This window comes from Gordonia sp. CPCC 205333 (genome assembly GCF_048537885.1).
In the GTDB taxonomy this organism is placed as follows: Bacteria; Actinomycetota; Actinomycetes; order Mycobacteriales; family Mycobacteriaceae; genus Gordonia.
On record NZ_JBCLVI010000001.1, the window covers coordinates 627,043 to 683,948 of the forward strand.

The following is a 56,906-nucleotide window of genomic DNA, read 5'->3' on the forward strand; positions in this document are numbered from 1 at the left end:
GTTTGACCGCCTCGAGGAGCAGTGTCGATTTGCCGACGCCGGGCTCGCCGGCGAGCAGAATCACCGAGCCGGGTACCACCCCGCGGCCCAACACGCGATCGAGTTCGCCGATGCCGGTTGGGAAGGCGGCCGAAGTTTGCGGGTCGATGTCGGTGAGTCGTTTGGCCGGGCTCGCCGGCGCGACCACACCGGTTGAACGCCCCTTGGCCGAGGACGCCGCGAGCATCGTCACCTCGTCGACGGTGCCCCATTCGCCGCATTCCGGGCAGCGGCCAACCCATTTCGGAATTTGGTGACCGCACGCGGTGCAGCGGAACGTCGAGCGGGGTTTGGCCATGCCCCACAGCGTAAAACGCCCCACCGACAGTCATTGTCGATGGGGCGTCTATGGCGTCGAGTGGTCGCTAGTGGTGCCCTTCCTCGGGCTCCTCGGCCTGGCGCGGCTGATCCACGCGGGTGGCGTAGGTGCCGACATCAACCGGAGTGTCGGCTACGACGTCGCCTTCGACGGTGGTGAAGCTGTCTTTGTCGATCACCGATGCGGTCGAGAACGTGAAGCGGAGTTTGGTGGTGAGTCCGGCGGCGACGGTCTTGCCCGCATCGCGCAGAGTAACGACCAGACGCGTCTGTTTGTCCGCTTCGGCGGTCAGCAGGCCGACCGGCGAACCGGCGCGAATGGAACCACCGGGTCCGATGATCCGATCGCCAACGGAGTTCTCGATTTCAACCGTTCCCTTTGGAGCGGTGATCCGGTCGAGGCGGAAGTAGTGATCAGGGCTGTTATTGCTGATGACGAACGCGATCTTGAAGGGGCCGCCATTGCCGAATACCTCGTCGGACTTGCTGGCCGGGTACAGAATCTGTACATCGCGCAGGGCGAGTTGGCCGAAGTTCACCGACGCGCCGTTGATAGCCGCCGCCTGGTTTGCGCTCTGAGAGACCTGCCCGGCGCTACACGCGGTGCTGCTGAGCACAACTCCGACGCCGACCGCCGCGATAGCGAACGCCGACGTGAGTCGGCGTTTGGAGAGAGTATGCACGGACACCGTTCCTCCCAGTGTGCGAAAAAAGTCCTAGTGACAACCTGCACTACGCAGCGTAGTGGGCGGTTCCCGCCCCTGTCTGCCCGGGTGCGAAGAATGCACTCACGCTGACGGCGGCCCGTGGGCGCCTCGGTGGCCTGGACCACACGCTACTACTGGGCGTAGCAGACCCCTGGCCAGGGGTTAGTGGCCTCCTCAGTGCCTTGACCTGCACCGTTGTTCAGAGTGCGTCAGGCGCCCGTGTTAGACTGGTTGTACTCGAAAGGGGCACGGAACATTGAATTTCAAAGTTGGCGACACCGTTGTCTATCCACATCACGGTGCTGCTCGGGTCGAGGACATTGTCACTCGGACCATTAAAGGTGAAGCAGTCGAATACCTTGTCCTCAAGGTTCAAGACGGCGATATGACCGTTCAGATCCCCTCGTCGAAGCTGGAATACGTCGGCGTTCGCGACGTTGTCGGTGCAGAGGGGCTCGGTGAGGTCTTCGAGGTCTTGCGGGCTCCACACACCGAAGAGCCGACCAACTGGGCGCGCCGTTTCAAGGCAAACCAGGAGAAGCTGATGTCGGGCGACATCATCAAGGTCGCCGAGATCGTTCGCGACCTCTGGCGTCGTGACCAGGATCGCGGTCTGTCCGCAGGTGAGAAGCGCATGCTGACTCACGCGCGACGCGTACTGGTTGACGAATTGTCGCTCGCACAGAACACCGACGACGAGAAGGCCGCCATCATTCTCGACGAGGTGCTCGCGGCGGCATCCTGATCGGCCGCCGGATAATTCGGCCGGGGGGCCACGCCGCGTGACCGTTCACTATTTACCCGGTGTGCAACGTTCGGCACCGACCGCTGTCATCGTCGTGGCCGCGGGCTCAGGCGAGCGGCTCGGCGAGTCGGTGCCGAAGGCATTCGTCGAACTCGACGATCGCACCATTTTGCAGCATGCTGTCTCGCGGATCGCAAGACTGCCCGCGGCGAATCTGATCGTCGTAGTCGTCCCCGGTCGCCTCGTTGTCCGCGCGCGGATGGACGTGATGTTCGGCAGACCGCGCGTCCAGGTGACCGCCGGCGGCGCACAGCGAAGCGATTCGGTCCGTGCCGGTATCGAGCACATCATGGCCGCCGCACCGGAAACCGAAGTAATTCTGGTACACGACGCCGCCCGTCCGCTGACGCCGACCGCGGTATTCAATCGCGTCATCGATGCGGTGACCAGCGGTCATCGCGCAGTGGTTCCCGGCATCCCAGTAGTCGACACACTCAAAGAGGTTGTGGTCGAGGGTGAGCGGGTCAGCGTGCGCGGCACTATTGATCGCGAGATGTTGCGGGCCATTCAGACACCCCAGGGATTCAGCGTCGATGCGTTGACACGCGCCTACGCGGACCCGACCGAACTCGCTACCGACGACGCCGGCCTGGCCGAACGCTGTGGCATCCCGGTGCATGTCGTCGAGGGCGATGCTCTCGCATTCAAAATCACCACGCCGTGGGATCTGCGGATAGCGCGTGGCGTCGTCGCCGAATCCGGACCGGAGGAATTGCCATGAGGGTCGGCATCGGGACCGACGCACATCCCATCGAGGCGGGTACCGAGTGCTGGATGGTCGGACTCCTATTCCCCGACGACGACGGTTGCGCCGGTCATTCCGATGGCGACGTTGGCGCGCACGCGCTGTGCGACGCGGTGCTGTCGGCAGCTGGTCTCGGCGACGTCGGGGCGGTCTTTGGTACCGGACGGCCCGAATGGGCCGGGGTGTCAGGCTCCGCGATGCTGGCGCATGTGGCCGAACTGGTCGCCGGGCAGGGCCTGCGAATCGCAAACGGAGCGGTTCAAATCATCGGTAACCGGCCCAAGATCGGTCCACGTCGCGACGAGGCCCAACGAGTGCTCAGCGAAGCGCTCGGTGCCCCGGTGTCGGTATCGGCGACGACTACCGACGGTCTGGGGATGACCGGTCGCGGCGAGGGGATCGCCGCGGTGGCGACCGCGCTCGTCGTCGATCAGTAGGCTCCCGCCCGGCGACCGCGCACAAACCGACCGGTCGCCGGAATGGCATAGCTCACCAGGTAAGATGGCACGTCGTGACCCTTGCACTGTATGACACCGCAGCCCGAGAGGTGCGCGACTTCACTCCGCTGCACCCCGGACGAGTTTCGGTGTATCTATGTGGCGCAACGGTTCAGGGCATCCCGCATATCGGCCACGTACGCAGCGGCATCGCTTTCGACGTGTTGCGGCGCTGGCTCACGTACCACGGCGACGATGTGTTGTTCGTGCGTAATGTGACCGACATCGACGACAAGATCCTACGCAAAGCTGCCGACGCGGGCCGACCGTGGTGGGAATGGGCCGCGACGCACGAGCGCGCGTTCAACGCGGCCTACGACGCTCTCGGCGTATTACCGCCGTCAGCCGAACCGCGAGCGACCGGCTTCATCACGCAGATGGTCACCTATATGGAACGGCTCATCGAACGAGGCCACGCGTACGCCGCTGACGGCAATGTGTACTTCGACGTGCGTAGCCTGCCGTCATACGGTGAGTTGTCCGGACATAAACTCGACGACGTCCATCAGGGTGAGAGTGCCGGCACGGGCAAACGCGATCCGCGCGACTTCACGCTGTGGAAGGCCGCGAAACCTGGTGAGCCGTCGTGGCCGACACCGTGGGGTGACGGGCGCCCCGGCTGGCATCTGGAATGCTCGGCGATGGCGACCGGTCTACTGGGCCCCGAGTTCGATATTCATTGCGGCGGAATGGATCTGGTCTTTCCGCATCACGAGAATGAAATAGCGCAGAGCCACGGCGCGGGCGATCCGTTCGCCAGGTACTGGCTGCACAACGGCTGGGTCACCATGAGTGGCGAGAAGATGAGCAAGTCACTTGGCAATGTGGTGGCGATACCGGAAATGCTCAAGCGAGTACGCCCGGTTGAGCTGCGGTATTACCTCGGTAGTGCACACTACCGGTCGATGCTGGAGTATTCCGAGGCCGCGCTACATGAGGCCGCCGCGGGCTTTCGTCGGGTGGAATCCTTTGTGCAGCGGGTGAATTCGCGGGCCGGTGACGTCGAAGTAGGCGAGGTTACGGCCGAATTCGCGGCCGCCCTCGACGATGACCTCGGGGTGCCCGCCGCGCTCGCGGTGATCCATAACGTTGTGCGACATGGTAATTCGGCGCTGGAATCCGGCGATGCGAGCGCTGCGGCGACCGACGCGTCCGCGGTGCGGGCGATGATGGGTATCCTCGGTGTCGATCCACTCGATCCGCACTGGGCGGCCGACGCCGGTCAGGACGAGGCCGCGACCGGGGCGCTCGACGTGTTGGTTCGCGCCGAACTCGAGCGTCGTACCCGCGCCCGGGCCGAAAAAGACTGGCCGACAGCCGATGCCGTGCGAGATCGGTTGGCGCAGGCAGGTGTTGAGGTTACCGATACCCCGGACGGCGCCCAGTGGACGCTCAAAGGCCAATAACTCTCAAAGGAGGCCATGATGGCCGGAAATTCCCGACGTAAGGGTGCGATCCGCAAGTCGGGGACCAAGAAGGGGCAGGTCGCCGGTTCTGGCGGCCAGCGCCGACGCGGCCTCGAGGCACGTGGCGCGACGCCGAAAGCCGTCGACCGCTCGTACCATCCAGCACATAAGAAGGCGAAGGCCGCCGCGAAGTCGGCGACCGGGCGAGCTGCGCCACGGTACCGCAAAGACGACGACGCATTCGAGTATGTACTCGGGCGCAACCCTGTTGTCGAATGCCTGCGCGCGAAAGTGCCTGCGACAGCACTGTATTTGGTGACCACCGTCGAACCCGACGAGCGGGTGACCGAGGCAGTCAAGATGGCCGGCGATCGCGGCATCTCGATCCTCGAAGTGTCCAAGGCCGAGTTGGACCGGCAGTCGACCAATGGAATGCACCAAGGGATCGCACTACAGATACCGCCGTACCAGTACGCGCACCCCGAGGACGTGATGCGTGATGCGGTCGCCAGTGGTGAACCGCCATTGCTCGTCGCGCTCGATAACATCACCGACCCGCGCAACCTCGGCGCGGTGATCCGCTCGGTCGCGGCGTTCGGCGGACACGGTGTGTTGATTCCGCAACGTCGCAGCGCCAGTGTCACCGCGGTGGCCTGGCGGACCAGTGCCGGTGCGGCCGCACGGTTGCCGGTGGCTCAGGCGCCGAATCTGACTCGCACACTGAAGGATTGGGCGGCGAACGGTACGCAGATTGTCGGCCTCGACGCTGGCGGCGATGTCACACTCGACGAGTATGACGGTTCCGGCGGCACTGTTGTAGTCGTCGGCTCCGAAGGTAAGGGCCTGTCGCGGCTGGTGCGCGAGACCTGCGACTCGGTTCTGTCGATCCCGATGGCAGGCGACGTCGAGAGTCTGAACGCTTCGGTTGCCGCGGGTGTAGTACTGGCGGAATTCGCGCGGCAACGTCGGGCCTAGTTATCCGACCGGTGCGATGGTGACCCCGGCGTCGGTCAATGCCAGGCGGACCGCTTGCGCGTGGTGGACCGCGCCCGGTGTATCACCGTGCAGGCAAATGGACTGTGCCGCAACTGAAATGTCAGTGCCGTCGACCGCGGTCACCGTTCCCGACGTCACCATTCGCACCACTCGTCGTGCGACGTCGGCGCTGTCGGTGATCAATGCGCCGGGTTCGCCGCGCGGCACCAGTGTGCCGTCGGGACGATAGCCGCGATCGGCGAAGGCCTCGGTGATGGTCGGCAGACCGGCGGCACGCGCGTCACGCAGAAGTCGTGAACCCGGTAGACCCATTACGGCCAGTCCCACATCGACACTGCGTACCGCCTCGACGACCGCCGCCGACTGATGTTCGTGGTGGACGACGGTGTTGTACAGCGCGCCGTGTGGTTTCACATAGCTGACTGTCGAACCGGCTCGATATGCGAGCGCGGTCAACGCGCCGATCTGATAGACGACGTCGGCGACGAGGTCGTCGTGAGCGACGTCGATGAAGCGGCGTCCGAAACCCGAACGGTCCGGGTAGGAGACTTGCGCACCGATCCGGATGCCACCGGTGGCCGCCGAGCGACAAGTCGCCGCCAGTGTCGCCGGATTTCCGGCGTGAAAGCCGCACGCGATATTCGCGCTGGTCACGAGGGTGAGCATGGCGTCGTCGTCGCCGATCTCCTCGCCAAGGTCAGCATTGAGGTCGATGACAGCCATGCTGGTCATCGTAGTTGTGTGGCCCAGTCGTGAGTTATGTTGGTAACCATGACAGTCAACGATGTAAATGTCGTCACCACGCAGGGTGTCGTCGCCGGCGTCCGGGGCAGACGCACCCGTGCCGGTACCACCAGCTGGAAAGGCATTCCGTTCGCGGCACCGCCGGTCGCCGGACGACGTTTCGCCGCGCCTGAGCCGGCGCCCAAGTGGCCGGGCGTCCGTAACGCGGACGAGTACGGCAAGGCTGAGATTCAGCGTAAAGAGGTCACCGCCGTGGCACCCGGCAAATTCTGGCCGATGGGCGAGGATTGTCTGACCCTCAATATCTTTGCCCCGCAACGCACATCGGCTGGGCCGCGGCCGGTAATGGTCTTCATCCACGGTGGCGCCTATATCCTGGGCACCACCGCGACGCCGTTATACGACGGCGCACTGTTGGCCCGCGACGGCGACGTCATCGTAGTCACCGTGCAATACCGGTTCGGTGCTTTCGGATATCTCGACTTCAGCGCCTATTCCACGCCGGAGAAGACCTTCTCCAACAACAACGGTCTGCGTGATCAGGTCGCGGCACTGGAGTGGGTGCGCGATAACATCGCCGCCTTCGGCGGAGATCCGGCCAATGTCACGATCTTCGGTGAAAGTGCGGGTGGCTCGGCGGTGACCGCGCTGATGGCCACCCCCGCCGCGGAAGGGCTGTTCGCCAAGGTGATCAGCGAGAGTCCCGCGCTGGATCTGGTGATGGATCAAGACGAAGCAGATGTCTTCGCCGACGAATTCCTGCGTCTGCTGCAGGACCCGCAGCGTAAGTCACGAACGATGGAGCGCACCGAAGAGCCGATCAGCCCGGAGCATGCGCAGAAGTTGCTCGCACAGGCATCGGCACGGGAGATTCACGAGGCCACCGAGCGGCTGACTCGGTTCGCGGTGCGCGCGGGCGCGCGGGCGACCATCCCGTTCGGACCGGTCGTAGATGGCGAATATCTACCCAAACGTCCAGTGCAGGCCGCGCTGGCCGGCGAGACCCACCGAGTGCCGCTCATCATCGGCAGCAATAAGGACGAGGGCAACCTCTTCACCAAATTATGGAATATCCTGCCCGAGGGCGAGCAGGCACTGATCGGCGTGCAAGATCCGGCGCACCGCGCCGCGCTTTCGGCTGTCTACAACGACGGTCACCCCCGCGCGAATATCCGCCTGGCCGGCGATGCTGTCTTCTGGGGCCCGATGATGCCATTCGTCGAAGGTCATATGCGGCATGCGCCGACTTTCGTCTATCGCTATGACTTCAACCCGAAAGTGCTGCGCTGGACGGGATTCGGCGCGACCCACGCGACCGAACTCTTCGCGGTGTTCGGGGCGTACCGGATGGCACTGGGAGCCGGCCTCGCCCTGGGCGAGTGGCGCAGGACCGCACGGATCACCCGACAGGTGCAGCGCCACTGGTCGGTATTCGCGCGGACCGGGACACCGGAGAAGCAGTGGCCGGCATATGACGAAGCCACCCGCAGCGTCATGATCCTCGACGTACCGCCTCGCGTCGAGAGCAATCCACAGTCGGCTCGCCGGGAGACTTGGCAGAAGGTCCACCAACTGGTCGGCTAGTTTGACCTAGCTGGCGGGGCCCTCCTCGGCCCCGCCCGGATTGCAACGCGCCGAGACCATCTCGTCGTCGGTGACCACCGGCCTCGACGGTTCCAGATTCCAGCTGGTCTTATCCGGATCGACAAGTCGGGCAAAGGTCCAGTGACAGTCGAATTGAGCCTTCATCGACGCGGTATTCGCCGATGGTTCGTCGGCGACAACCTCGCGCCAGGCCGCCGCCATCGCCGTATCGGCGCTGGTCCGGCGGCCCGACGGCGTTGGATAGACCTGCAGACTCGCGCCGACATCAGTCGTCGTCCACCGCACATGGTCGATGAACGGCGGCGGGTAGACCGGGACGGTTGGCGTCGATTCGAGTGGTTCGGAACTACTGACGGTTGGCGTCATGGTCGACGTCGGCGTTGACACCGGCATCGGGTCTGCCGACCCGCACGCGGTCAACATCGCGACTGCGGCAGGTAACGCCACGAACGCGGCCACTGCACGAGATGTTGTTCTTTCGATTCGCAATCGTTCCCCTCAAACCCGCCAACTTTTGCCAGACTGAACAACAGTATGAACGCGAACCCTGACGATACCGTCGATGGCGGTACTTACCTGACACTCGGTCCGCGCCGAATTTGGCATTTCGAGGGTGGCGATCCCGCCGGGCATCCGGTGATATTGCTGCACGGTGCCTTTGCGTCCGCGGCAACGTGGGGAGCGCAATTCGCCGATTTCGGCGCGGCCGGACTACGTGTGCTCGCCCCCGAACGCAGCGGCCACGGGCACAGCCCAGACCATGTCGAGCCGTTCAGCTACCTCGACATGGCCGCCGAGACCATCGACTATCTCGAAGCGGTACTCGACCAGCCAACGCATATCGTCGGCTGGAGCGACGGTGCCGTGGTCGGGCTGTTGGTCGCAATGACCAGGCCCGATCTGGTGCATCGGATAGTTCTCGTCGGGCAGTATTTCAGCCGGTCGGGGGCGATGGCGGATACCTGGTTCGAGTCGGTGCGCGCCCGTGACCCGGAGACAATCGCGATGCTGCGAACCTATTACGACACGGCGTCGCCCGATGGCCCCGAACACTTCGACACGATCCTCGCCAAGACGATGACACTGATCAGCGTCGAGCCGGATTTGGCACTCGATCAGATCGCGCGAGTTCAGCATCCGACGCTGGTGGTGCAGGCCGACAACGACGTCGTGCAGTTGCAACACACGATCGACGTCGTGAACGCGTTGCCGAACGGTCGGTTGGCGGTGTTGCCGGGGACGCACATCATGCCCATCGAGGCGCCGGAAGTTTTCAATCCGTTGGTGCTGTCATATCTGGCCGCCGAGCCGCCGTCGAAGTGGCCGTAGCGGAGGCTGGGCTCGGCTGGAGGCTGCGCCATCGGGCGTGGCGAGGGAGATGTTCCCTCGGGCGGGCTCAGGTTGCAGGTTTGAGCCGGGCTGGAGGCTGCGCGGTGGGGCGTGGCGAGGGAGATGTTCCCTCGCCGACCCTCACACCGCAGGTTTCAGCTCACGTGGCGTTCGGTCTCCGCTGCGCGAGGCGATGATCCGCGGGCCCGCGAAGCGGCAGATCAGGTAGATCACGAACGAGATCGTGGTCACGAACACCGACACCGGCAGGCCGGGCGCCAGCGAGAGGACCAGGCCACCCACCGCCGCTACTTCCGCGAAAACGATCGAAAGTCCTATAACCACAGCGGGGTTGGAGCTCAAGCGGGCCGCGGCCGCGCCCGGCGTGATCATCAGCGACATCACCAGCAGAGCGCCGATGATCTGCACACCCTGTGCACAGGCCAGGCCCATCAATACCGCGAAGATTATCGACAACGCCTGCATCGGCACCCCCGCCGCCTGCGCGACGCGCGGATCGGAGCTGGCGAACAGCAAGGGGCGGTAAATGATTGCCATACCGATCAGCACGATGACGGTGGTGATCGAAATGGCGGTCAGCCCGGCGGTCCCGACGCTCACCACCTGTCCGGCAAGTAACGCGAAGCCGGTGCCGGTTCGCCCGTACAGCGTCATGAACAGCACCGCCAGGCCGAGGCCGAAAGCCATCACCACGCCGATGACCGAATCTCGTTCGCGCGCACGGTTTCCCAGGAAGCCGAAGACTGCGGCCGCGATGACCGCGCCGACGACGCCGCCGACGTTAACGCTCACTCCGATGAATAGCGCGGCGGCGGCGCCGGTGATCGAAAGTTCACTCACGCCGTGTACCGCGAAGGACATCTGCCGCGCGACGATGATCGGGCCGAGGATGCCGCCGAGCAATCCGAGAAGCGCGATGGCCAGCAGGGCCTGTTGCACGAAATCGCGGGAGAGCAGATCAAGTGTCTGCTCCAGATTGCCGAATTGGCTTATCTGAGCGGCCGCCAGTGTCATCGTTGCCCGGTCCGATGCGCGGCGCGCAGAAGCGTGGCTTGATTGTGTCCGGTTAGTGGCTCGCCGCTCAGATCATCGCAATGATGCGAATCCTCGCCGCCGATCACCAGCAGCCGATCCTTCACCCGAACCACCTCGATGTCGCGACCATAGAGCGCCGACAATGTCTGGCTGGTCATCACCTCGTCCGGCGGACCGACCATGAACCTACCCGACGATTCGCCGCCGTCGCCGGCCACACCGCCGACGAGATATAACACCCGATCGACATACGGCAGGATCGGATTGATCTCATGCGTTACGAAAACCACTGCGGTATCAGCCGTGCGTCGGCGCGCATCGATCAACTCGACCACCAATTGCTGGTTGGCCGGATCCAAACTCGACAGTGGCTCGTCGCATAGCAGCAACGCCGGATCGCGAGTCAGTGCCTGCGCTACCCGCAGGCGTTGTTGTTCGCCGCCGGACAGGAGCCCGAGTGGTGCGTCGGCGAAATGGCTTGCGCCGACCTCGGCCAGCGCGACGTCGACTAGTTTTCGACGCCGGGCCCGTCCTCGCCAGCCGATACCCCATGTGCCGCCGTCGACGCCGAAACCCACCAGGTCCCGGCCACGGATGGCCATCGGATCGGAATCGTCGGCGTGCTGCTGCGGGATATAGCCGACCGGATCGGCGACGTCGAGGTCGCCGGCCGTCAACGGGAGTTGGCCGAGCAACGTCCGCAGGAACGACGTCTTACCCGAGCCATTTGGCCCGAGAACAGCGATGAATTCACCTGGCGCGATATCCAGAGCTAGGTCTCGCCACAATGTTCGGGGCCCAAAGGCCAAGTGGCCGTTACGGATTCGAACCGCAGGTGTAGCTGTGCTCACGCCCCGACCGCTTTGGCGATGGCGTCGATCTGCGCGGTTTGCCAGGCCACATAGTCGGTGATGCCGTCGGGCAGGGTCTCGGTGAGTTTCACGACTGGAACACTAGTCTTCTGCGCGATGGCGAGGACCGCTTCGGTCACCGAATCCACCGCTTGGGTGTTGTACAGCAACGCGTGCACCTCGTGGCCGGTCAGCAGGTCCTCGAATTTCGCGCGATCGGCTGCCGACGGTGACTGGCCCTCTTCGACGGCTGCGGTGAATCCGGTTGGTGCGGCATCGATGAGCCCGGCGTCGGCGAGTAGGTAGGTTGCCAGGGGTTCGGTCTGGGCCACCTTTGTTCCGTTGTGGTTCTTCTTGATCGCGTCGAGTTTCGCGATGAGTCCGTCGATCGCCGTGCCGAACTTCTGGGCGTTCGCGCGGTAGGCCGCAGCATTCTTCTCGTCCTTCGCTGCGAGCGCCTCGGCGAGTTTGTCCGCGACGGTGTGTACGACGACGAGGTTGTAGAAGACGTGTTCGTTGACCTCGCCCTCCTTCGCCGAGCGCACCGACTCGGGCAGCTGGTCGAAGGCGTTGATCACGGTGGCGTCGTCGGCTTTGGGGGCCGATTCCAGGTACTGGTCGTAATGCCCGCCATTGATGAGGACGATGCGAGCGTCGGCGACCTTGGCGGTATCGCTCGGCGAGGGTTCGAATTCATGCGGATCGGCACCCGGTGTGTTGAACAGGGTGGTCACCTGCGCATGGTCACCCGCGACGGCGGAGGCCACCGAGCCCCACACATCGGTCGAGGTCACGATGGTCGGTTCGCCGTTCGTCGACGTCGAGTCCCCGCCGCATGCGGTCAGGGTAAGGGTCGCCGAGGCCAGGATCGCGGTGATCGCCACCAGGGTGCGTCGCACAGTGTGTCTCCATCGTTGTCGCAAATGAAAATCGTTACCGACAAGTGTAGATGAGTTCGACACAGTGCGAAAATTGAGCGGTTACAACACGGGCAATACGAAGGTACGCAGCAGTTCTTCTTCGACGAAAAGAGATTCGCCCGGGCTGGTAAGCAGCGACACGATCACCCGGACCAGCCACTGGGCGCGCAGATGCGTTACTGGCGTGTTCGATGGTGCGCCGAGGAAATCGGCGACGACTTTCTCGACCGCAGGGGAAATCAGCGCGAGGTCGGTTGAAGTACCTGCGGCATCGGGCGTGAACCAGGCGAGCAGAGCGGGATTCGCGCGCACTCCGGCCAGCGCGGCGGTGATCGCGCGAAGTGTTCGCTCCTCGCCGACTGTCTCGCCGACCGCGTCCGAGACGTGGCGCACCACCTGCTGAGCTGCGCGATCGATATAGGCGAGCTGCAATACTTCCCGGCTTGGGAAATAGCGATAGAGCGTCGCCCGCGAGCAACCGACCGCCTCCGCAACCTGCCGCATGGTCACGGCGTTGACTCCATCGGCGATGAAAAGTTCCTCGGCGACGTCGAGGATGCGACCGGCGGCGAGTTCGGCTCGCTCGCCCGCAAGCCAATCGCCGGGACGGTCCGACGATGTGGCCGTCATCGGTTTCCGTTGGGGTAGAACGGCACGTACAGCGGGCGTCGGACGTAATTGCCCGACGCCCATTCGATGGCGTCGGAGTCGACGGCGAAATCCCGATAGCGTCCCAGCACCTCGGTCAACGCGACGCGTGCCTGCATTCGAGCGGCTGCCGCGCCCAGGCAGTGGTGGTTTCCGTGGCTGAAAGTCATGATGTTTCGGGGGCGTCGGGTGATATCGAGGTGTTCGGCGTCGGCGCCGAACCAGTGTGGATCTCGGTTCGCCGAACCGTAGCAGAGCAGCACCTTGCTGTCGGCCGGGATGGTCGCCGGGCCATTCGGAGTGTCTGGATAGATGACGTCGCGGGTTGTGGTGCGGGCCAGCCCCTGGACCGGCGACGTCAGTCGGAGGAGTTCGTCGATCGCACCACCGAGGAGTTCGGGATCATCCAGCAGTAGTCGGCGCTGATCGGGATAGCGATGTAATAGGTCGACGCTGCCGCCAAGCATGCCCGTCGTCGTGTCGTTGCCGCCGGCGACCATGGTGAAGGTGAACGCCAGGATCGATAGCATGCCGGAGGGATCGGCCGGATCGTCGGCCAGTCCTGCGGAGACGAGCTGGGACACAGTGTCTTCACCGGGGTGAACTTTGCGGAAGGCGACTAGTTCGGTGAAATAGGCGAGCAGTTCCATCGTCGCTTCACCGGCGGTGCTGATCGCCTCGGCGAGCCCGCCGGTTCCCGACGTCGCGCCGACGATCGACTGGGTCCAATCGTCGAAACGTCCCCAATCTTCTTCTGGCACACCAAGATAGTGTGCGACGACCATCGACGGCAATGGTTTGAAGAGATCTCCGACGATGTCGGCTGGACCGTCGGCGTCCAGGGTGGACAGGCGTGCCACAACGAACTCGCGCACCTTGGGTTCGATTTCACCGACCTGTCGCGGGGTGAATCCACGAGCGACTAGTTTGCGGAATTGCGTGTGCTTGGGCGGATCGAGCATCACCATCGGCGGGTTGTCGGCCATGCCGATCGCCTCGATCTCGCCGCGCACCACGGTCAGCCCCTGCGCGGACGAGAAGGTCGCGGTGTCGTCGGCGGCGCAGAGGACATCCGAGTGTCGAGTGAGCACCCAGAAGTCGTCGTCGTCGTCGGTTCTAGGTGCGTGATGAATCGGATCGAATTCCCGCAGACTCGCGTACATCGGGTATGGATCGCGCCAGGTCTGGGCGGAACGCAAAGTATAGGCGGCGTCATGCGACAGATGCGATGTCATGTATGGATAGTGAGACATATTGGGGAAAGTGTCAAGGCTTCGATCGACGCCATGATCGACGCGCGGGGAGCGTGGCTAGTCTGGACTCATGTCCCTACCCGCCAAGCCGCGTCGCGTCGCACTGATCTCGGTGCACACCTCGCCGCTCGCGCAACCGGGTACCGGTGATGCGGGGGGACTGAACGTATATGTCGCGCAAACAGCGCAGCGCCTGGCCAAGCGTGGCATCGACGTCGAGATCTTCACTCGCGCGACGTCGTCGGCACAGCCGCCGATCGAGTATCCGCGGCCCGGCGTGATGGTGCGAAATATCGCGGCGGGGCCGTATGAGGGGCTCGACAAACGAGACCTGCCCGCTCAGTTGTGCGCCTTCGCCGCGGGAGTGCAACGCGCCGAGGCCACCCAGCGTCCCGGCTACTACGACCTCGTGCATTCGCACTATTGGCTATCCGGACAGGTTGGCTGGCTGGTGCGCGATCGCTGGGGCGTGCCGTTGGTCCACACCGCCCACACCTTGGCCGCGGTGAAGAATGCGGCGCTCGCCGAGGGGGATACCGCCGAACCGATGCTCCGGGTGATCGGCGAGCAGCAGGTCATCGACGAAGCTGATCGGTTGGTGGCCAACACGGAAACAGAAGCGTCGCAACTAGTTTCGCTGTACCACGCGGACCCCTCGCGAATCGACGTCGTCACCCCCGGGGCGGATCTGGACTGCTATTCGCCGGGTTCGCGCGATGCCGCGCGGGCTGCGCTGGGTATTGCCATCGACGAGACGGTTGTTACCTTCGTCGGCCGTATTCAACCGCTCAAGGCGCCCGATGTCCTGCTGTCGGCCGCCGCGCCGATTATCGCGGCCGCCGACCGCGGCGAACGGCCCAAATTGCGGGTACTCGTAGTCGGCGGACCGTCGGGTAGCGGGCTGGAGAAGCCGACCGCGCTGATCGATCTCGCCGACCGACTCGGAATCTCCGACGCCGTGACCTTCCTGCCGCCGCAGCCACCGTCGTCGCTGACGACGGTCTACCGGGCCTCGGATGTCGTTGCGGTGCCCAGTTATTCGGAAAGTTTTGGCCTGGTGGCGATCGAGGCTCAGGCCTGCGGGATTCCGGTAATCGCCGCTGACGTCGGTGGGCTTGGAGTTGCGGTCGATAACGGTCGCACCGGCGTGCTGGTCGCCGGGCACGCGATCGGAGATTGGACGAACGCGCTGGAGAAGTTGCTCGACCAGCCCGCCGAGCGGGCGGCGATGGGCAGTGCGGCACACAAACACGCGCAACAGTTCTCGTGGGACCACACCGCGGATCAACTGCTGGACAGTTACGCCCGGGCGATGAGTAGTTTTGCCGCCGCCCACGGGATAGAGCGTAGCCACCGGCGTTGGTTACGACGTCGGCTCACGCGTACCGGCGTGTGACATCACCTGCGAATTTGATTGGGAGACAACTTTTATGACGTCGACTATCGAAACTCTCGTGGCGATCCTCGATGACCGAGGCATCGACTACGCGCGTAAAGGATCGGGTGCCGGGAAAGCCGATCACGTGGTGCTCGAATTGCCTGGCGAACGAAAGCTTAAGACCACCGTGCTGCTGACCGCGGGCGTGCATGGCGTGCGAGTCGAGGCGTTTGTCTGTAGGCACGCCGACGAGAATTTCGAGGGCGTGTTCCGCTATTTGCTTAAGCGAAATCGGCGGCTGTACGGAGTGGCCTACACGATCGACAACGTCGGCGACGTCTATCTGGTTGGACAGATCTCCGAGGACGCGTTGACCGCCGATGAGATCGACCGGGTGCTCGGACAGGTACTCGAGGCGGCCGACGGTGACTTCAATCCGTTGTTGGAGTTGGGTTTTCATACGTCGATCCGACGCGAGTGGGCGTGGCGATCCTCCCGCGGTGAGCCGTTGCACAACCTGATGGCGTTCGAGCATCTGATCGACAAAGAGACAATGCCCGCCGAGGGTGAGCCGGTGCCGGAAATGTACCGATCCTCGTGACCTGACTCTCCCAACGGGTGTTGGTACGATTTCTCCTGCGCCCGAAGTGACCGGGCCACATTTGGGCCAAACCGGAGGTGTCATGAGTTTTCGCAGTCCCTATCCCGACGTCGAGATTCCCAACGTCAGCGTCTACGACTTTCTATTCGGGAATATCGCCGACGACGACCTCGATCGGGTCGCGCTGATCGACCCGAAGGCCGGGGAGGGCGGTCAGACGACCTATCGCCAGTTGATCGGACAGATCAATGCCGCCGCCGGAGCGTTGGCGGCCAAGGGGATTGGCATCGGCGACGTCGTCGGTCTGCTGTCGCCCAACATCCCGGCGTTCGCAACCGTGTTCCACGGCATCCTGCGGGCCGGTGCTTCGGCGACCACGATAAACGCCCTGTTCACCGCCAAGGAAATTGCCAAGCAGCTGCGCGACTCCAAAGCCGTTGCACTGGTGACGATTACGCCGATGTACGCGCAGGCCGCCGAGGCGGCCAAAGATGTGGGCATCGCCGACGAGAACCTGATTGTGCTGGACGGTGAAGGACTCGCGGCGTCGGGACACCCCAACGCGATTGACCTACTGGGCCCCAATCATCCTGCGCCGCAAGTGAGTTTCGACCCGGCGACGCATATCGCGGCATTGCCGTACAGCTCGGGTACCACCGGCAATCCCAAGGGTGTGATGCTCAGTCATACGAATCTGGTGGCGAATGTCGCGCAGATTCGCGAACTGCAAGGCATGAAACCCGACGACGTCATTATCGCGGTGCTGCCGTTCTTCCATATCTACGGCATGACCGTGCTGCTCAACGCGGCGTTGCGGGCGCGGGCGAGCCTGGTCATCATGCCGCGGTTCGATCTGGTCGAATTCCTGGAGAACATCCAAAATTTCAAGGTAACCAGCGCCTATATCGCACCTCCGGTCGCGGTGGCACTCGCCAAACACCCCATCATCGACAATTACGACCTGTCGTCGCTCAAGGTGATGATGTCCGGTGCGGCACCCCTCGACGACGAGTTGGGCAAGGCGGTCGCCAAACGCCTGGACCTGCACATGTTGCAGGGATACGGCATGAGCGAACTGTCGCCGGTCAGTCATCTCATCCCACATGACATGTCCGTGCTCGGATTGCCGGAGCCGCCGCTGTCGTCGACCGGCTGGGCGATTCCGAATACTGAGAACAAGGTCGTCGATCCGGCGACCGGCGAGGATCTGGCACTGCCGACCGACGGATTGTCGGAGCCGGGGGAATTGTGGGTAAAGGGTCCCAATGTAATGCTCGGCTACCTGGGCAACGAGCAGGCGACCACGGACACGATCGACGCCGACGGATATCTGCATACCGGCGACCTCGCGCAGGTCGACTCGACCGGTTGCGTCTACATCGTCGATCGGCTCAAAGAGCTGATCAAGTACAAGGGGTACCAGGTGCCGCCGGCCGAGCTGGAAGCGCTGTTGCTAACCAACCCGAAGGTCGCCGATGCTGCCGTGATCGGTGCCAATGACGAGGCAGGCGAAGAGGTGCCGAAGGCGTTCGTCGTGGCACAGTCCGGAGTTGAGCTGACCGCGGACGAGGTCATCGACTTCGTGGCATCACAGGTCGCACCGCATAAGAAGGTTCGGATCGTCGAATTCATCGACGCGATTCCCAAGTCGGCGTCGGGAAAGATCTTGCGCAAAGACTTACGCCGCTGAAATATGTCCCGAGGCCGGAGGAGATGTCTATATGCCATCTGCTCCGGCCTCGGGACATTTCCCGCAGCCGATCAGCCACCGTCGGGCACACTGGGCCGGGTGACCATTCACCGAGCGGTTCTCGGATTGTCGCTGTTGGCGACCACAGCCCTGACCGTCGTCCTGGGCATCACCGACCCCGCGACGCCGCTGTACTACCCGAGTCGATTCTTGATCTGGAATCTCTTCCTCGCCTGGATACCGATGGTGTTCGCGGTCGGCTTCGCGACGGTACGTTCTCGTGGCTGGCTGGTCCCGTTGGGATTGGGGTGGCTGGCATTCCTGCCCAACTCGCCCTACCTGGTCACCGACCTCGTCCATCTGCGTGAGGGGTATGACCTGTGGCGCCATGTGCTGCAGTACGGATTCGCCGCGTGGACCGGAATCATCCTCGGTGTCGTGTCGATGCTGTTGGTACACCGGCGCGCGCAGCGGGAATTCGGGCCGATCGCGGGCTGGGGGATCGTCGCGGCTTCGGTTGCGCTCTGCGCGGTCGGTGTGGTGATTGGCCGGTTTCAGCGTTGGAATTCGTGGGATCTGGTCACCCGGCCGAATTCGGTTGTCGCACAGACGATGGACTGGGTGAGATCACCGTTTACGCACGTACAGTCGACCGGCGTCGCGGTGGCGGTGGCATGTTTCTTCGGGTTGGCCTACCTGACGATCTGGGCGCTGGCGTCGTCGACAGGCAGTGGGCGCGGCAAACAAATGGATTTGTGAGAAACTACTGGCCATGAGCAACGGCACCTTGATCCTCATGCGGCACGGCGAAAGCGAATGGAACGCGTCGAATCAATTCACCGGCTGGGTTGACGTCGCGCTGACCGAGAAGGGCAAGGCCGAAGCGGTGCGTGCCGGCGAGTTGCTGGTCGAGCACGATCTGCTGCCCGACGTTCTGTATACATCGTTGCTGCGTCGCGCCATCTCGACCGCTCAGATCGCGCTCGACGCCGCCGATCGGCATTGGATCCCGGTCGTCCGCGATTGGCGGCTCAACGAGCGCCACTACGGCGCTTTGCAGGGCCTCAACAAGGCAGAGACCAAGCAAAAATACGGCGACGAACAGTTCATGCTGTGGCGCCGCAGTTACGACACTCCGCCGCCCGCGATCGATCCGGCCGATCAATACAGCCAGACCGACGATCCGCGCTACGTCGATCTGCCAGAGGTGCCGCTGACCGAATGCCTCCTCGACGTCGTGACCCGGCTGATCCCGTATTTCGAAGCCGAGATCGCCGCCGATCTACGCGCGGGCAAGACCGTACTCGTTGCCGCCCATGGCAATTCACTGCGGGCACTGGTGAAATATCTCGACGGTATTTCTGACGCGGACATCGCCGAGTTGAATATTCCCACCGGCAATCCGCTTCGCTACGACCTCGATGAGAACCTGAATCCGCTGAATCCCGGCGGTACTTATCTCGATCCCGAAGCCGCGGCTGCCGGTGCCGCGGCCGTCGCGGCGCAGGGCGGAAAGTAGGCTCTGACGCCGTCCGCTGATCTGGTGGGTGGCGTATCGTTGATTGGTCTTACTCCATTGACGTGGCAGCCTCGGTGTGACGCGCGCTACTCTGGAATGCATGGCAGAGATCGGGACTTTGCACGTCAAACATTCACCAGGTCAAGAGCGATATGAGGCCTATCTTCTCGATGACGACGGCCTGCCGGGCGAACGAGTCGGCTATGTCGACTACGTCGCCGAGGTGGAGCAGATCGTCCTGACGCATACCGTCGTGCCCGAACGTTATGCGGGCCAGGGCATTGCCGGGCAACTCGTGAAATTCGTCCTCGACGATGTGCGCGCGTCGGGTAAGCGAATCGTCCCGGTCTGCACCTACGTCCGCAGTTTCATCAAGCGTCATCCCGAGTACGCCGACCTTGCCGTCCCAGTTCCGCAATAGCCGCTTTTCCTTCCTCGACCTGGTCAAATGGCTACCAGGATTTCATTCGCCCGACGTCGAATATGGTCGAACAGTTCGTGAACAGTCACCGAACAACGTCGCACCGGTGCGATCTGGCGTTCAACACGTCGTAAGCTGATTTTGTGACCGTTGCTTGGGTAATTGCGGCGATCGCACCGGCTTTGTTGTTTGGTGTGCTCATCGGGTGGTTGGTATTCGGCCGCTCGCGCGACGATTCGATTGAGCCCGTCGGTGAAGCCCCGTCCGCTCCCGCGCCGGTTCCTGCTCCAGCGCAGCCTGTGTGCCCGCCGTCGGATGCGATCATCACCGAGACTGCCGATGGCCGGATGACCCGCGCCGCGATGCTCAATCTCATCGTCGCGGAGTCGGAGACGGCGGTCGCCGTGGTAGACGAGTACCGCGATGTCGTGTTGCATAACGATCGCGCGGTCGACCTTGGCCTGGTGACCGACCATTTACTTGCCGATGCCGTCTGGGAGTATGCCGAGAATGTGGTGCACTCTGGCGACGAGGCTCGATTCGAGTTCACACCACCGCTGCTCAGCGGCGGATTCGTGGCTACCGGCCGGGCACCGGGCCGCCCGGTGGAAGCAGTGCGTTGCCTGGTCCGGCTCGTCGAACAGAACAAAGAGCGTTATGCGGTGGTCTACGGCTCGGACGACTCGGAGAATCTGCGAGTCGAGGCGACCCGACGCGATTTCGTCGCCAATGTGTCGCATGAACTCAAGACGCCGGTCGGCGCGATCGGCCTATTGACCGAGGCGTTGCTCGAGTCGGCCGACGACCCCGAGACGGTCACCCATTTCGGCCGACGGGTAGGTGCCGAAGCGACCCGCCTGGGCAATATGGTCACTGAACTCATCGCGTTGTCACGTCTTCAGGGCGGTGAAACGTCGGCCTTCGAATCTGTCGACGTCGACACCCTCATTTCCGATGCTGTCGCCAACGCGCAGATCAGCGCCGAGGCGGTCGGGATCAACCTGTCGGTGGACGCGCCATCGGAGCTCAGTGTGATCGGCGACCGGATGTTGCTGCTCACGGCGCTGAATAACCTGATCGCCAACGCGGTCGCCTACTCGCCGCAGAACACCACGGTGTCAGTCAGCCGTCGAGTGACTAACGCCGACGGACGTCCGGTGGTCGCGATCGCGGTCACCGACCGCGGCATCGGTATCGCTGCGGCCGACCAGCAGCGAGTCTTCGAACGTTTCTTCCGGGTCGACAAGGCGCGTTCTCGTGTCACCGGCGGCACCGGACTCGGCCTGGCCATCGTCAAACATGTGGCCGCGAACCACGACGGCACCATCTCGTTGTGGAGTAAACCCGGCACCGGATCGACGTTTACGTTGTCGGTGCCGCAAGACCTTGCCGGACCTGCCGGCGACCCCGAATTCTCCGATGAGGAGGCCGTCGTCGAACGTCGGTCCGGGGCAACCCACGTACAAACAAAGGAACTCACTCGGTGACCCACGTTCTGATCGTCGAAGATGAGGAATCATTGGCCGATCCGCTGGCCTTCCTGCTCCGTAAGGAGGGTTTCGAAGCCAGCATCGTCAACGACGGCGCGCAAGCGCTGACTGTCTTCGACCGCGTCAATCCCGACATCGTGCTACTCGATCTGATGCTGCCGGGTATGTCCGGCACCGAGGTCTGCAAGGCGCTGCGTCAGCGCTCGGCCGTACCGGTGATCATGGTGACCGCGCGCGATACCGAGATCGACAAGGTCGTCGGACTCGAACTCGGCGCCGACGACTACGTCACCAAGCCATATTCGGCTCGCGAGCTAATCGCACGTATCCGCGCGGTGTTGCGCCGCGGCGCCGACGCCGGTTTCGACGACGATCTGACCATCGGTGTCCTCGACGCGGGCCCGGTGCGGATGGATGTTGAGCGCCACACGGTCGCGGTCCACGGACAGTCGATCACGTTGCCGCTCAAGGAATTCGACCTACTCGAATATTTGATGCGCAATGCTGGTCGGGTGCTCACCCGGGGCCAGTTGATCGATCGGGTGTGGGGTGCGGACTATGTCGGCGACACCAAGACCCTCGATGTCCACGTCAAGCGACTGCGATCGAAAATCGAACCCGATCCGGGTAACCCCAAACATCTCGTCACCGTCCGCGGGCTGGGTTACAAGCTGGAGGGCTAGTTTCACGCGGGCGACACACCTACAACGTCTTGTGAAACCACAACTCGGCGTAGGGATTGTCGTTATACGGCGTCGTCTCTTGATAGCCGCAGGATCGGTAGAGTGCGATGGCTTCGACGAGGCTCGCGTGGGTATCCAACACTACCGAGGTGCGGCCCGACGCCGCGATGGAATCCTCTGCGGCACTGAGCAATCGGCGGGCCAGTCCCAGGCCGCGCGCCTGCGGGTCGACCCACATTCGCTTGATTTCGGCCGATGTCTCGTCGAGAAAACGCACTCCGACGACGCCACGTGCGACGTCGTCGACATGCGCGACGAATAGCGTGCCGTGCGGTGCGGTGAAATCGGTCGGCGACACATTCGTGTCGAATCCGCCCGGAAAGCGTTGGCGCAGTTCGGCGATATACGACGCGAGGCAGCCGCGGGCATCAGCGTCGTCGACCGGCCGAGTTTCTACGGTGATGAGCGGACCAGTCGACGTCACTATTTCTCCTCGGTAAGGATTTCGTATTTGCCGTCGACGCTGGCATGGTCGCGTGCGGCGGCGGTCGCTGGATGAACCGCGATGAGCCCCAGCCCATTTCGGCGGCGGCAGGCCTGCGCCAAGGCGTCGTAGGCCGGTGCGCCGAGGAGTTCGGTCAGTTCCGGCCCGTAGGACTCCCACACCTGCTTCGCCCCGACGTGCGCGTCCGGTGACCCCGAGCAGTACCACTTGAGATCGTGGCCACCCTCACCCCAGCCGCGCCGATCGTATTCGGTGATCGTCGTCTGCAACACCTCGGTGCCGTCCGGACGTTCGATCCACGCTTGTTCGCGACGCATCGGAAGTTGCCAGCACACATCGGGTTTCACGGTTAGCGGCTCAATACCCTTGCGCAGTGCCATCGAATGCAAGGCGCAGCCCGCGCCAGCGGGGAAACCCGGACGGTTCAGAAAGATACACGCGCCCTTGTGTTTACGCGTCTTCAGTGCAGGCTCGTCGTCCAACTCGTCTTCGGTCAGATAGCCCCGTTTGCCGAGCGGGTTTGCGCTGCTGCCCTTTTCGTAAAACTGCCAGTCGGACGGGGTCAACTGAGCGACGCCATGAGCGAGGCGCTTGCGGTCCTCCTTATCCGAGAGGTACGCGCCGTGACTGCAGCAACCGTCGTCGTCGCGGCCGTCGAGGATGCCCTGGCACGCGGGTGTTCCGAACACACACGTCCAGTGTGAGAGCAACCAAGTGAGGTCGGCGCGGATCATATGGTCGGCATTGGCCGGATCGGCGAATTCGTACCACTCTCGGGGAAAGTCGAGTTCGACCTCGGGAGCGGGCAGGTCAGTGAGGGTATGCGCGGGCGACTGCACGCCCCCAACGGTAGACCGGCCAGGCGAACGCAGCACGACGGCGGGCCAATTCGCATGCCGCGTTACCAGAGATTGCCATCACGCACTAAGTTCATAGTCGTGCGTATTGGAGTGCTCGACGTGGGCAGCAACACGGTACATCTGTTAGTCGTGGATGCCCACCGCGGCGGACACCCGACGCCGATGTCGTCCACCAAGTCCGTTCTGCGCCTGGCCGAACACATCGAAACGAATGGCAGGCTCTCCGACGCGGCGGCCAGTCGCCTGGTGGAATCGGTCGGTGAGTTCACTCATATCGCGCGGACATCCGGGTGTGAAGAGGTAACGGCGTTCGCGACCTCGGCGGTGCGCGACGCGACGAACAGCGAGGCCGTGCTCGCAGCGGTCGCCAAGGAAACCGGCGTCGATGTGGAAGTGCTCACTGGCACCGACGAAGCGCGGATCACCTCGCTGGCGGTGCGTCGCTGGTACGGCTGGAGCGCCGGGCGCATCCTGGCCCTCGACATCGGCGGCGGCTCGCTGGAAATGTCGAACGGCGTCGACGAAGAGCCCGACGTCGCGTTGAGTCTGCCCCTGGGCGCCGGCCGACTGACCCGCGAATGGCTGCCGGGTGATCCGCCGGATCGTCGTCGGATCGCGGTGCTGCGCGATTGGCTCGATGCCGAACTCAAACCAGTCGCCAAAGAACTGGCCGAGGCTGGCCGGCCGGATCTCGCCGTGGGGTCGTCGAAAACCTTCCGCAGCCTGGCGCGGCTGACCGGTGCGGCCCCGTCGAGTGCCGGCCCGCGGGTGAAACGTCAGCTCACCACCAGTGGCTTGCGTCAGCTGATCGCGTTCATCTCTCGGATGACACGCGCTGACCGCGCCGATCTCGAAGGCGTCAGCTCCGATCGCGCCGGTCAACTTGTCGCGGGCGCGCTGGTCGCCGAGGCGGCCATGCGGGCCCTTGATGTAGATACACTGGAAATCTGTCCGTGGGCGTTGCGTGAGGGTGTGATCTTGCGTCGACTCGATCAGCAGCCCCCGGATCGTCTTGTAGGAGTGAATGGAGACATAGCTTGATGGCGCAGGATCCAGAATCACGGCCGATCTCGGTATCCGAACTCTTGGCGCGTAGCCGTCGGGAATCCGAGGGCGGGGATTCGACGTCGACGGAGTCGGGAACCTTCGCCGCCTCGGGCCGACGTCGGGTTGGCCGCGACGGGTCGATTTCGGTGGCCGAGATTACCGGCGAGATCCCCAAGATCACCGGACCCGAACCGACGAGTTCGCAGGCTCAGCCTCGATCGTCGTCGCCGTATGTGTCGCAGGGCGAGTCGTCATTCCCCCGATCGTCGGCACCGGCACCGACGTCGGGCGGTGCGCGAACCGCCAGCGGAATGCCCGCCGGCCCGGCACGCCCGCACACTCCCAATCCGGCCGACGCGCAAACCGACGTGACCCCCGCTGTCGATGCCCCGGTCGTCGGATCCCCTGTCGTCGGATCCCCGGTCGTCGGGTCCCCTGTCGTTGATTCCCCGCAGACGCGTGACTTCAACGCGACCGCCATCACTGGGATCATCCCGCTCGTCGACGACTCCGCGCCAGCCGACGATGACCTCGACTTCGAGGCCTACCGCAATTTCGCCGACTACGACACCGGTGAGTCGGCGGCGACAGGTAAGCAAGATAAGCCGAAGAAGGCCAAGCGCGGACTGTTCGGGCGTAAGAAGAAGTCAGCCGCCGCCGAACCTGAGGGGCAGACGCCTGTCGTCGATCTGCCCGAAGCTGATACGCCAGATGAGCCGATTCCCGCGGTCCGCCCCAGTGCCGTGACACCGTCGCAGCCCGCGATCGTGCCGAGTGTTCGTCGCTCGGCTCCGCCGGTCGACGCTGATGCCGGGCCGGCAATCACGCCGCATGTCGTCGCGCGGACACCGGTGACCGAGCAACCGTCGGCCCCAACGTCGGAGGCACCCGGACTGGCGACTGATGACACGCAGGAAATCAGCGTCGTGCGCAGTGTCACGCCCTCGGTGACTCGGTCGGTCACCCCGTCGAATAGTTTCGATGAGCCGGCTATCACGCCGTCGCGCACGACGCACGCCGACGATGATTTCGAGGCGGCGCCACCGGCCGGGCCCGCGCACAACATTCGCACCTCGCTGCGCAAAGCGATCACCGATGACACCGAAGCTGGCCCTATCCCGGACGAAGCGCCGTTGAACCGCAAACACTCGCCAGTGGTGCAGTGGCTGCTGTTGATCGCTCAGTGCGTCGTCGGACTCGTCATCGGGGCCGGGATGTTCTGGGGATTCACCGAGTTGTGGCGGTGGAGTCCCATTTTCGCGGTGGTGCTCTCCGCCGTTGTGATCTTCGGCATTGTCACCATCGTGCATGTCGTGCGACGCAGGCATGATCTCGTTAGCACATTGCTCGCATTGGGCGTTGGACTGATCGTAACGATCGGTCCGCTGGTATTGCTGGCATCATCTTCTACGTGACACCTCGCTCAGAGATCCCTATCGGGCTGTCGACAGCCTCGGTGTACCCCCAAAACACCGAAGCCGCCTTCGCTTATGCAGCCGAACTCGGCTACGACGGCGTTGAATTGATGGTGTGGGGCGAGGCGGTCAGCCAGGACATCGCGCACGTCGAATACCTTTCCCAGCGGTATCAGGTCCCGGTGTTGTCGGTACACGCGCCGTGTCTGCTCATCTCACAGCGGGTGTGGGGTCGCGACCCGATGGTCAAGCTGGCCAAGTCGGTGGCCGCGGCCGAAGATCTGGGCGCGCCGACGGTGGTCGTACATCCGCCGTTCCGATGGCAGCGAAGTTATGTCGCGGCATTCGACGATCTGGTTGGTGAACTCGAATCTGACAGTGGCATCGCCGTCGCCGTCGAAAACATGTTCCCGATGCGCGCCGATCGTCTCTTCGGGGCAGGCGACCGTTCGATCAAACGACTCAACGCACGAGGCGGAGGACCGGGTGCCAGCGCGTCGGCGTTCGGCAAGTCGATCGATCCCACAGACGACGGCTACGACAATTACACGCTCGACCTCTCGCATACCGCCACCGCGGGAGCCGACGCCCTCGCCATGCTTGGCCGGATGGCAGGCGGATTGCAGCATCTGCACCTGACCGACGGCCACGGCGCGGCGACCGACGAACACCTCATCCCCGGCGACGGGGGACAACCCTGTGTCGAAGTCTGCCGGCGTATCGCCGAAAGCGACTTCGACGGTGCCGTGGTCCTCGAGGTGACGACGAGTTCGGCCCGCACCAAACCCGAACGTGCCGAGATGCTGGCACGATCGTTGGACTTCGCCCGTACCCATCTGCGTCGGGAACCGGTGCCGGGCGCGAATCTGATCCACGACTGAACATCTATGGAAAAGGTAGGACCGGTGGCGACGCTGCTGTCTTCGTTGCTCGATTTCACCCGACTGGACTCCGACGACGGTGTGTCGACATTTGGCACGACCATTGATCCGGCATTCACCATCGGACCGAAAGTCCACGGCGGAACTTTGCAGATGGTGTCGGCCCGGGCAGCCGCGTTGGCCCTCGCCGACGCGGTGCCCGACGTCGGCGACATACATCCGCTTGCGGTGACGAGCAACTATCTGAGCGCGCCCGACCCGGCCGGGATCACGCTGGTCACCCGGGTGCGAAAGACCGGCCGGACCGTATCGATAGTCGACGTCGACGTTGTGCAGGGCGATCGCACGATGGTGACCAACTCGGTGGTCCTCGGCCGGCTCGACTCTGGCGATACCCATTTCTCCACTCGGACCGGGCTGCACGAGCTTCCGCCCGAGCCAAGTGCCGACGGCCTGCGTGTTGGCGACACGCCGATGGCCGACATCATGCATCTGTCCGCGGCGCTCGACGTCGTACTCGACCGGGAGTCATTCGCTGCGCTGCGCGGGGAGAAGGCCGACCCGGTATTTCTCGGCTGGGCTCGTCCCAAAGATGCCGAGCCCGACCTGGATTTCACCACCCTCATCTGCGATATCTCACCGCCGGTCGTGATGAACCTCGGCCTATTCGGCTGGGCGCCGACGGTCCAGTTGAGTACCTATTTGCGTCGGCATCCGGCACCCGGTTGGTTGCGGTACCAGTCGTCGTCGACCGAAGTGGGCCGGGGCATGTTCGAAGAGGATCACCTCGTCATCGACTCTGCGGGTACCGTCGTCGCACAGTCCCGCCAGCTTGCGCTCATCCCGAACGGTTGACCGCGCGGCGGCCGTCCATCCCATTCGTATCGAAAGGTTCACCATGACCGAACGCGTAGCAATCATCGGCGGCGGAAAGATCGGCGAGGCACTGCTCGCCGGTCTGGTCTCGTCGGGAAAGCCGGTGAAGGACTTGGTCGTCTCGGAGAAGGTGACCGACCGCGCCAACGAGATCGCCCAGGAATACGGCGTTCTGGTGACCGATCCGCGGTCCGCAGCCGAGTCGGCGAGCATTGTCGTGATCGCGGTAAAGCCAGATGCCGTCGACGCGGTATTGCGGGAGATCGGCCGCGCCGACGACGACGGCGACAACGAGCGGGTGACGGTCACGCTGGTGGCCGGACTGCCGACGTCGGTATACGAGGCCGCCCTACCGGCCGGTTCACCGGTGATCCGGGTGATGCCCAATACGCCGATGCTGGTCAATGAGGCGATGTGTGCGCTCTCGGCCGGTCGATATGTCAGCGACGAGCAGATCGCGAAGGTCACCGCACTTCTAGAGGCTGTCGGCAAGGTGACCGTATTGCCGGAGAAGTTGATGGATGCGGCGACCGCGATCTCCGGCTCCGGGCCCGCCTATGTCTTTCTGATGGCCGAGGCGATGATCGACGCGGGCGTCGGACTGGGTCTGACGCGCGTGCAGGCGGCCGAGCTCGCGGTGCAGACGATCCGTGGCGCGGGGTTGTTGTTGTCGGAGTCGGGTCTGTCGCCGGTCGACCTGCGTGCCGCGGTCACTTCGCCCGGTGGTACAACCGCCGAGGCGATCCGTGAGTTCGAGGCGAACGGCTTTCGGCATGCCTTCTACCAGGCAACTCGTGCCTGTGCCACGGCGAGCGCCGCCAATAGCCATCGAGTTGACCTTGAGGGTTCGGGCGCCAATAGCTAACTCGTGCCCGGATTGATATCGGTTAGCGAGCCTTGGCATCGCCGCAGGTAGGCGTGTTACTACTGGTGGTTGATTCAAGGTGAATACTAAAAGCTGACCACTCACGTCGCTTTATTCACATCTGCCACGCTAAGCTGCAAGAAGCACGTGCGTGTCTGATGTCCGCAGGAGGGGAAGCCTGCGGCCGCGACGCGTGCTCGAAAGAGGTATCGGTTTCATGGCTGCAGAGAAGTCTGGAGACAGAAGCGGCACAGTGAGCAATGCTGCCAACGGCACGCAGTTCCTCACCGTTGCTGAAGTCGCATCGCTAATGCGTGTTTCGAAGATGACCGTGTACCGACTGGTGCACAGCGGTGAATTGCCCGCAGTGCGCGTCGGACGCTCATTTCGCGTACATGCGAAGGCGGTCCACGAATACCTGGAGACGTCCTACTTCGACGTCGGCTAGTTCGGCGGCCGCGTAGTCGAATCGTCGGCTCCCCCGTGCGTGAACGCACACACGGGGGAGTTGTTGTGTCCCGCGAATGCGGCTATGCGGTGCCGATTTCGTCGTCGGGGACCGGGCCGGTAAGCTGGCGTGGTTAGCCTCGACCGACCGGGATCAGGCCCGACGGTCACATTGAGTCTTAGTAACAATCGGTTAGGAAGCGCCCCAATGGGTTCAGTGATCAAGAAGCGTCGCAAGCGCATGTCGAAGAAGAAGCACCGCAAGCTGCTTCGTCGTACCCGAGTGCAGCGTCGCAAACTCGGCAAGTAGGCATGTCGTCTCGCGCGCGCTGGTCGAAGAACCACTGCTGCAGGGACGAAAGAAGAACCCGCCCACCCTTCTCGGAGCCGGGCGGGTTCTCGCTTATCTGGCTACCGTAGGACCCATGAGCGAGTTGATTCATGACTGATCCATCGACCACTGCCTCGATGCCGCCGCGATCGGTACTGGTGACCGGCGCGTCGACGTTCCTCGGTGGATATCTTGTGGCACGGCTGGCGGCCAATCCGGAGATCGAGACCGTTGTGGCCGTCGACTCCCGTGTCCCCACTAAGGCGCTATTGCGTCGGATGGGGCGCGCGGAATTCGTCCGCCTCGACATTCGGCGTCCGACGATTGCCAAAGCAATTGCCAACTATGAGGTTGACACCGTGGTTCACGCGTCGACATCGATCATGGACGACGCCCCGCATTCGGCGGCGATCAAAGAATTCAACGTCGTCGGCGCGATGCAGGTTGTCGCGGCGTGTCAGCGCAGCCCCTCGGTCAAACGTCTCATTCTGCGGTCGACGGCGATGGTCTACGGCGCGAGCAGCAAAGACCCGTCACATTTCACCGAGGGGGATGCCCCGCGCCGCGAGCCGTCGGGTTATGGCCGCGACCTGCTCGACATCGAGGGCTACTGCCGTGGTCTGTCTCGACGCCGCTCCGACATAGACGTGACGATCGTCCGCTATCAGGCGATGCTTGGCCCGCGGATTCGGACCAGGATGGGGTCATATCTGTCGTTGCCGGTGGTGCCGACGGTGTTCGGCTTCTCGCCGCGGCTGCAGTTCCTCCACGAGGAGGACGCGCTGGCCGCACTGGAACATGCGACGTTGGCCGGCAAGGCCGGAACTTTCAACATCGCGGGCGATGGCGTGATCAGTCTGTCGCAGGCGATTCGTCGGGCCGGGCATATCGAATTGCCCGTACCAAAAGGGTTGCTGGCGCCGGTGTCGGCAGCACTGCAGGATGTGCGGTCGGTGAAATTGCGGTCCAGTCAGACCGATTGGCTCACCCACGGCCGCGTTCTGGACACCACGCGGATGCGTTGCGAATTGGGGTTCGCACCGAAATACACCACCTCGGCGACCGTTGACGATTTCATCGAGCGCGGCGCGGGCAAGCCGGTTATCGCACCCGGAACTTGGAACGAGATCGAGCGCTCGCTGGTGTCGGCGGCGCATCAGCTGGTTTGAGCCCGACCTAAATGTTAGAGAATTGTGAATATGACCGGTACCACGCTGCGCCTGTCGGAGTGGCACCGTAGACTCTTCGGCAGACGTAATCAGATCGTTTTCACAGCGATACACCATCACAACCTGGGAATTTAGAGGTGCACACCATGGCCGGTAGCGGCGCTTCGGATGCACGCACCGCGAAGGTGATTCAGCTTTACGCGACGCCGGGATCGGGGCCTGTCGGCCATTCGGTCGCCGGTCGCGACGCGGGCCGGGACAAGGTCAAACGCCGGCATCCTTCCCAGCAGGCCGCCGTGACCCGCGAACCATCGCGCGGTGTCCAGGTGCGCGACGGCGATCTTCGATCGTCAAACGTCGGACATCCGAATACCGACGGATTCGGCAAACCCCCGGCCGAGGTGACGCCGATCAACGACGACGTGCAACTCGATCGTGCTCCGCTCGGCGTCGAGCAGATTGGTCCAAGCAAATCCAGCCCGCTGTTCAGTTTCGGCGGTCTGCGCGGTGCTGTTGCTGATTCGCTCACCGCGACGGCGAGTTTCATCCGGGAGCGGATGAACGGCGAATACGACGTCGACGACTTCGGATTCGATCCGCATTTCACCGATTCGGTGTGGTTCCCGGCGATTCGTCAGGTCTACGAGAAATGGTTCCGGGTAGAGGTCACCGGTATCGAGAACCTGCCGACCGAAGGTGGCGCACTGCTGGTGGCAAACCATGCCGGCGCCATTCCGGTCGATGCGCTGATGACTTCGCTGGCCGTACACGACAATCATCCCGACCATCGCCATCTGCGAGTGCTGGCTGCCGATATGGCTTTTGAGACGCCTGCCGTCGGCGAGTTGGCACGCAAGATCGGTGCCACCCTCGCGTGCAACAGCGACGCCGAACGCCTGCTGCGTGCCGGCGAGCTGACTGCGGTGTGGCCCGAAGGCTACAAGGGCATCGGCAAACTCTACAAAGATCGGTACAAGCTGCAACGGTTTGGCCGCGGCGGTTTCGTCACGACCGCGCTGCGCACCGCGGTGCCGATCGTGCCGGTGTCCATCGTCGGGTCCGAGGAGATCTACCCGATGATCAGTGACCTCAAGCCGATCGCGAAAGTCCTTGGGCTGCCCTATCTTCCGATTACGCCGTTGTTCCCGTGGTTTGGTCCGCTCGGTTTGATCCCGCTGCCGTCGAAGTGGCATATCCACTTCGGTAAGCCGATCGAAACCGACTCGTATGACGAGTCTGCCGCCGACGATCCGATGGTCGTATTCGACCTGACCGACCATGTGCGCGAAGAGATTCAGCAGACGTTGTTCCGGATGCTGAGCCGCCGCGGAAGCGTATATTTCGGCTAGTTATCTGGCTGGCCGAGTGTCGAGGAGCGCTAGCGACGAGGTGTATCGAGACCCGCAACCTAGGTTGGATTGCATTGTGCGGCTTGATATTTGAGGGCAGCTGAACTCTGCATCCTCGACGCCAGCGGGGGACCTACTCCCTCGACGTCGCATCAGCCGCAGTCTTCAGCCAGCCGCAACGCAACTCAGCCGACTACTTCCTGAAGTGCCGTGCCGCCGCAACAGCGCCGCTCGTCGCGGCGCCGGCGGCGCCCAGCACGACCGCTGTCCGCACACCGTATTTCGCCGCCTTACGCGCGGTACGGAAGTCGTAGACCTCCCAGCCACGGACTTTCGCGACGTCTTTCAGATCGGAGTCGGGGTTGATGGCGACGGCGCTGCCGACGAGCGACAGCATCGGGACGTCGTTGTGTGAGTCGGAATATGCGGTGCAGCGCTTGAGGTTTAGTCCCTCGCGGATCGCCAGCGAGCGCACCGCGTGGGCCTTTCCCGGCCCGTGCAGGATGTCGCCGACGAGGCGTCCGGTGAACACGCCGTCAACACTCTCCGCGACGGTCCCCAGCGCTCCGGTCAGCCCGAGTCTGGTCGCGATGGTCTGCGCCAATTCGACGGGCGTCGCGGTGACCAGCCACACCTGCTGCCCCGCGTCGAGATGTTTCTGGGTGAGCGCGCGAGTACCGGCCCAGATCTTGTCGGCGATGAAATCGTCGTAGATCTCCTCACCCAACTCGACGAGTTCACTGGTGGGCCGCCCAGCGATGAAGGACAGCGCTTTCTCGCGTCCCTCGGCGACGTCGTCGGCGTTCTCCCGGCCGGTGATCCGGAATTTCGCCTGGGTCCAGGCGAATTGCATGATGTCGTTGTAGGAGAAGTATTTGTGCGCTGCCAGCCCGCGGGCGAAATGCACAATCGAGGCACCCTGCACCAGCGTGTTGTCGACGTCGAAGAATGCCGCGGCCGTCAGGTCGACGGGAATCGGCGGCGCGATGTCGTCATCGTCGAGTAGTTTGTCGACGGCCAACTGTTCGGGCGTCCGCGCTTCGGCGAGTGCCGCGGCAACCCGACGTCGCTCCCGCAGTATTTCGAAGGCCGCTCGCGCGCTGGCCTCGCCGGCGAGGGACTGACGTAATTCGGCCGCGGTCTGGCGGAATCGGCCACCGGCCGCTGACGCGCGCGACGCCAGCCAGGCGGCCACGCGATTCGCGTCATCGAGACCCAGCTCATCGACTGGAATTCCCGAAACCGTTGTGGCTGAATCGATTTCGTCGAGGTCGGCGTCATCGTCTACGTCGCCGCCGTGTATTACGCTCGGTTCGACGGCCGCCGCGTGGGTCTCCCAATCCGACCCCTCCGGTTCGGGAGCCGTTTCGGGAATGGCATCACCGTCGGTGGAGCGGGGATCGTCAGACACGTGGGTGACCTCCAATGGCAGCGAATGACAGCCGGATGTCCGGCCGCGGTGTCGGCGACACCAGCCTAATCGGAATGGCAGAGTATTACCGTGATGATCGTCCTGTTGACCCGCTCCGGTTGTGCGGCGTGCGTCACCGCACGCGAGACCCTGGGAGAGATTTGCTCCGACGTTGGCCGGGAGTTCACCGAGATCGACGTCGATGACGCCGCCTCGACCGGGGACAAGACTCTTCGCGCCGAATACGGTGATCGACTCCCGGTGCTCCTACTCGACGACGTCGAGCACAGTTACTGGGAGATCGATGAGCCGCGGCTGCGCGCGGACCTGCGATAGAGCCAGCGGACCCCGCTAGTGAACGAATTCACAAGCTCGGATATTCTGCCCTGCAATGACCGCATTGTCCGACGACACCGCCCCGACCCGGATCCCCGGGCCGGCGGTAGCTCGTCTGGCGCTGTACCTGCACGTGCTGCGCAGCTACAACCAACGTGGTATCGCCGTCACCTCCAGTCAGCAACTCTCGACGGCGGCGGGCGTCAATCCGGCGATTCTGCGTAAAGACCTGTCCTATGTCGGAGCCAATGGTGTCCGAGGCGTTGGGTACGACGTGAGCAAGCTCATCGCCCGCGTCGCGATGGCCCTGCATACCGACGACACCCATAACGTCGCGCTGGCCGGGGCGAGCCGACTGGGGCAGGCCCTGCTCGCGCATACCGGGATCGGGCGGGGTTTCACGGTTACCGCACTCTTCGACGACGACCCCGCGTTGATCGGTACGTCACTCGTCGAAGACGGGCCGGTAATCGCCCCGCTGCATGCCATCACCGCCGCCGGAGGGTGGGATATCGGCGTGATCGCGACGGCCGACGACCGGGCTCAGGAGGCGTGTGACGCCTTCATCGCCGCGGGGGTGCGGCAGATACTCAATGTGACCGCGACGACGCTCGCGATTCAAGATGACACTCCGGGCGTGGCGGTCCGCCAGGTTGATCTAGCCTTGGAGTTGCAGGTGTTGTCTTTTCAGGCGAAGCACGCGGCTGGTGCCGCGGGTGAACCAGTAGCCTCAACGCCGGCCGAATACAGGGAGACGATGACGTCGTGAGTGTTTTGTTGTTCGGTGTGTCGCATCGCAGCGCACCGGTTGACGTGCTCGAGCGGCTTGCTATCTCCGATCATGATCGGCCGAAGATCGTGGACAAGCTGCTTGCCGCGCGCGCGATTTCCGAGGCGATGGTGGTGTCCACCTGCAACCGCGTCGAGATCTACGCGGTGGTCGACGCGTTTCACCCCGCACTCGAGGCCGTCGGCGAGGTGCTCGGCGAGCACTCCGGAATGACCATCAACGACATGACCACACATGCCTACGTGCGCTACTCCGAGGCCGCAGCTGAGCATTTGTTCACCGTTGCGGCCGGGCTCGATTCGCTCGTCGTCGGCGAACAGCAGATCCTCGGTCAGATCCGCAACGCCTATAGCAGCGCCGATGCGAACAAGAGCGCCGGCCGCGTCCTGCACGAACTGGCACAGCAGGCTCTGCGAGTCGGCAAGAGGGTCCACTCGGAGACCGGAATCGACCGGGCGGGCGCATCAGTGGTCTCGGTCGCGCTGCATCGCGGCAAGGTGATCGCCGGAGCTGACTACGAGTCGGCCGTGGTGCTCGGTGCCGGCGCGATGGGCGGTCTGGCCGCGGCCAATTTGGCACGCGAGGGCGTCGCCGACCTCACCCTGGTGAATCGCACCGTCGCCAAAGCCTCACATCTGGCCGAAAACGTCCGCACCAATCACGGCATCGAGACCCATGCCGTCGGACTCGACGGGCTCACCGCTGCGATGTCTGACGCCGACGTCGTGGTGACTTGTTCGGGATCGATCGGTTCGGTCGTCGGAGTTGGCGATGTGCACAAGGCGTTGGCACGTCGCACCAAGTCGACGCCGCTCATCCTTTGCGACCTCGGCCTGCCCCGTAACGTCGACCCGGCCGCCGCCCGGCTGCCCGGCGTCCACGTCGTCGACATCGAGTCGCTGCGCGGCGACGCCGAGACGCAGGCCGCTCAGAAAGACACCGAGGCAGCTCGAACCATCGTCGCCGATGAACTGGCCGATTACCTGACCAGTCAGCGTCAGGCCGAGGTCACCCCGACCGTCGCCGCATTGCGTCAACGCGCAGCCGACGTCGTCGAAGCGGAGATCTTGCGCCTCAACTCACGACTGCCCGATCTCGATGATCCGCAGCGAGATGAGGTCGCCCGCGCGGTGCGGCGGGTTGTCGACAAACTGCTCCACGCCCCGACGGTGCGCGTCAAGCAGTTGGCGTCGACGCCGAACGGCGACCATTACGCCGAAGCCTTGCGGGAGCTATTCGAGCTGAAACCCGGTGCGGCAGAATCTGTTTCGAGTGCCCCCTCGGGGAGTCGGGCAACAACGAAGGGAAGCGGCGAACAGTGATTCGCATCGGAACGCGTGGATCGCTGCTGGCGACCACGCAGGCCGGAACCATCGCCAAAGCATTGACCGACGCCGGCCATCCGGCCGAGTTGGTGATCATCAAGACCGCGGGCGACGTATCGGCAGCGCCGGTCGCCGAAATTGGCGTCGGAGTGTTCACCACCGCCATCCGCGTCGCACTGCGAAACGACGAAGTCGACGTCGCGGTGCACTCATACAAAGATCTACCTACTGCGCCCGAGCCCGACCTGGTCATCGCGGCCGTCCCACCTCGGGCGGATGCGAGAGATGCGCTGGTCAGCGCGGGTAACAAGGTGCTCGGCGAGTTGCTGCCCGGCGCCACGGTTGGGACATCAGCCCCGCGACGGGTGGCACAGCTTAAAGCATTGGGTCTCGGTTTGGAAATCCGCCCCCTAAGAGGCAACCTTGATTCTCGGTTGGGCAAAGTCGCCAGCGGTGAACTCGACGCAGTCGTGATTGCCAGGGCCGGTTTGGAACGGATCGGGCGGACCGATGAGGTCGCCGAGGCGTTCGACCCGGTAGTACTACTACCGGCACCGGCGCAGGGCGCACTAGCTGTGGAGTGCCGCGGAGACGATGCCCAACTGGTGAGTATTCTCACCACGTTGGACGACCCGTCCACCAGGGCGGCGATCGATGCCGAACGGGCAGTGCTAGCGGCTCTCGAAGCCGGATGTACCGCGCCGATCGGAGCGCTCGCCGAGGTGGTCGAGTCACTCGACGACGATGGGCATGTTTTCACCGAACTATCGCTACGTGCGGTAGTCGCGGCGGAGGACGGATCAGATCTGATCCGGGCCTCCCGGGTGGGACCTGTCGATCAGCCGAGACAACTGGGTGAGGCGCTTGCCGCGGAATTACTTGAGCTGGGAGCTGGAGAGCTCTACGGCGACAGGTAGCGGATACGGTAGCCCCGCCAAGGGGCAGGAGAGTGCGACTCATGAGCCGGACGAAGAAGGCCACACCGGGACGGATTCTGTTCGTAGGTGCGGGGCCGGGGGATCGGGAGTTGCTGACTGTGCGGGCGCGTGACGTCATCGCACACGCGACTACGGCATTCATCGACCCAGACGTGCCAGCGGCCGTCGTCGAGCTGATCGGGGAGGCCTACCGGCCAGACCCGACCGAGTCTCGTCGCAGTACCCGGAAGACCGAAGCACGCAAGGACGAGGCCGTCGAAGGCGCCGAGGCCGAGCCGATCGAAGAACCCGCCTACACCGTGCACCCGGCGTTGGGAGACCCTGCCGAGGTTGCCAAGACTCTGGTCGCGGCCGCGAAGGCCGGTGATGACGTGGTTCGCGTCGTCGCGGGCGATCCGCTGACAACCAATTCGGTGCTGGCCGAGGTCACTGCCGTGGCCCGCACCTCGATCGTCTTCGAAGTACTGCCCGGCCTGCCGGCCGGCGCGGTTGTGCCAAGCTACGCGGGAATGCCGCTCGGCTCGGGGTACACCGTCGCCGATGTGCGCGGCGAGGTCGACTGGGCCGCGCTGGCCGCAGCCCCGGGCCCGCTGGTGCTACACGCGACATCGGGTCATCTGGCCGAGACCGCCAGTGCGTTGACCGAACATGGCCTGGCGCCGCAGACACCGGTCGCGATCACCATCAACGGCACCACCTGCAACCAGCGCACCATCGAGGCAACACTGGCCACGCTCAACGAGCAGGGCAACGCCATCTCCGGGCCGATGGTGCTGACCGTCGGCAAGGTCGTCGGGCAGCGCAGCAAGCTGTCCTGGTGGGAATCGCGCGCCCTCTACGGCTGGACGGTGCTGGTGCCCCGCACCAAGGATCAGGCAGCGGACATGAGCGAGCGGCTGATCACCCACGGCGCCATCCCCAAGGAAGTTCCGACCATCGCCGTCGAGCCGCCGCGCTCGCCCGCGCAGATGGAACGTGCGGTCAAGGGCTTGGTCGACGGTCGGTACCAGTGGGTCGTCTTCACCTCGACCAACGCGGTACGCGCCGTGTGGGAGAAGTTCGCCGAATTCGGCCTCGACGCCCGCGCGTTCTCCGGGGTGAAAATCGCCTGCGTTGGCGAAGCCACCGCGGACAAGGTGCGTTCCTTCGGGATCAACCCCGAACTGGTGCCGTCGGGCGAGCAGTCATCGCTCGGCCTGCTCGAAGATTTTCCGCCATATGACGAGGTCTTCGACCCGGTCAACCGGGTGCTGTTGCCGCGTGCTGACATCGCAACCGAGACCCTGTCGGAGGGATTGCGCGACCGCGGCTGGGAGATCGACGATGTCACCGCGTACCGCACCGTCCGGGCGGCACCGCCACCGGCCGAGACGCGCGAGATGATCAAGACCGGTGGATTCGACGCCGTGTGCTTCACCTCGTCCTCGACGGTCCGTAACCTCGTCGGCATCGCCGGAAAGCCGCACGCGCGTACCATCGTCGCGTGTATCGGCCCTAAGACCGCTGAAACCGCAACGGAATTCGGCTTGCGCGTCGACGTACGTCCGGAGACCGCTTCGGTACCCGATCTGGTGGAAGCCCTTGCGGCACACGCGGCTCGGCTGCGCGCCGAAGGTGCGCTGCCCCCTCCGCGCAAGAAGTCGCGTCGGTCGCGGTCGTAGGTCGCGACTGTGACGGGTAAGCCGATCATCCGGCCCCGACGGTTGCGCTCCACGCCGGCGGTTCGCCGACTGGTGGCCGAAACTCGTTTGGCGCCAAGCGAATTGGTGTTGCCGATGTTCGTCGCCGATGGGATCGACGAGCCTGTATCGATCTCGTCGATGCCCGGCGTCGTGCAGCACACCGAAGACTCGTTGCGTCGCGCGGCGGCTGAGGCGGTCGAGGCTGGCGTCGGCGGTTTGATGCTTTTCGGTGTTCCCACACCGGGCGATAAGGATGCGGTCGGATCAGGTGCCGATGATCCCGATGGTGTGCTCAATCGAGCGTTGTCGTTGTTGCGCAATGACTTAGGCGATTCCACTGTCTTGATGGCCGATACCTGCCTTGACGAGTTCACCGATCACGGGCACTGCGGTGTGCTGTCGGAATCGGGTGTTGTCGACAACGACGCGACATTGGAGCGTTATGTGTCGATGTCGTTGGCACAGGCTCGCGCAGGCGCACATATGTTGGGGCCAAGCGGAATGATGGACGGCCAGGTCGGCGCCATCCGGGCGGCGCTCGACGCCGAAGGTTTCATCGACACCGCGATCCTCGCGTACACGGCGAAGTACGCGTCGGCCTTCTACGGCCCGTTCCGCGAGGCCGTTGGGTCGTCGTTAGAAGGTGATCGTCGGACCTATCAGCAGGATGCCGCTAACCGCACCGAGGCATTGCGGGAGTTGTCGCTGGACCTCGCCGAAGGCGCCGACATCGTGATGGTCAAGCCGGCTATGAGCTACCTCGATATCCTCCGCGACGTTGCCGAGGTCGCCGATGTGCCCGTTGCCGCGTATCAGATCAGCGGCGAGTACTCAATGATCACAGCGGCGGCTGAGCGTGGCTGGATCGACCGTGATGCGGCGATCCTGGAGTCGCTGACGTCCATCCGGCGTGCGGGTGCGTCGATCGTGTTGACCTACTGGGCAACAGAAGTAGCTGGCTGGTTGGGCTGAAGTCTGCGTGGTGGGGTCAGGCGGGGGAGTATCTACCTCGCTACCGCTGACGGCGCAGAGTCCAGCCGTGCCCGACGTCGTGCTGGCTGCAGCCTGTGCGGTGAAGTTGGCTGGGGGAGTATCTACCTCGCTACCGCTGACGGCGCAGAGTCCAGTCGTGCCCGACGTCGTGCTGGCTGCAGCCTGTGCGGTGAAGTTGGCTGGGGGAGTATCTACCTCGCTACCGCTGACGGCGCAGAGTCCAGTCGTGCCCGACGTCGTGCTGGCTGCAGCCTGTGCGGTGAAGTTGGCTGGGGGAGTATCTACCTCGCTACCGCTGACGGCGCAGAGTCCAGTCATGCCCGACGTCGAGCTGCAATCAGCGCGCTGAAGTCAGCCGGGGGACAATCCACCCCGCACCGCCCCACAATGCAGATTCCAGCAGGCTTCGCCCGTCACCTCCCGCGCCCTGTTCTGCACTACGCTGGACCTCATGTCTTCACCGCAGTACCCGTCGGCCCCCGGGCCGTCGTGGACGCCGCCACCAGGCTTTGTCCCGCCGCCCAGCGAGCCACCTGTACGACCCAAAATTGTCGAGTCGATGGCGATCGCACTGGAGTTGTGGCTGGTGGTCATCGTGGGCCGAGCGGTCGCCAGTTTCGCCCAATATCCGGCGGTGAAGTCGATGTTCGCCGATAGTGCCGCAAATCCGCCCGAGGGTGCTTCGAAGGAGACCGTGGATTTGATGAATGCGATGTCGTCCACGGGTGTGGTGATCGCGGCGATAGTCGTCAGCACGGTCCTCGTTGGCGGTCTGTCGCTGCTGGTGATGTGGTTCGCCCGGCAGGGGCATAACTGGGCGCGGATGCTGCTGGCGGGCGCCAGCATGTTCGTGGTGATCTGGACGATTCTGAACGTGGTGATCTTTCGCGTCGAGCCGACATGGATCGCGGTGCCGCTGATTATCGCCGGGGTAGCCGCAGGCGGAGCGTTGGTGGCGTTGGTGCGCCGCGATGCCGAAACTTGGTGTGCGGAGATGACGCTGTACCGTCAGCAGTCCAAAGTTTTCGCGGCCTCAAGAGGAGTTACCCGGTGACCGGTGAGCAGGAATTGACCCGACCGCCGCAGGTCCTCTGGGCCCTGCGACTATGGGTGACGTCGGGAGCGTTACTGGTAGCTATCGGGGTGGTGACGATTGTGGGCACGGTGATCGTCAATGAGGGTGCCGAGGCGATTGGCATTGGTGCACTCGAGATCGCTATCGGCGGTGGTTACTGTTTCGCGGCGCGTAAGTTGGCCATAGCACACGATCTGCGAGTGCGGTCGTCACTCGCAGTGACCTCGTTGGTAGTCGTCGTATTGCTTCTGATGGCGGCACTGCTTTCCCAAAGCCCGGTTTTCGCGGTACCCCTCGTCGTCGCATTGCTCGGGTTGTTCGGTTCATTGCTGGCTTATCGGCCGGAGTCCGAGGCATGGTTCGCCCAGCAGGACGGCAAATAGTGACCGAGCCCGCCGACGACGATCTAGAACCGACCGATCTAGAACCGACCGAACTAGAACCGACCGATCTAGAACCGACCGAAGACGAGCCGGCCGACCCTGGCGAAACCCTGTTCTACGAACCGGGCGGGAGCTGGTGGGTGGTCTTGATCGGGCCGATCCTGGTTGGCGTGGTACTCGGAATGGAGATCAGTGGCCCCGGGCAGGTGCACTGGCCGGTGCTGAGCATCTTCTTCGTAGTCCTCACCGGATTCTCGTTGCTTCAGGTGTATGCCGCGCGGCAGCACACCAGTGTTGAGCTCACCGAGCGGACGCTGCGGCAGGGAACCAAGACCCTTGATCTCGACGACATCGCCAAGATTTATCCGGCGAATAATGCCACCGAACACAAGGATTGGGAGTCCGCGCCCGCCCTCGGTGAGTTGTCAGGTGTGCCTCGACGCCGCACAGGCATCGGCGTAAAGCTGGAGAGCGGCAAGGTCGCCCAGGCCTGGGCGCGCGACGGTGACCGATTCCGGTCAGAACTCACCCAGGCGTGGCAAGCCGTGAAGATGGGCCTGTAGATCCGCGGGGACCGACCCGAACAGCCCGCCCCTACCCGTGCTCCAGCATCGGTGCGCTCAACAGGGCTTCCGGAATTCCGAAGGCGTCAACCAGCGTGCGCGCGTGCGGGCGTAGATCCTCACACAAGTCGTTGACGCCGCGTCGAATCGCCTTCGCCCGCTCAACCGAAACATGGCGATGCATCAGGAACCATGACAGGTCTGTCTCCAGCGCCGAGTAGACGAACAGGTCGCATACTTTATTCAAAAGCTCGGCCGCAGAGCGTGAATCGCATTCGGCGATGCCGGAGATAAACGACTCCAGCACAATACGTTCCACATGCGCCTGCCCGACCTTGAGCAGGTGGTCCTGGGCATTGTTGAACACCTCGAACGGATCGGCGTCGTCCTCGGTCGCCTGACGCAGGCGTTGCGCGCAGGTCCTCAACAGGTGATCTTCGCGATTACGGAACAACCGGATCTGCGTCGCACGATCGGTGAGCGCGGAATCCTCCGTCTCCTCGCCGGAGTCGTCGAGAATCGTCTGAATCACCTGTCGCACAGCGGTTTTCTCCGCGACGACGTCGCGTGCCATACCCGCGACGAATCGTACCCAGCCGGCCGCGTTGAGACCGCGGACGTCGTCGCCGTACGCGGTCAACAACTCCTTGCCGACGAGTTGGGTCAGAACCGTGTTGTCGCCCTCGAATGTGGTGAACACGTCGATGTCACCGCGGATGATTGACAGCTGATTCTCGTCCAAATAGCCTGCGCCGCCACAAGCTTCGCGGCTGACGTTGATGGCGTGGCTCGCATGCCAGGTGGCATACGCCTTAAGTCCGGCGGCCCAACCTTCCAGGTGCCGTTGGCGTTTCGCGTCTTCATCGGTCAACTCGGCGACGGCAAGGTTTTCGGTCTGGACGTCGTGTAGTTCTTCGGTGAGATCGTTCTGGGCGAAGGTGACCGCGTAGGACTTGGCGATCAGTGGGAGCAGCTTACGCTGGTGTGCCCGATAGTCGAGGATGGTTACCTCGTCTTCTTCGCCCGGCGCATCGAATTGCTTGCGTAGCAAGGCATATCGGGTCGCGAGGGTGAGTGCCTTGCGGCCGGCCGCACCGCCGGTCGCGCCGACGCTGACGCGTCCGCGGATCAAGGTGCCCAACATCGTGAAGAAGCGCCGGTTGGTGTTCTCGATCGGTGAGGAATAGGTTCCGTCAGCGGCGACGTCGCCGTATTTATTGAGTAGATTCTCCGCCGGGATTCGCACCTGGTCAAAGCTGATGCGGCCGTTGTCGACGGCGCTCAGCCCGCCCTTGTAGCCGCAGTCGCCGGTTGTCACACCCGGCAGGTCCGCGCCGGCTTCGTCGCGGATCGGCACGACGAAACAGTGAACTCCGCGCCCGGACGGTTCCTCACCCGGACCGCCGGTGATGAGTTGCGCGAAAACGGCTGCGAGCCGGGCATGTTCGGCCGCGCCGCCGATGTAATCCTTACGCGCCGACGGCGACGGCGAGTGAATCACAAACTCGCCGGTGTCGGCGTCGTAGGTAGCCGTGGTCTCCAGCGCCTGGACATTTGAACCGTGCCCGGTCTCGGTCATCGCGAAACAACCGAGCAGGTCCAGACTGATCAGGTCGGCGACGTAGCGATCGTGGTGACGTTTGGTTCCCAGATTCTCGATGGCCCCGCCGAACAGTCCCCACTGCACACCGGATTTCACCATCAGCGACAGGTCGGCATAGCCGAGCATCTCGATCGCGGAGATCGACGCCCCGACGTCGCCGGTGCCGCCGTGTTCGGTGCGGAATCCGGCTGCGGCGAAGTTCAACGACGACAGTTCGCGCATCTCGCCGAGGATATTGGTGCGTGCCTGCTCCAAGGTGCGCGACGGGTCGGGTAGTAGATCGGCGCGGTCCAGTCCGGCGCGCAAATCGTCTCGGGTGGCCCGCCAGCGGCCGTCGAGCGCGGCGCGAAGCCCGTCGGCGATCACACTCTCGTCGGTGGGCGGCGCCTCGTTGGGGGAAATGGTGGTCGAAGGTCCTGCGGTGTCTGCGGATGCGGCCATGGTTCTAACCGTACGCAAACCGGACCATGCCAGGTTGCGACCCCGCCGGGAAAAAGTTGCGAATCGAGGGAACCTTCCGGGGATCACGCTGCGTCCAATAGAGCGGTGTCGGCGTGGCGGTTGGTAAACGGACACGTGCCAAGAGGGGTTGGCATGTTCTCGCGCATCTGATCGCCACGTCGGTACCGTCGAGATATGCGCAGATGTCAGTTGGCGATGCTGGCCATCCTCACCGGGGTCGGGATGGCCGTGATCGGCTGCGCATCGTCCGGGCCCGGCCAACCATCGGCATCGGCACCGGCATCGACGACTGCGGCACAGCCACCGTCGCCGAGTTACGTCCATCTTGGCGACAGCTATGCGGCTGGCTCTGGGGTGCGGCCGCTGGTCGAGGACTCGGACCTGCAGTGTTTGCGGTCCCAGCGAAACTTCGGGGAAATTGTTGCCGCGCAACGGAAAACGCAGTATCCAACGTACCTCGACGTCAGCTGCGCCGGGGCGGCGACCAAAGACCTGTTCGGCGAGCAGTATCCGGGTATCGCGCCGCAACTCGATGCGCTGGGGTCGGCGACGAAGCTCGTCACCATGACCCTCGGCGGCAACGATGGCGGCACCTTTGGATCGGCCATCACGGCGTGTTCGGATGTCGCTGCGGCGGATCCCACCGGCGCGCCGTGCCGGACGCGCTACGGATCGCGATTCGCCGACTACATCACTGGCACCACCGCCCCGGCGATGGTGCGTGGTCTCGACGCGATAAGGAGCAGGGCACCGTCTGCGCGGGTAATCGTCGTCGGGTATCCGTGGTTGCTGCCGGCCGCGCGGGGGTGTTACCCGACCATGCGAATCGCCTCGGGTGATGTGCCTTACCTAAGGGGCGTGCAGGCCACCCTCAACACCGTTGTGCGGCGGGCCGCGCAGCAGACCGGGGCGGCGTTCGTGAGTATGGCCGCGGCGTCGTCGGGCCATGACGCGTGTGCAGCGCCACAGACGCGGTGGATTGAGCCGATGGTCGGCGCGCGAACCACCATTACGCTGCATCCCAACGCCGCGGGGCAGCAGGCGCTCGCGGCTGCGACACTCCGAGTGCTGGAGCGTTGACCAGTCCGAATTGGGTCTTGGCAGCTTGATTTGGAACACTGGAGGCCGTGACCCACCCCGCCGCCTCCACCGAGCGATCCGCAGAACTTTTCACTCGCGCCGCGGCGGCCATTCCGGGTGGGGTCAATTCTCCGGTTCGGGCGTTCTCTGCGGTAGGCGGAACGCCCCGGTTCATCACCTCGGCGCGCGGCTATGAATTAGTCGACGCCGACGACAATCGCTACGTCGATCTGGTCAGCTCGTGGGGTCCGATGATCCTGGGCCATGCGCACCCGGCGGTCGTCGAAGCGGTGCGGCACGCGGCCACCAGCGGCCTGTCCTTCGGCGCGCCGACCGAGGCTGAGGTCGAGTTGGCCGAAGAGCTCATCGCCCGCGTGGATCCGGTCGAGCGCGTCCGTCTGGTCAACTCGGGAACCGAGGCCACCATGTCGGCGGTGCGTCTGGCGCGTGGATTCACCGGCCGCGCCAAGATCATCAAATTCTCCGGTTGCTATCACGGGCATGTCGACGCGCTGCTCGCCGACGCCGGCTCGGGTGTCGCGACACTCGGTCTGCCGACATCGCCGGGAGTGACCGGAGCCGCCGCGCACGACACAATTGTGTTGCCCTACAACGATATTGACGCCGTCGCTCAGGCATTCGAGAATCACGACGGCGAGATCGCGGCCGTGATCACCGAGGCTGCCGCTGGCAATATGGGCGCTGTCGCACCCGACGCGGGCTTCAACGCCGCGTTGCGTGAGGTGACCGCACGGCACGGTTCGCTGTTGATCATCGATGAGGTGATGACCGGCTTCCGGGTCAGTCCGGCCGGGTGGTTCGGCATCGAAGGGGTCAGCGGCGACCTCTACACCTTCGGCAAGGTGATGAGCGGCGGACTTCCGGCCGCAGCCTTCGGCGGACGAGCCGATGTGATGGCGGCCCTCGCGCCGACCGGGCCGGTGTATCAGGCCGGCACGCTCTCGGGTAACCCCGTCGCGGTCGCCGCCGGACTGGCCACGCTGCGCCATGCCGATGCCGATACCTATCTCACCCTCGACCGCAACGCCGAGCGCATCGGGTCGATGATCGGCGAAGCGCTAACCGCCGCCGGGGTTAGCCACCGCGTTCAATATGCGGGCAACCTGTTCAGTGTCTTCTTCACCGAGACGCCGGAGCAGCGGATTCGCGACTATGCCGGTGTCAAAGCCACCCAGACCTGGCGATTCGCGCCGTTCTTCCACGCTCTGCTCGACGCCGGGGTGTACCCGCCGCCGAGCGCTTTCGAGGCGTGGTTCGTCTCGGCTGCCCTCGACGACACGGCTTTCGAGACCATCGCTACCGCTCTACCGGCCGCTGCGCGCGCCGCGGCTTCCGCTAACCAGGGGGATGACCAGTGACGACGACCATTGTGCACATGATGCGACACGGTGAAGTATTCAATCCGGACCAAATTCTCTACGGACGGTTGCCCGGTTTTCGACTCTCCGACGCTGGACGCGGGCAAGCGCAGTCCGTCGCCGATATGCTCGCCGACCACGACATCGCCGCGGTTTTCGCGTCACCGCTGCAACGCGCGCAGGAGACCGCGACGCCGATCGCCTCGGCGCATGGCCTCGATATCGCCACCAACGATGACCTCATCGAGGCAGACAACGTCTTCGAAGGTCTGAAGGTTTCGGTCGGCGACGGTGCGCTGTCCAAACCTCGACACTGGTCCAAACTGCGTGATCCGTTCACTCCGTCGTGGGGTGAGCCGTATATCCAGCTCGCGCACCGAATGCTCGCGGCGGCAACCAAGGCACGCGATACCGCGCGTGGTCACGAGGTTGTCTGCGTCTCCCACCAGTTGCCGGTCTACACCCTGCGCCGATTCCTCGAGGGGCAACGGCTCTGGCACGATCCGCGCCGTCGCCAGTGCTCGCTGGCGTCGTTGACCAGCCTTATCTACGACGACGACGCGTTGATCGACATCATCTACTCCGAACCGGCCGGAACTTCGGACCCACTGACCATGGGAGCGTGATCGTTACTCGTGGTCTGGCCTAAACACCTCGTCATGCGTGCCCTGGTTCTGGTCGCGCTCGCGACAGTCGTGGTGATCCTCGCCACCAGCTGTTCCACGGGTAAGGACGCGGTGGCGCAAGGGGATACCTTCCAGTTCGTGTCGCCGGGCGGCAAGACGGAAATCACCTACGACGCTGCGGGGCGCAAGCCGGTCGCACCGGTGGCGGGCAAAGACCTGTTCACCGACAAGCGTGTCACCCTCGACGACTTCGCGGGTAAAGCAGTCGTCATCAACGTGTGGGGATCATGGTGTGGCCCGTGCCGCGGCGAGGCCGACGCTCTTCAGCGTGTTTACGCACAAACGAAGGACGCCGGAGTCGCATTCGTGGGTATCAACTTTCGCGACGACCGGTCGTCGGCGAAGGATTTCGTCACCGACCGGAAAATCACCTATCCGTCGCTGTACGACTATCCGGGCGCGACGCTGGCAGCCCTAACCACCCCGACGTCGGTGGTGCCGACGACCGTCGTGCTTGACAAGAAGCATCGTCCGGCCGTGGTGTATCTGCGGTCGGTTTCCGGTGAGGAACTGCGTGCGACGGTGAATAGGATTGTCGCCGAACCGGATACGCCATGAGCATCGGGCAAACCTTTGCCGACACGGTGACGTCGGGGCCGCTGGTGCTTGCCCTGGCGGCCTGTGCGATCGCTGGGCTGCTGTCGTTCGCCTCGCCGTGTGTGGTGCCGTTGGTCCCCGGCTACCTGTCCTATCTGGCCGGCGTCGTCGGAGCCGAGGCCCCCGCGGTCACCGCCGACGAGCCAAAAGCCAAGGGGCGAACCAGGGTTGCCGGTGCGGCCCTGCTCTTCGTGCTCGGCTTCACGGTGGTCTTCGTGCTGGCGACCGCTACCGTCCTCGGTATCACTACCACCTTCATCGTCAATCGTGAACTGCTGCAACGCATCGGCGGTGTGGTGACCATCCTGATGGGACTGGTGTTCGTCGGACTGGTGCCGATTATGCAGCGCGAGCATCGATTCGCGCCGCGACGTATTTCCAATATCGTCGGCGCGCCGCTGCTCGGCGCGGTCTTCGCGCTCGGCTGGACGCCCTGTCTCGGGCCGACCCTGGCCGCGGTAATCGCGACCGCCAGCGGAACCCAGGGTGCTACCGCGGCCAAGGGAATCGCGCTGATCATCGCGTATTGTCTTGGCCTAGGCATTCCCTTTGTGGTGCTGGCCTTTTCGTCGGCCTGGGCGTTGCGTTCGCTCGGCTGGATCCGGCGGCATGCCCGTGCCATCCAGGTGTTCGGCGGAATCATGCTCGTCGCGGTCGGTGTCGCGTTGGTCACCGGTATGTGGGACCAATTCATCATGTGGGTGCGCGATGCCTTCATCACCGACACGGAGTTACCGGTTTGAGTACGGATACCGTCGCACCGCATTGGGCCAAGCGTTATCTGCTGTGGCCACTGCGCAATCTCTGGCGGTCGCTGACCTCGATGCGGACCGCGCTGGCGCTGCTGTTCCTATTGGCGCTCGCCGCGATACCCGGCGCGCTGTTGCCACAACGTCCGCTCAACGAGCAGAAGACGCAGAGTTATATCGACGCGCACGGCAAACTCGGCGAGTTGATGGATCGACTTCAACTGTTCGACGTCTTCGCCAGTGCGTGGTTCACCGCGATCTATGTGCTGCTGTTCGTCTCTCTCGTCGGGTGTCTGACCCCGCGGTTGGTCGAACATTTCCAGGCGCTGCGCGCCAAACCTGTTGCCGCGCCACGCAATCTCGCCCGGATGCCACGACATCTCACCTACGAGGTCGAGGGCTCCCCGGAGCAGATCGCCCAGCGAATCGACCGCAATCTCCGAGGCTGGCGCCGCGAGGTGGTGGTCCGCGAATCCACCAAGAACTATCCCGATGGCGTGGTCGAGGTCTCCGCGGAGAAAGGCTATCTGCGCGAATTCGGTAACTTAGTCTTCCATTTCGCGTTGCTGGCGTTGTTGGTATCCATCGCGATCGGCAAACTCTACGGATACGAAGGGACCCGCTCTCTCGTCGCCGACGGCGAGCAGGGCCTGTGCAATACCTCGACCGCCGTATATGACTCATTCCGCGGCGGCAGCATGGTCGACGGAACTGACTTGGCGCCCTTCTGTATTCGCGTTGATGAGTTCACCGCGACTTTCCTTCCCAACGGTCAGCCCGATATGTACACCGCGAAGATCGCCCACACCGAAGACCTTGGCGCCGATCCATCGTCGTGGCGTGAATCCACCGTGCGCGTGAACGAACCGCTGCGGCTGGCCGGTGACCGGGTGTACGTACTGGGCAATGGCTATGCGCCGACGTTCACCGTGACTTTCCCGAACGGCGAGAAGCGGACGCAGACTGTGCCATTCATTCCCGACCAGATGACTACGATGTTGTCGTCGGGGGCAGTGCGATTCGATACGCCGGGCGGTATGTATCCCGATCAGAAGGTTCGCAATCAGAATCAGATCGCACTCCAAGGCTTGTTCGCGCCGACGGCGGCGTTTGACGGAACATTGCTGATGTCGTCGTCCCCGGTGGCTAAGAATCCGTATGTCGCGATCCGGATATTCAAGGGCAATACCGGCTTGGACAGTGGCGCGCCGCAGAACGTGTACTCGCTGGACCCGATCATGATGCATAACGGGCAGCTGAAACAGCAGGCGCAGGCGAACCTTGGCGTCGGGCAGACCTCTCAATTGCCCGACGGCACCAGAGTGAGTTTCGACGGTTACCAACGGTGGGTCTCGGTGCAGATTTCCCATGACCCGGCGCAGAAGTGGGTGCTGGTGTCGGCCGTCGCGATGTTGGCCGGTCTGCTGGTTTCCCTACTGATCCGGCGGCGTCGCATTTGGGCGCGGCTGGTGCCAGTGGCTACCGCTGATGGTGAGCAACGACGTACTGTAGTAGAGATTGCCGGGTTGGCCCGCACAGATCAGGCCGGCTGGGGCGAGGGATTCGAGAAGCAGGCGGCCGGCCTGGTAGGAGCGCAGGACGAATGAACAACGTGGTGACCGGGAACGCGTGGCAGCTCGCATCGGGCGAAGTGACCGTGCATATCGACGAGAATCTGTCCCGATACTCCGACCTCCTCTACACCACCGCGATCACCGTCTATGTGCTCGCGATGTTCATGTTCCTGGTCTCGCTGGCCACCGCGCGTAGCCGCCAGGTGGTCGACGCCGCGGTGTCGGTCAAGAAACTCGTGGGCGTCGGCGCGGCGGGTGGTGCGACTCCCACCGATGACCGCGCACCGGGCAAAGTCGCGCAGACGCCGGTGCGAACCTTCGGTGACCGACTGGGCGACATGGCGTACCCGGTGGTCATCGTCGGCGCGCTGGCACATATCGCGTCGATCGTGCTGCGCGGCGTGGCAACCGACCGTGCCCCGTGGGGCAATATGTACGAGTTCATCTCGCTGACCTGCGCGGCCTGCGTGGTAGCCGGCGTCGTGGTGCTGCGTAAGCCGACCAACCGCCCGCTGCTGTCCTTCGTGCTGTTGCCGGTGGTGCTGTTGATGTTCATCGGCGGCAAGTGGCTCTACACGCAGGCTGCGCCGGTGGTGCCAGCCCTGAAGTCATATTGGCTGGCGATCCACGTCTCGATCATCTCAATCAGTTCCGGTGTGCTGCTGGTATCCGGTGTGGCGAGCTTGTTGTATCTAGCGAAAATGCACTGGGGTGGCGGTGATTCGGGGTCATCGACCGGAGTGCCGTCGCGAAATGTGTTGCGCCGGATCGTCGATCACATTCCGTCGGCTCAGTCGCTCGATCGCGTGGCGTACAAGTCAGTGGTATTCGGCTTCCCGCTGTTCGGGCTCGGCGTCATCTGTGGTGCCATCTGGGCCGAGTCGGCATGGGGGCGGTTCTGGGGCTGGGACCCCAAAGAGACGGTCTCATTCATCGCCTGGGTGATCTATGCGGCCTACCTGCACGCCCGCGCGACCGCCGGCTGGCGTAACCGGGCGGCCGCGTGGGTCAATGTAGCCGGATTCGCGACATTGGTATTCAACCTATTCGCGATCAACCTGGTGGTTTCGGGCCTGCATTCATACGCGGGGCTGTAGGACTAAATTGCTTAGACCCGGTTCGGCCCAATCAGGCCGAATCGTCTCCGCGCTTCTCGCGGCGGTCCAGCTCAAAGAGAAATTCGGCGTCGTCATCCGGGCCGATGGGTGGCGGGGTGCGACGAGATTCGGCTGGTGCGTTCGAATGGTCGTCGCGGGCAACGGGACCGAATGCTCGCCATAGTAGATAGGCGATGGCGCACAATCCGACGAACGTCAGTGCGAAGTACACGGCAACCTCCTCGTGGATTCTTCGAACTGCCGGGCCCAGCTAGCCCTCTGACCGAACAGTTCGAAGACCTCCGGTAGCACCCACGATACGTGAGTGTGAACCGGAAGCGTGAGGTTCCCGCGTGGTGTCAGTCGGTGGTGGGTATGGGTCAGTTGACCCGGCGATTGAGAAGTTCGACGACGTCGGCTTCGCGGAAGCGACGGTGGCCACCAGGTGTGCGGATGGAGCCGAGCAGGCCCGAGCTGGCCCAGCGGGCGACGGTCTTCGGATTCACATTGAACATCGAGGCGACCTGTCCAGGGGTCAGCGTGTGCTGGCTGGCCAACTTGGGGGTGATGGTGGCTGTTGCCTGGATTGGTGCGTCGGTGATGGTCACGATGCGGACCCTTCTGTTGATGGGATGGAGACAGGCTCTGATTCGTCTCGGACGACGAAGTGGGTCACTTGTTGTCCGAACCGACCGTATTAAGCAATACACGCCCGACCCCTGGTTACTCGAACAGTCAGTAACCAGTAAAGAAACAGTAAATATCGGACGATCCGTACTCATCCTCCCGGCCGAAGCGGCCTGACGTGGGCTAACACGTAGACTGGGCATCGTGAGTAGCGAGAAGACCAGCACCGACCAGCCCGCTCCGAGTGTCGCGACGATGATCGGCTCGCTTGTCCTGTACACGCTGGCGCGGATCATTCTGGTGATCGTCATCGCGACGGTGATCTTCTTCGTTGGCAGGATCTTCGTCGAAGTTCCAGTGATCGTAGCCGCGATGTTCGGTGTCCTGATCGCCCTTCCGCTGGGAATGTTCCTATTCAAGCCGTTGCGCCTTCGGGTGAACGCTCAGGTCGCCGCGATCGACGCCGACCGCGCCAAGCGACGCGACGAACTCCAGTCGCGGTTGCGCGGCAAGTGACCGACATCGACCGACGGCGTGACCGCGCCTGGTCGGAGACCGCGGTCCGATTGATTGACGCCGACGCCCGCCGCAGCGCCGACACTCACCTCCTGCGTTTTCCGTTGCCGGACTGGTCGCATTGGGTCGGCGACGATGGCAATCGCGCCGGGGTGGATCTGTACCTGAAAGACGAGTCAACCCATCCGACCGGATCGCTGAAACACCGGCTGGCCCGATCCCTATTCCTCTACGCGCTGTGCAACGGCTGGATCAGCGAGGGCACTACCGTGATCGAGGCATCGTCTGGCTCGACGGCCGTCTCCGAAGCATATTTCGCGAAGCTGATCGGAGTGCCGTTCGTCGCGGTGATGGCCCGCAGCACGTCACCGGCCAAGACCGCATTGATCGAAAGGCAAGGCGGCCGTTGTCATTTCGTCGACAACCCGGCCGACGTTTACGCGGTGGCGGCAGATCTCGCTTTGCAGACCGACGGCCATTTCATCGATCAGTTCACGATGGCTGAACGCGCGACCGACTGGCGAGGGAACAACAATATCGCCGAGTCCATCTTCGCCCAATTGGAGCAGGAGCAGTATCCGATCCCGACGTGGATCGTCGTCGGCGCTGGTACCGGCGGCACCTCGGCGACACTGGGTCGCTACCTGCGCTACCGTCGGCACCCGACCTGGCTTTGCGTCGTCGATCCGGAGAATTCGGTATTCCTCCCCGCCTATGAGAGCGGTGACGGCGAGATCACCGGAATCAAAGGTTCGCGAATCGAGGGTATCGGTCGACCTCGGGTGGAACCGTCATTCGTTTCGCAGGTTATTGACCGGATGATCGGTATCCCCGACGCAGCGTCGATCGCCGCGATGCGAGCCACGTCAGATGTGTTGGGGCGCAGAGTCGGAGCGTCGACAGGCACCAATATGTGGGGTGCGCTCACCGTTGTCGAAGAGATGGTGGCGCGGAGGCGGCCGGGCAGTGTGGTGACCCTGCTCTGCGATTCGGGCGACCGATACGCCGACACCTACTACGACGACAGTTGGCTCGCCGAGGCCGGCCTGAATCTGGACGAACCGTCGTCGGTGTTCTCGACGATGTGGCAAACCGGCCGATTTCAATCTTGATGAGTTAAACCCGTGGCCGCCTTCGGGGCGGCGTACTACGTTCGCACGGCCGAGCAATTTGAGGAGTTCCCAGCGCAGATGAGTTCAACTGCACGCAATAACGTCGTCCTGGTTCATTGGCATGATCTGGGGCGTCACCTCGAAGTGTACGGTGCATCGGGCGCCGTGAGTCCAAATCTGGAAGCCCTTGCCGCACAAGGATTTCTATTCGCCAATGCGCACGCCGCGTCGCCATTGTGCTCGCCGTCGCGCGGCGCGCTGCTGACCGGCCGCTACCCACACGACAACGGGATCGTGGGCCTGGCCCACCACGGATTCGCCTATCGCGACGGTGTGCAGACCCTGCCCGCGATTCTGCGCGACGCCGGTTGGCGTACGGCGTTGATCGGTATGCAGCATGAGTCGACCGCGCCGGGCAGCCTCGGCTACGACGACGTCGATGTCGCCGATTCGGATTGCGACTACGTCGTGGATCGCGCGGTGGAGTGGCTCGACGCTCGGGCAGCCGAACGGGATGCCGGCGGCACGGTGCCGTTCCTGCTCAACGCGGGCTTCTTCGAGGTTCATCGGCCCTATCCGGCTCATCGCTACCCGCCCGGCGATCCCGACGCCTTCGACGTCCCTTCCTATCTGCCCGATACCCCTGAGGTTCGAGGCGATCTGGCGTCGTTCCACAGTTCCATCAATATCGCCGATGCCGCCACCGGCCGGCTCGCCGAACACATCGACGCCAGCGGTTTCGGTGAGGACACCTGGATAGTGTTCTTCACCGATCACGGTGAGGCATTTCCGGGCGCGAAGTCGACCCTCTATGCGCGGGGCACCGGCATCTCCTTCATCGTCCGGCCGCCGAAATCTCTGCGGGTCGCTACCGGCGCCTACGACGGACTGTTCTCCGGTGTCGATCTGGTGCCGACGCTCCTTGATGCCCTTGGCGTTGAGATCCCCGAAGAGATTCAGGGCCTTTCGCATGCGGCGGTGCTGACCGGCAGCGTTCCGAGCGTGCCCGTACGTGAGGTGGTTTTCACCGAGAAGGACTACCACGACACCTACGATCCGATTCGCGCCGTGCGTACTCGCGACTACAGCTACATCGAGAATTTCGCGCCGCGCGCCGCGTTGGAACTGCCGCTGGATATCGCCGACAGTGACTCGGGTCGCGCCCTTGACGACGCCCATACCAGGCCGAGGCCGGCCGTCGAATTGTATGCGCTGGCGCAGGATCCGGACGAACGGAACAATCTGGCCGACGACCCGGCGTATGCGCAACTGCGCGCCGAATTGGCCCGTCGTCTCCAGAGTTGGCGGGCCAATACCGGTGATGTGGTGGCCTCCGACGAGCAGGGCAGTGCCCGCGCCGACGAATTCATGGCGCGGTATCGCGCGACGCTGGCTGAACGCACCGACACCATCCCACGCTCCCCGCGCGGCGCGGACCGCAACTATGTCGACGACGTCGTGAGTGGGGCCGCGCAGTAGACTCGGGGCCGTCGCGGTGCCGCTCAGGCATCGCGTATCCCCAAGTTTTGGAGACGTGTTGTGAAGTTGATCGGAGTGATCGGTGGCGGCACCATGGGTGCCGGCATCGCCGAGGTATGCGCGAAGGCCGGCAGCGAGGTGCTGGTCCTGGAGACCAAGCAGGAATTCGCCGACGCCGCCAGCGAACGTATCGCGAAGTCGATCTCGCGGGGTGTGGCGAAAGGCAAGATCTCGCAAGAGGATGCCGACGCGGCGGTAGCCCGAGTTCGGGTCACCCTGAACATCGAAGAATTTGCCGATCGGGACCTGGTTATCGAGGCTGCTCCGGAGATCGAATCGCTCAAGGCTGAGATCTTCGCCAAGCTCGACAAGATTGTGAAGCCGGAGGCGATCCTGGCGACCAATACATCGTCGATCCCGGTGATCAAGGTGGCGACCGCCACGCAAAACCCGGCGCGCGTGGTCGGCGTCCATTTCTTCAATCCAGTGCCGGTGATGCCGCTGGTCGAGATTATCTCGACGCTGCTGACCGCCCCGGAGACCGCGGCCGCGGTTACCGACTACGTCGCAGACACGCTCGGTAAGACGCCAGTGCGGGCGGGTGATCAGTCCGGGTTCATCGTCAATGCCCTATTGATTCCGTACCTGTGCCAGGCGGTTCGCATGCTCGATTCCGGCTACGCGTCGAAGGAAGATATTGACGCCGCGATGAAGGGCGGCTGCGGATACCCGATGGGGCCACTGACGCTGCTCGACACAGTTGGCCTCGATATTGCGCTGGCTGCCGCCGAGTCGCTCTACGCCGAGTTCGCCGAACCGCATTACGCGCCGCCGCCGCGACTGCGCCGGATGGTCGAGGCAGGCCTGTTGGGCCGCAAGACCGGTCGCGGTTTCTACGACTACAGCTGATCAGACGCACTGTCAATGAATAGGCGATGTGTGATTCCCAAGGCCGGGCGATCAGGCGAATAGCCTTGGCCGCGTTTAGGATTTTCGCCATGCCAGTGTCATCTGGGGCGTCTAGCCCGCGCTCATATCTCGTTTGCGCCTCGCAACGCAGCGGCTCCACCTTGTTGGTGGAGTCGCTGCGATCCACCGGCGTCGCCGGTCATCCACAGGAGTTCTTCCAGTACCTGCCGGAGACGTCGCTAGCGCCGCAGCCGAGCGATTGGTTTGTGGGGGTGGCCGATGAATCGATTTTGAGTCTGCTCGCCGCCGATCGACCCGGATTGCCGACGACGGAGACGTCCGACGAGTGGCGGGCGCGGATCGCCAGCGAGGGGACCACCGAGAATGGCGTGTGGGGCGGAAAAATAATGTGGAATCAGACGCCGCTGGTCGTAGACCGGGCCGCCGGACTGACCGGTCGTCGCGGCAGTGACTTGCATTCCGCGCTCGGCGACATCCTGGGGGATGTGCTTTATATCAAGGTGACGCGCGAAGACGTTGTGTCACAGGCAGTTTCGTTTTGGCGGGCGGTCCAAACCAACACGTGGCAGGGTAAACCGGCCGAAGGTGACGACGTCGCGCAGTACCACCAGGGCGGCATCGCACATTTGGTAAGACTGCTGCAGGACCAAGAACGCGGGTGGCGCACCTACTTCGCTGATCATGGGATTGAGCCGGTCGAGGTGACCTACGCCGATCTGGCTGCCAACACATCGGCCGTTCTCCGCCGCGTCCTCGACGCGATCGGGCTGGATACCGAAGTGCCGCCGCCGGCGTTGAAACGCCAGGCGGACCGCCGATCGGACGAATGGGTTGAACGATTCCGGGAAAGTGCTGACGGACAGGAGCTACTGGTATGACCGCGGTTGCCGACGCACACACCGATCCATTCCACGTCGATGAGTTGCGCATCCTCGAAGCCGAGGCCGTGCACATCATTCGCGAGGTTGTGGCTGAACTGGAACGGCCGGTTCTACTGTTCTCCGCCGGCAAGGACTCGATAGTCCTTCTTCGCTTGGCGGAGAAGGCTTTTGGCGACGGGCAGAAGCTGCCATTTCCGGTGTTGCATGTGGACACCGGCCACAACTTCCCCGAGGTTATCGAATTCCGTGACCGCCGGACCACCGGCGCCGGGAGCGCAGCGAGCGGGCCGAGTGCTGCTGAGCGGGGACATCAGCTGATCGTGGCGAAGGTGCAGGACGCGATCGATGACGGGCGGGTGGTCGAGGAAGGTGGCCCCAACGCCTCGCGAAATCGGCTGCAGACCAGGACATTGCTGGACGCGCTGGATGCGGGGGGCTTCGACGCGGCGTTCGGCGGTGCCCGCCGTGACGAGGAGCGGGCGCGGGCCAAGGAACGTGTGCTTAGTTTCCGTGACGAATTCGGTCAATGGGATCCGCGTGCGCAGCGGCCCGAACCGTGGTCGTTGTACAACGGTCGAATCCGACGGGGCGAGCAGGTTCGAGTATTTCCGTTGTCGAACTGGACAGAAGTCGATATCTGGCGCTATATCCAACTCGAAGACCTCGAACTGCCGTCGATCTACTTCGCTCATGAGCGCGAAGTATTCGAACGAGACGGAATCTTGCTCACCCCTTCGGAATTCACCTCACCGGGTCCTGATGAGCCGGTCAACCGTGAATGGATTCGGTACCGTACCGTGGGCGATCTCACGATCACCGGCGCGGTCCGGTCACGAGCGACGGACCTGACCGGGATTATTGAAGAGGTTTCGGCCGCAACGGTTTCCGAACGCGGCGCCACTCGCGCCGACGATCGGACGTCGGCTGCCGCGATGGAAGACCGCAAACGAGAAGGATACTTCTGATGTCGACGACAACCGATGCGGTCACCGAATCCACCGGCACCGTGAATCACGCACCCCGCCAACTGCTTCGGCTGGCGACGGCCGGCTCAGTCGACGACGGTAAGAGCACATTGATCGGACGCCTGCTATTCGATACCGACAGCCTGCCGTCCGATCATCTGGAATCGGTGGTCGATGCCGCCGGTGTACCCGATCTCGCCGCATTGTCCGACGGTCTGCGCGCCGAG

The 56,906-nt window shown here is 63.7% G+C and carries 63 protein-coding genes (2 of these 63 only partly in view); 48 read left to right on the forward strand and 15 right to left on the reverse strand.

The window, feature by feature from the left end; all coding sequences use genetic code 11:
• Both radA and AAFP29_RS02990 read right to left on the reverse strand, forming a co-directional pair.
• On the reverse strand, positions 1–337 hold the 5' end (the start) of the coding sequence (gene radA, locus AAFP29_RS02985) for a DNA repair protein RadA (RefSeq protein WP_419215816.1). The gene continues 1,094 nt to the left of window position 1, outside the view; 337 of the gene's 1,431 nt are visible here — the first part of the coding sequence; its start codon is at positions 335–337; its stop codon lies beyond the left edge, outside the window.
• 67 nt (positions 338–404) lie between these two features.
• Complete coding sequence (locus tag AAFP29_RS02990) at positions 405–1,046, reverse strand: hypothetical protein (RefSeq protein ID WP_419215817.1); 642 nt, start codon at positions 1,044–1,046, stop codon at positions 405–407.
• Between the two features lie 274 nt (positions 1,047–1,320).
• Here AAFP29_RS02990 and AAFP29_RS02995 point away from each other — a divergent pair, with 274 nt between their 5' ends.
• The 5 genes from AAFP29_RS02995 to rlmB all read left to right on the forward strand — a co-directional run bounded on the left by AAFP29_RS02995 (position 1,321) and on the right by rlmB (position 5,492).
• Entirely contained in the window at positions 1,321–1,809 is a 489-nt protein-coding gene (locus AAFP29_RS02995) for a CarD family transcriptional regulator (RefSeq protein ID WP_419215818.1), read from the forward strand.
• Between the two features lie 37 nt (positions 1,810–1,846).
• Complete coding sequence (ispD, locus tag AAFP29_RS03000) at positions 1,847–2,590, forward strand: 2-C-methyl-D-erythritol 4-phosphate cytidylyltransferase (protein ID WP_419215819.1); 744 nt, start codon at positions 1,847–1,849, stop codon at positions 2,588–2,590.
• Positions 2,587–3,051: a 2-C-methyl-D-erythritol 2,4-cyclodiphosphate synthase gene (gene ispF / locus AAFP29_RS03005; protein WP_419215820.1), complete on the forward strand. Its 465-nt coding sequence runs from the start codon at positions 2,587–2,589 to the stop codon at positions 3,049–3,051. The genes ispD and ispF overlap by 4 nt, the downstream gene beginning before the upstream one ends.
• Before the next feature lie 74 nt (positions 3,052–3,125).
• Positions 3,126–4,517 (forward strand): cysteine--tRNA ligase, encoded by a 1,392-nt coding sequence (gene cysS / locus AAFP29_RS03010; protein ID WP_419215821.1) that lies wholly within the window; start codon positions 3,126–3,128, stop codon positions 4,515–4,517.
• A gap of 18 nt (positions 4,518–4,535) precedes the next feature.
• On the forward strand, positions 4,536–5,492 hold the full coding sequence (rlmB, locus tag AAFP29_RS03015; RefSeq protein WP_419215822.1) for a 23S rRNA (guanosine(2251)-2'-O)-methyltransferase RlmB: 957 nt from the start codon (positions 4,536–4,538) through the stop codon (positions 5,490–5,492).
• On the opposite strand, the gene AAFP29_RS03020 is transcribed toward rlmB, so the two are convergent.
• Positions 5,493–6,236 (reverse strand): LamB/YcsF family protein, encoded by a 744-nt coding sequence (locus AAFP29_RS03020; protein WP_419215823.1) that lies wholly within the window; start codon positions 6,234–6,236, stop codon positions 5,493–5,495.
• A 48-nt stretch (positions 6,237–6,284) separates the two neighbouring features.
• Here AAFP29_RS03020 and AAFP29_RS03025 point away from each other — a divergent pair, with 48 nt between their 5' ends.
• Positions 6,285–7,841, forward strand: a complete 1,557-nt coding sequence (locus AAFP29_RS03025; RefSeq protein ID WP_419215824.1) for a carboxylesterase/lipase family protein — start codon at positions 6,285–6,287, stop codon at positions 7,839–7,841.
• 6 nt (positions 7,842–7,847) lie between these two features.
• Here the strand turns inward: AAFP29_RS03025 and AAFP29_RS03030 are convergent, their stop codons facing one another.
• Positions 7,848–8,321 (reverse strand): DUF2599 domain-containing protein, encoded by a 474-nt coding sequence (locus AAFP29_RS03030; RefSeq protein WP_419215825.1) that lies wholly within the window; start codon positions 8,319–8,321, stop codon positions 7,848–7,850.
• Positions 8,322–8,396: 75 nt separating this feature from the next.
• Here AAFP29_RS03030 and AAFP29_RS03035 point away from each other — a divergent pair, with 75 nt between their 5' ends.
• On the forward strand, positions 8,397–9,191 hold the full coding sequence (locus tag AAFP29_RS03035; RefSeq protein WP_419215826.1) for an alpha/beta fold hydrolase: 795 nt from the start codon (positions 8,397–8,399) through the stop codon (positions 9,189–9,191).
• A 141-nt stretch (positions 9,192–9,332) separates the two neighbouring features.
• On the opposite strand, the gene AAFP29_RS03040 is transcribed toward AAFP29_RS03035, so the two are convergent.
• From AAFP29_RS03040 to AAFP29_RS03060, 5 genes are all read right to left on the reverse strand, one after another.
• Positions 9,333–10,226 (reverse strand): metal ABC transporter permease, encoded by an 894-nt coding sequence (locus tag AAFP29_RS03040; protein WP_419215827.1) that lies wholly within the window; start codon positions 10,224–10,226, stop codon positions 9,333–9,335.
• Positions 10,223–11,098, reverse strand: a complete 876-nt coding sequence (locus tag AAFP29_RS03045) for a metal ABC transporter ATP-binding protein (protein ID WP_419215828.1) — start codon at positions 11,096–11,098, stop codon at positions 10,223–10,225. The genes AAFP29_RS03040 and AAFP29_RS03045 overlap by 4 nt, the downstream gene beginning before the upstream one ends.
• The gene (locus AAFP29_RS03050) at positions 11,095–11,997 is read right to left on the reverse strand and encodes a metal ABC transporter solute-binding protein, Zn/Mn family (protein ID WP_419215829.1); all 903 of its coding nucleotides are present in this window, start codon (positions 11,995–11,997) and stop codon (positions 11,095–11,097) included. The genes AAFP29_RS03045 and AAFP29_RS03050 overlap by 4 nt, the downstream gene beginning before the upstream one ends.
• A gap of 81 nt (positions 11,998–12,078) precedes the next feature.
• Positions 12,079–12,648 (reverse strand): TetR/AcrR family transcriptional regulator, encoded by a 570-nt coding sequence (locus AAFP29_RS03055; protein ID WP_419215830.1) that lies wholly within the window; start codon positions 12,646–12,648, stop codon positions 12,079–12,081.
• Positions 12,645–13,901, reverse strand: coding sequence for a cytochrome P450 (locus AAFP29_RS03060; RefSeq protein WP_419215831.1), 1,257 nt, complete (start codon positions 13,899–13,901; stop codon positions 12,645–12,647). The genes AAFP29_RS03055 and AAFP29_RS03060 overlap by 4 nt, the downstream gene beginning before the upstream one ends.
• Before the next feature lie 88 nt (positions 13,902–13,989).
• Between AAFP29_RS03060 and mshA the strand changes: the two genes are divergently transcribed.
• The 8 genes from mshA to AAFP29_RS03100 all read left to right on the forward strand — a co-directional run bounded on the left by mshA (position 13,990) and on the right by AAFP29_RS03100 (position 21,701).
• Positions 13,990–15,315, forward strand: a complete 1,326-nt coding sequence (mshA, locus tag AAFP29_RS03065) for a D-inositol-3-phosphate glycosyltransferase (RefSeq protein WP_419215832.1) — start codon at positions 13,990–13,992, stop codon at positions 15,313–15,315.
• Between the two features lie 34 nt (positions 15,316–15,349).
• Positions 15,350–15,898 carry a YbjN domain-containing protein gene (locus AAFP29_RS03070; RefSeq protein ID WP_419215833.1) on the forward strand — a complete coding sequence of 183 codons (549 nt, stop codon included), beginning with the start codon at positions 15,350–15,352 and terminating at the stop codon, positions 15,896–15,898.
• An 82-nt stretch (positions 15,899–15,980) separates the two neighbouring features.
• On the forward strand, positions 15,981–17,588 hold the full coding sequence (locus AAFP29_RS03075; protein ID WP_419215834.1) for an AMP-binding protein: 1,608 nt from the start codon (positions 15,981–15,983) through the stop codon (positions 17,586–17,588).
• 99 nt (positions 17,589–17,687) lie between these two features.
• Positions 17,688–18,347, forward strand: a complete 660-nt coding sequence (locus AAFP29_RS03080; protein ID WP_419215835.1) for a DUF1361 domain-containing protein — start codon at positions 17,688–17,690, stop codon at positions 18,345–18,347.
• Positions 18,348–18,360: 13 nt separating this feature from the next.
• Entirely contained in the window at positions 18,361–19,107 is a 747-nt protein-coding gene (locus tag AAFP29_RS03085; protein WP_419215836.1) for a phosphoglyceromutase, read from the forward strand.
• A gap of 100 nt (positions 19,108–19,207) precedes the next feature.
• The gene (locus AAFP29_RS03090) at positions 19,208–19,528 is read left to right on the forward strand and encodes a GNAT family N-acetyltransferase (RefSeq protein ID WP_419215837.1); all 321 of its coding nucleotides are present in this window, start codon (positions 19,208–19,210) and stop codon (positions 19,526–19,528) included.
• Positions 19,529–19,671: 143 nt separating this feature from the next.
• Positions 19,672–21,015 carry a sensor histidine kinase gene (locus tag AAFP29_RS03095; protein WP_419215838.1) on the forward strand — a complete coding sequence of 448 codons (1,344 nt, stop codon included), beginning with the start codon at positions 19,672–19,674 and terminating at the stop codon, positions 21,013–21,015.
• A complete protein-coding gene (locus AAFP29_RS03100) occupies positions 21,012–21,701 on the forward strand; it encodes a winged helix-turn-helix domain-containing protein (protein ID WP_419215839.1) in 690 nt (229 codons plus the stop codon). The genes AAFP29_RS03095 and AAFP29_RS03100 overlap by 4 nt, the downstream gene beginning before the upstream one ends.
• Positions 21,702–21,720: 19 nt before the next feature.
• Here AAFP29_RS03100 and AAFP29_RS03105 read toward each other — a convergent pair whose 3' ends face one another.
• Positions 21,721–22,185 (reverse strand): GNAT family N-acetyltransferase, encoded by a 465-nt coding sequence (locus tag AAFP29_RS03105; protein WP_419215840.1) that lies wholly within the window; start codon positions 22,183–22,185, stop codon positions 21,721–21,723.
• Positions 22,185–23,045: a hypothetical protein gene (locus tag AAFP29_RS03110; RefSeq protein WP_419215841.1), complete on the reverse strand. Its 861-nt coding sequence runs from the start codon at positions 23,043–23,045 to the stop codon at positions 22,185–22,187. The genes AAFP29_RS03105 and AAFP29_RS03110 overlap by 1 nt, the downstream gene beginning before the upstream one ends.
• 99 nt (positions 23,046–23,144) lie before the next feature.
• Between AAFP29_RS03110 and AAFP29_RS03115 the strand changes: the two genes are divergently transcribed.
• From AAFP29_RS03115 to AAFP29_RS03155, 9 genes are all read left to right on the forward strand, one after another.
• On the forward strand, positions 23,145–24,107 hold the full coding sequence (locus AAFP29_RS03115) for a hypothetical protein (RefSeq protein WP_419215842.1): 963 nt from the start codon (positions 23,145–23,147) through the stop codon (positions 24,105–24,107).
• Positions 24,107–25,528, forward strand: coding sequence for a hypothetical protein (locus AAFP29_RS03120; protein ID WP_419215843.1), 1,422 nt, complete (start codon positions 24,107–24,109; stop codon positions 25,526–25,528). Before AAFP29_RS03115 ends, AAFP29_RS03120 begins: the two co-directional genes overlap by 1 nt.
• The gene (locus AAFP29_RS03125; RefSeq protein WP_419215844.1) at positions 25,525–26,409 is read left to right on the forward strand and encodes a sugar phosphate isomerase/epimerase family protein; all 885 of its coding nucleotides are present in this window, start codon (positions 25,525–25,527) and stop codon (positions 26,407–26,409) included. The genes AAFP29_RS03120 and AAFP29_RS03125 overlap by 4 nt, the downstream gene beginning before the upstream one ends.
• Positions 26,410–26,433: 24 nt before the next feature.
• The gene (locus AAFP29_RS03130) at positions 26,434–27,264 is read left to right on the forward strand and encodes a thioesterase family protein (protein WP_419216330.1); all 831 of its coding nucleotides are present in this window, start codon (positions 26,434–26,436) and stop codon (positions 27,262–27,264) included.
• A 43-nt stretch (positions 27,265–27,307) separates the two neighbouring features.
• Positions 27,308–28,150 carry a pyrroline-5-carboxylate reductase gene (gene proC, locus AAFP29_RS03135; RefSeq protein ID WP_419215845.1) on the forward strand — a complete coding sequence of 281 codons (843 nt, stop codon included), beginning with the start codon at positions 27,308–27,310 and terminating at the stop codon, positions 28,148–28,150.
• A gap of 217 nt (positions 28,151–28,367) precedes the next feature.
• Complete coding sequence (locus AAFP29_RS03140; RefSeq protein ID WP_007317204.1) at positions 28,368–28,598, forward strand: helix-turn-helix domain-containing protein; 231 nt, start codon at positions 28,368–28,370, stop codon at positions 28,596–28,598.
• Between the two features lie 207 nt (positions 28,599–28,805).
• Positions 28,806–28,907 (forward strand): 30S ribosomal protein bS22, encoded by a 102-nt coding sequence (locus AAFP29_RS03145; RefSeq protein ID WP_003402602.1) that lies wholly within the window; start codon positions 28,806–28,808, stop codon positions 28,905–28,907.
• Positions 28,908–29,038: 131 nt separating this feature from the next.
• Complete coding sequence (locus AAFP29_RS03150; RefSeq protein ID WP_419215846.1) at positions 29,039–30,097, forward strand: NAD-dependent epimerase/dehydratase family protein; 1,059 nt, start codon at positions 29,039–29,041, stop codon at positions 30,095–30,097.
• A gap of 146 nt (positions 30,098–30,243) precedes the next feature.
• Entirely contained in the window at positions 30,244–31,446 is a 1,203-nt protein-coding gene (locus AAFP29_RS03155; protein ID WP_419215847.1) for a lysophospholipid acyltransferase family protein, read from the forward strand.
• Between the two features lie 193 nt (positions 31,447–31,639).
• On the opposite strand, the gene AAFP29_RS03160 is transcribed toward AAFP29_RS03155, so the two are convergent.
• Positions 31,640–32,857, reverse strand: coding sequence for an HAD family hydrolase (locus AAFP29_RS03160; RefSeq protein ID WP_419215848.1), 1,218 nt, complete (start codon positions 32,855–32,857; stop codon positions 31,640–31,642).
• Between the two features lie 90 nt (positions 32,858–32,947).
• Between AAFP29_RS03160 and AAFP29_RS03165 the strand changes: the two genes are divergently transcribed.
• The 10 genes from AAFP29_RS03165 to AAFP29_RS03210 all read left to right on the forward strand — a co-directional run bounded on the left by AAFP29_RS03165 (position 32,948) and on the right by AAFP29_RS03210 (position 40,942).
• The gene (locus AAFP29_RS03165; protein ID WP_419215849.1) at positions 32,948–33,193 is read left to right on the forward strand and encodes a glutaredoxin family protein; all 246 of its coding nucleotides are present in this window, start codon (positions 32,948–32,950) and stop codon (positions 33,191–33,193) included.
• 55 nt (positions 33,194–33,248) lie between these two features.
• The gene (locus AAFP29_RS03170; RefSeq protein ID WP_419215850.1) at positions 33,249–33,962 is read left to right on the forward strand and encodes a redox-sensing transcriptional repressor Rex; all 714 of its coding nucleotides are present in this window, start codon (positions 33,249–33,251) and stop codon (positions 33,960–33,962) included.
• The gene (locus tag AAFP29_RS03175; RefSeq protein WP_419215851.1) at positions 33,959–35,305 is read left to right on the forward strand and encodes a glutamyl-tRNA reductase; all 1,347 of its coding nucleotides are present in this window, start codon (positions 33,959–33,961) and stop codon (positions 35,303–35,305) included. The genes AAFP29_RS03170 and AAFP29_RS03175 overlap by 4 nt, the downstream gene beginning before the upstream one ends.
• The gene (gene hemC / locus AAFP29_RS03180) at positions 35,302–36,225 is read left to right on the forward strand and encodes a hydroxymethylbilane synthase (RefSeq protein ID WP_419215852.1); all 924 of its coding nucleotides are present in this window, start codon (positions 35,302–35,304) and stop codon (positions 36,223–36,225) included. Before AAFP29_RS03175 ends, hemC begins: the two co-directional genes overlap by 4 nt.
• A 41-nt stretch (positions 36,226–36,266) precedes the next feature.
• A complete protein-coding gene (locus AAFP29_RS03185) occupies positions 36,267–37,907 on the forward strand; it encodes a uroporphyrinogen-III synthase (RefSeq protein ID WP_419215853.1) in 1,641 nt (546 codons plus the stop codon).
• 9 nt (positions 37,908–37,916) lie between these two features.
• Positions 37,917–38,900: a porphobilinogen synthase gene (gene hemB / locus AAFP29_RS03190; protein WP_419215854.1), complete on the forward strand. Its 984-nt coding sequence runs from the start codon at positions 37,917–37,919 to the stop codon at positions 38,898–38,900.
• A 67-nt stretch (positions 38,901–38,967) separates the two neighbouring features.
• The gene (locus AAFP29_RS03195) at positions 38,968–39,270 is read left to right on the forward strand and encodes a hypothetical protein (protein ID WP_419215855.1); all 303 of its coding nucleotides are present in this window, start codon (positions 38,968–38,970) and stop codon (positions 39,268–39,270) included.
• Between the two features lie 102 nt (positions 39,271–39,372).
• On the forward strand, positions 39,373–39,975 hold the full coding sequence (locus AAFP29_RS03200; protein ID WP_419215856.1) for a hypothetical protein: 603 nt from the start codon (positions 39,373–39,375) through the stop codon (positions 39,973–39,975).
• Positions 39,972–40,379, forward strand: a complete 408-nt coding sequence (locus tag AAFP29_RS03205; protein WP_419215857.1) for a hypothetical protein — start codon at positions 39,972–39,974, stop codon at positions 40,377–40,379. The genes AAFP29_RS03200 and AAFP29_RS03205 overlap by 4 nt, the downstream gene beginning before the upstream one ends.
• Positions 40,379–40,942, forward strand: a complete 564-nt coding sequence (locus AAFP29_RS03210) for a DUF3093 domain-containing protein (protein WP_419215858.1) — start codon at positions 40,379–40,381, stop codon at positions 40,940–40,942. The genes AAFP29_RS03205 and AAFP29_RS03210 overlap by 1 nt, the downstream gene beginning before the upstream one ends.
• A 31-nt stretch (positions 40,943–40,973) precedes the next feature.
• Here the strand turns inward: AAFP29_RS03210 and AAFP29_RS03215 are convergent, their stop codons facing one another.
• Positions 40,974–42,986: an acyl-CoA dehydrogenase gene (locus AAFP29_RS03215; RefSeq protein WP_419215859.1), complete on the reverse strand. Its 2,013-nt coding sequence runs from the start codon at positions 42,984–42,986 to the stop codon at positions 40,974–40,976.
• Positions 42,987–43,181: 195 nt separating this feature from the next.
• Between AAFP29_RS03215 and AAFP29_RS03220 the strand changes: the two genes are divergently transcribed.
• Genes AAFP29_RS03220 through ccsB form a run of 7 tightly spaced genes read left to right on the forward strand, consistent with a single transcriptional unit; the run spans position 43,182 to position 50,169 of the window.
• Positions 43,182–44,087 (forward strand): SGNH/GDSL hydrolase family protein, encoded by a 906-nt coding sequence (locus tag AAFP29_RS03220; protein ID WP_419215860.1) that lies wholly within the window; start codon positions 43,182–43,184, stop codon positions 44,085–44,087.
• 47 nt (positions 44,088–44,134) lie between these two features.
• The gene (hemL, locus tag AAFP29_RS03225; RefSeq protein ID WP_419215861.1) at positions 44,135–45,466 is read left to right on the forward strand and encodes a glutamate-1-semialdehyde 2,1-aminomutase; all 1,332 of its coding nucleotides are present in this window, start codon (positions 44,135–44,137) and stop codon (positions 45,464–45,466) included.
• 17 nt (positions 45,467–45,483) lie between these two features.
• Entirely contained in the window at positions 45,484–46,092 is a 609-nt protein-coding gene (locus AAFP29_RS03230) for a histidine phosphatase family protein (RefSeq protein ID WP_419216331.1), read from the forward strand.
• Positions 46,093–46,125: 33 nt separating this feature from the next.
• Entirely contained in the window at positions 46,126–46,710 is a 585-nt protein-coding gene (locus AAFP29_RS03235; RefSeq protein ID WP_419215862.1) for a TlpA disulfide reductase family protein, read from the forward strand.
• On the forward strand, positions 46,707–47,492 hold the full coding sequence (locus AAFP29_RS03240; protein WP_419215863.1) for a cytochrome c biogenesis CcdA family protein: 786 nt from the start codon (positions 46,707–46,709) through the stop codon (positions 47,490–47,492). The genes AAFP29_RS03235 and AAFP29_RS03240 overlap by 4 nt, the downstream gene beginning before the upstream one ends.
• Complete coding sequence (gene resB, locus AAFP29_RS03245; protein WP_419215864.1) at positions 47,489–49,105, forward strand: cytochrome c biogenesis protein ResB; 1,617 nt, start codon at positions 47,489–47,491, stop codon at positions 49,103–49,105. The genes AAFP29_RS03240 and resB overlap by 4 nt, the downstream gene beginning before the upstream one ends.
• Positions 49,102–50,169, forward strand: a complete 1,068-nt coding sequence (gene ccsB, locus AAFP29_RS03250) for a c-type cytochrome biogenesis protein CcsB (RefSeq protein WP_419215865.1) — start codon at positions 49,102–49,104, stop codon at positions 50,167–50,169. The genes resB and ccsB overlap by 4 nt, the downstream gene beginning before the upstream one ends.
• A gap of 31 nt (positions 50,170–50,200) precedes the next feature.
• On the opposite strand, the gene AAFP29_RS03255 is transcribed toward ccsB, so the two are convergent.
• Together AAFP29_RS03255 and AAFP29_RS03260 are read right to left on the reverse strand one after the other, a co-directional pair.
• On the reverse strand, positions 50,201–50,401 hold the full coding sequence (locus AAFP29_RS03255; RefSeq protein ID WP_419215866.1) for a hypothetical protein: 201 nt from the start codon (positions 50,399–50,401) through the stop codon (positions 50,201–50,203).
• Between the two features lie 148 nt (positions 50,402–50,549).
• Positions 50,550–50,777 carry a BldC family transcriptional regulator gene (locus tag AAFP29_RS03260; protein ID WP_419215867.1) on the reverse strand — a complete coding sequence of 76 codons (228 nt, stop codon included), beginning with the start codon at positions 50,775–50,777 and terminating at the stop codon, positions 50,550–50,552.
• Between the two features lie 223 nt (positions 50,778–51,000).
• Here AAFP29_RS03260 and AAFP29_RS03265 point away from each other — a divergent pair, with 223 nt between their 5' ends.
• The 7 genes from AAFP29_RS03265 to cysC form a co-directional block, all read left to right on the forward strand.
• The gene (locus AAFP29_RS03265; protein WP_419215868.1) at positions 51,001–51,312 is read left to right on the forward strand and encodes a DUF4229 domain-containing protein; all 312 of its coding nucleotides are present in this window, start codon (positions 51,001–51,003) and stop codon (positions 51,310–51,312) included.
• Positions 51,309–52,424, forward strand: coding sequence for a PLP-dependent cysteine synthase family protein (locus AAFP29_RS03270; RefSeq protein WP_419215869.1), 1,116 nt, complete (start codon positions 51,309–51,311; stop codon positions 52,422–52,424). Before AAFP29_RS03265 ends, AAFP29_RS03270 begins: the two co-directional genes overlap by 4 nt.
• A 78-nt stretch (positions 52,425–52,502) precedes the next feature.
• A complete protein-coding gene (locus AAFP29_RS03275; RefSeq protein ID WP_419215870.1) occupies positions 52,503–53,903 on the forward strand; it encodes a sulfatase in 1,401 nt (466 codons plus the stop codon).
• Between the two features lie 60 nt (positions 53,904–53,963).
• The gene (locus AAFP29_RS03280; RefSeq protein ID WP_419215871.1) at positions 53,964–54,812 is read left to right on the forward strand and encodes a 3-hydroxybutyryl-CoA dehydrogenase; all 849 of its coding nucleotides are present in this window, start codon (positions 53,964–53,966) and stop codon (positions 54,810–54,812) included.
• Between the two features lie 89 nt (positions 54,813–54,901).
• Positions 54,902–55,711: a Stf0 family sulfotransferase gene (locus AAFP29_RS03285; protein WP_419215872.1), complete on the forward strand. Its 810-nt coding sequence runs from the start codon at positions 54,902–54,904 to the stop codon at positions 55,709–55,711.
• Positions 55,708–56,679 (forward strand): sulfate adenylyltransferase subunit CysD, encoded by a 972-nt coding sequence (gene cysD, locus AAFP29_RS03290; protein ID WP_419215873.1) that lies wholly within the window; start codon positions 55,708–55,710, stop codon positions 56,677–56,679. Before AAFP29_RS03285 ends, cysD begins: the two co-directional genes overlap by 4 nt.
• Positions 56,679–56,906 carry the 5' end (the start) of an adenylyl-sulfate kinase gene (gene cysC, locus AAFP29_RS03295; RefSeq protein ID WP_419215874.1) on the forward strand. 1,686 nt of this gene lie beyond the right edge of the window, so 228 of the gene's 1,914 nt are visible here — the first part of the coding sequence; the start codon lies at positions 56,679–56,681; the stop codon falls past the right edge of the window. The genes cysD and cysC overlap by 1 nt, the downstream gene beginning before the upstream one ends.

Coding starts and splice junctions, on each gene's coding strand:
- AAFP29_RS03275 (WP_419215870.1), top strand. CDS start 52,503: ATGAGTTCAACTGCACGCAATAACGTCGTCCTGGTTCATTGGCATGAT.
- AAFP29_RS03025 (WP_419215824.1), top strand. CDS start 6,285: ATGACAGTCAACGATGTAAATGTCGTCACCACGCAGGGTGTCGTCGCC.
- AAFP29_RS03140 (WP_007317204.1), top strand. CDS start 28,368: ATGGCTGCAGAGAAGTCTGGAGACAGAAGCGGCACAGTGAGCAATGCT.
- AAFP29_RS03145 (WP_003402602.1), top strand. CDS start 28,806: ATGGGTTCAGTGATCAAGAAGCGTCGCAAGCGCATGTCGAAGAAGAAG.
- AAFP29_RS03220 (WP_419215860.1), top strand. CDS start 43,182: ATGCGCAGATGTCAGTTGGCGATGCTGGCCATCCTCACCGGGGTCGGG.
- AAFP29_RS03055 (WP_419215830.1), bottom strand. CDS start 12,648: ATGACGGCCACATCGTCGGACCGTCCCGGCGATTGGCTTGCGGGCGAG.
- AAFP29_RS03200 (WP_419215856.1), top strand. CDS start 39,373: ATGTCTTCACCGCAGTACCCGTCGGCCCCCGGGCCGTCGTGGACGCCG.
- AAFP29_RS03060 (WP_419215831.1), bottom strand. CDS start 13,901: ATGACATCGCATCTGTCGCATGACGCCGCCTATACTTTGCGTTCCGCC.
- ccsB (WP_419215865.1), top strand. CDS start 49,102: ATGAACAACGTGGTGACCGGGAACGCGTGGCAGCTCGCATCGGGCGAA.
- AAFP29_RS03075 (WP_419215834.1), top strand. CDS start 15,981: ATGAGTTTTCGCAGTCCCTATCCCGACGTCGAGATTCCCAACGTCAGC.
- AAFP29_RS03215 (WP_419215859.1), bottom strand. CDS start 42,986: ATGGCCGCATCCGCAGACACCGCAGGACCTTCGACCACCATTTCCCCC.
- AAFP29_RS03085 (WP_419215836.1), top strand. CDS start 18,361: ATGAGCAACGGCACCTTGATCCTCATGCGGCACGGCGAAAGCGAATGG.
- proC (WP_419215845.1), top strand. CDS start 27,308: ATGACCGAACGCGTAGCAATCATCGGCGGCGGAAAGATCGGCGAGGCA.
- AAFP29_RS03120 (WP_419215843.1), top strand. CDS start 24,107: ATGGCGCAGGATCCAGAATCACGGCCGATCTCGGTATCCGAACTCTTG.
- AAFP29_RS03230 (WP_419216331.1), top strand. CDS start 45,484: ATGATGCGACACGGTGAAGTATTCAATCCGGACCAAATTCTCTACGGA.
- mshA (WP_419215832.1), top strand. CDS start 13,990: ATGTCCCTACCCGCCAAGCCGCGTCGCGTCGCACTGATCTCGGTGCAC.
- rlmB (WP_419215822.1), top strand. CDS start 4,536: ATGGCCGGAAATTCCCGACGTAAGGGTGCGATCCGCAAGTCGGGGACC.
- AAFP29_RS03035 (WP_419215826.1), top strand. CDS start 8,397: ATGAACGCGAACCCTGACGATACCGTCGATGGCGGTACTTACCTGACA.
- AAFP29_RS03040 (WP_419215827.1), bottom strand. CDS start 10,226: ATGACACTGGCGGCCGCTCAGATAAGCCAATTCGGCAATCTGGAGCAG.
- ispF (WP_419215820.1), top strand. CDS start 2,587: ATGAGGGTCGGCATCGGGACCGACGCACATCCCATCGAGGCGGGTACC.
- cysD (WP_419215873.1), top strand. CDS start 55,708: ATGACCGCGGTTGCCGACGCACACACCGATCCATTCCACGTCGATGAG.
- AAFP29_RS03285 (WP_419215872.1), top strand. CDS start 54,902: ATGCCAGTGTCATCTGGGGCGTCTAGCCCGCGCTCATATCTCGTTTGC.
- AAFP29_RS03090 (WP_419215837.1), top strand. CDS start 19,208: ATGGCAGAGATCGGGACTTTGCACGTCAAACATTCACCAGGTCAAGAG.
- AAFP29_RS03070 (WP_419215833.1), top strand. CDS start 15,350: ATGACGTCGACTATCGAAACTCTCGTGGCGATCCTCGATGACCGAGGC.
- AAFP29_RS03235 (WP_419215862.1), top strand. CDS start 46,126: ATGCGTGCCCTGGTTCTGGTCGCGCTCGCGACAGTCGTGGTGATCCTC.
- AAFP29_RS03170 (WP_419215850.1), top strand. CDS start 33,249: ATGACCGCATTGTCCGACGACACCGCCCCGACCCGGATCCCCGGGCCG.
- AAFP29_RS03240 (WP_419215863.1), top strand. CDS start 46,707: ATGAGCATCGGGCAAACCTTTGCCGACACGGTGACGTCGGGGCCGCTG.
- AAFP29_RS03155 (WP_419215847.1), top strand. CDS start 30,244: ATGGCCGGTAGCGGCGCTTCGGATGCACGCACCGCGAAGGTGATTCAG.
- AAFP29_RS03020 (WP_419215823.1), bottom strand. CDS start 6,236: ATGGCTGTCATCGACCTCAATGCTGACCTTGGCGAGGAGATCGGCGAC.
- AAFP29_RS03150 (WP_419215846.1), top strand. CDS start 29,039: ATGACTGATCCATCGACCACTGCCTCGATGCCGCCGCGATCGGTACTG.
- AAFP29_RS03185 (WP_419215853.1), top strand. CDS start 36,267: ATGAGCCGGACGAAGAAGGCCACACCGGGACGGATTCTGTTCGTAGGT.